Raw genomic sequence first — 56,016 nt, 5'->3', positions numbered from 1 at the left:
TCGCTTCACGGCCGCGCACCCGGAGTTCACGGTCGACGTCATCCGCCTGGAGTGGGACGAGCAGGAGGACGCGATCCGCACGGGGCGTGTCGACGTCGCCTTCGTGCGCCGTCCGATCGACGAGCGGGCGATCCGGCTGACCCCGCTGTACGCCGAGCCTCGGCTCGTGGCGCTACCCGCCGACCATCCGCTCGCTCGATCCGCGACGCTCACGACCGGCGAGCTCGCCGGTGAGCGCTACCTCAAGTACCTGCAGCCGGTCCAGGGCGCCGACGGGCGCACGATGCGTCTACGGGGCGTGGAGGAGAAGCTCGAGTACGTCGCCGCGGGTCACGGGATCATCTTGCTGCCGCGCTCGGTGACCGAGCATTTCCGTCGCCCCGACGTCGTCTACGTGCCGGTCACCGACGCAGAGCCCGACGAGGTGCTGCTCGCTTACGAACGGTCTCGCCGGTCAACGGCGTTATTCGCGTTCGTCGAGGCGGCCCTACTGGCACCCCGCGACGCAGATGATGACCTGCAACAGACGACCTGATCGAGCGATCCGTGACCGACGCTGAGGTGCTCAGCCACCTCCGGTAACGCCGTGAGCTCGTCGCGCTTGTCGATCAAGGCGTCTCGTTCGCAATCGAGAAGCGTGCGTTGCACGGCCAACTCGGCCTGAAAGTCAACGCTCATGCTGCACGAACAGCCTTTGCGCATCGCGTCGGGCTGGTCGTCAGCGAGGGCGTCGGCGGCAGCTGCGATAGGCATGGACAGCTGGCCGTACTCACCGCGCTGGCGCGTCGTGACGCGGGTCCGAGAACAGTGCTCGTGTTCATGCGTGTCTCGGCGCTGGGAGGTGGTGGACAACCGCTGTTTCGACAGCGATCGAAAGTAGCGCTTGTGTGGATAGACGCTATTTTCGACGAGCGTCGAACTAGGGCTGTAACTGACTCCGATCACGTTGCTGACCAGCGGTCTCGATTGACGAGCTCGGGATAACCGACCGAGTCCCCGTCCGTTGGCGGACGTCGTCCTTGACGCTCTCCAGCGTTCTCGTTCGGAGCTTCGATCGCGGAAGTCCGACCCGAGCGGCGGACCGATTCACGGCCTCCAGCACGTCGGGACGATCGCTGACGTAGATCAACCCAGCGAGGGCCCCAGAAGCCAGTGCGTGCTCGTAGCCGCCGAGGATCGCGTCAAGGCGTCGGGGCGCCTTGGCCGACAGCTCCACCTCGACCGCGATGCGAGCGCCACGCAGTTCGATCCCGAGGCCGGGACGATGTCGAGCGCGGCGATCGGCCCACACCACCGGGACCAGCCACGCCTCGCGCGATCGCGCCTCGAGGTCGCTGACCCAAATGCGCTCGCGCACCGTGACGAGCGCGGCGACCCATGAGACGGCTCGCGCGTGCCGAAGCCCGGAGCCGTGCGTGCGGGCGCGGATGGTGCGATGGTCGGCGGCCACCGCCCGCCGGCCCGCGGCGATAATCGACACGACCGAGCCGCCCGGGTCGAAGGTGCGCTCGACCAGGCCAGCCTTCTCGAGCCGCTCGACGTGCGAGTAGCCGGTGCGCCAGCCGACGCCGATCGCACACCACAACGGCTCGATCCCGGCCACCTCCACCCGCGCCAGCCACCGCAACGCCTCCATGCTTCGCGGCCCTGGCCCGCGCGCACGCCCTCGACCACCCCGGACACTCACCGCGCGCCTCCTGCCCACTGGCCGCACGCCTGCTGTCTCCCGCGACTCCCGCCGCTCGTCGGCTTTCGCGCCGATATACGGCCCTCTCCCCTTCTTCTCTCCTGTGGCCGTGCTGCCGTTGCCGTTCTTGTCCCTGCCCTCGCTTCCAGTTCTCTGCTGTTTCCCCCTGTCCCTGCACCACCTCGCCCGTCCGCTGATCCCTCACCACCACCTCTTGGGGGGATTGGATCCGACCCCGCTCGCCACCACCCTCAAATGTCACGTAGGGCGGGCGGGGTCGGATCCAAGCCCCCCACCACCACCGCCCCACACCAGGGATCAGCGGACGGGCGCTACAGAATCCGTTGTGTAGCGAATTGCGTAGCCCCTGATCCGCCCGGAGCGTCGTGAACGTGGTCATAGCTGGAGGTCCTCCTGAAGTCGCCAGCGGCCCTGCGCGAGCTCGTCGCGGTAGCGGGTGACGCGTGCGCCGATCCCGTCGAGCTCCTCGAAGCGATCCGGCTCCATCAGCCGTGGCTGCCGGTCGGCCAGTGCGCGCAGGTGCCCAAGGGCGAGCTCGGCGTTCGGCCAGCTCGCCGGGTTGCCGCCCGCGAGCAGCACGAGGTCGCGCACACGCCGGCGCCGGCGCTCGGCGGTCTCCGCCCGGGCCACCGCCATTCGGAAGGCGATCGACCGCTGCTGCGCCCTTCGCCCGTCGCGGCGCCGTTCCGCGCGGCCGCAGGCTCGGGCGAGCCGAACGGGGTCTCGCTCGCCGGCGACCGCGCGCATGCCCAACGCGAGCCGCTGCAGGTTCGCGACATCACCGGCCAGCCGATCGGCGCGTCCGATCGCGGCCAGCACGCACAACGCTGCCGCTCCGCTGGTCGGCCAGCCAGGTGGCCGGTGTGCCGCGAACGCCTCGTAGAGTCCGACGGCGCGAGCGACGCGTTCGACGGAGACGCGACCGGCGGAGGCGCCGCCCGTGTCGATCGCCCTGGCCAGCCCGTAGCGGTACACCACCCAGGCTTCTCGGAGACGGCCGAGCGGACAGCGCTGACCGGCTGGCCAATGGCGAGCCTCATAGGCTCGTGCCTCGACCTGCGGCGCGAGCAGCGCCGCGCGCTCCGCGGCGGCGCGCCGGAGCGCCGCCAGGCGCTCGGCGAACTCGTTCTCGCGCTCGTGCGCGCCCGTCTCAGCGACAACGGTTTCGACCTCCCAAGCGGCTCGGGCTGCCAACCGAACGGCCGGAACCCCGATCTGCGACGTCTCAGGTCTCCGACAGCGTTTCGCGGAGACCGGCGAGGGCGCCGACGGAGGAGGCGCTCCGAAGGGATGCGTCAGTTCTCTATGAGCTATCGCTGCCTCGACTGCCGCGCGGCGTCGACGCTCGTGTTCCTCGACCCGCCGCGCGACCGCCAGGCGCGCTCGGGTCCGAGCGGCCGGGACGGCGCTGCGGTCACGGATCGCACCGAGCGCCGGCGCGCGTCGCGCCGTTTGCCGCCGAGCTCGTTCGCGTGCTCGCCAGCGGCACGCGCGCCGACGAGCTGCAGCGAGCTCGTGGACGGCCGGCCCGGGTGCCCGCTGCAGGACGATTTGCGTGCGCCACCGGCGGCCACCGTCGTCGCGCTCGGGCTCGTGCACGACCACGCCGGCGGCCTCGAGGTCGTCGAGCCAGCGCTGCACGCTCCGCCGATGCGCACGGACGAAGCGCTCCCGCGCGGCACCGCCTCGCGGGACCGGCCCCCAGCCCATGACCGGCGCGAGCCCGACGACAAGCTGCGCGATCGACGTCGCGTAGCGCGCCGAGCGGCTCGCGTGCCCGAGCCGGAACAGGTAGCGCTTCACGGCGTGAACCCGCGTCTCCAGCCGATCGTCGCCGGGCGTGCTGCAGCCGCGCGCGGCGCGCGCTCGGCTGAGCAGCGCGCACACGATGAGGCGGCCCGGTTCGGGCGGCAGCGGCTCGATCGCCGGCCGGTACCAGCGGCGGCGAGAAGAAGCAGTGTCCAGCGGCACCGCCAGCGCCAGCGGCGCAGGGCAGCACGAAGCAGCTCGCTCGCGAACGGACGCTCGCGGCGCAGCTGGGAGGGTCCCGAATCAGGCCGCACGCGATCCATCCGGCGGACGGGTACGATTCAAGAACAGTTCATATGTGGGCTCCGACGCGAACCGCGTCAGAGCCGGAGTGGCCGGCGACGGCCGCAGAACGAGACCGGGCGGGCACCCGGTCTTTTTCGTTCCTGGGCCGAACGCTCAGGCGGACCGCGACAACGTGAGGAGCACGACCCACGCGATAGGGAGCAGCGTGCTCCCCACTTGCTCCCTACGCACCCGATCGCGCTCGCAAGGAGCGGTTTTCCGCTGCGCGGCCGTTCGGACCCGCGCAAAGAACAACCCGCCGCACAGGCCCCCAATTCGAGGTCCTGCGCGACGGGTTGTACGAGTGGAGACGGCGGGAATTGAACCCGCGTCCGCAGTCGCGCCAAGCCGGCGTCTACGAGCGTATTCGGTGGTCTGGATCTCGCCCCTCGCTTGCTCCACCGACAAAGGTTGAGAGGGGCCAGCCCGATCGGAAGTCCCCTCCGTCGGCTCAGGCAGGCGTCTGGAGGGCGAGCCTACTTATGACTCAGCTGATCCCCGTCGTAGGCTCCGGGAGCTGAGGCTCACCTTCTAGTTTCGGCTAGACGGCGAGAGCGTACTCGTGAGCCTCATCGGCCACGAGAGCGGGATTCTTGTCCGCATTTGTGTTGTACCGGTTTTTTACGGGGCCTCCGGTACCCCGACTCGCAACCGACCCCACGAACCGACCACGTCGAAGCCTGTCGTCCCCTGGTGTCGAGCACGACATTCTAGAGGCTCGGGGCCGGCCAATCCAGTCCGCGCAGCAGTGAGACGGCCGCGGCCAGGTGTTCTCGCGGCGGAACGTCCGGCTGCAGGAGCACGAGCCGGCGTGCGGCGCTCATCGCGCCCATGAACGCGCCCGCCAGCAGCTCGGCGCGCTGGGCGTCGGCACCGCGTCCACGCAGGAAGGTGACGACCGCGGCGTGGTGGTCGGCGACCAGGGCCGCGTCGCGGCGCTGGAGCTCGGGCTCGCGGTCCAGGACACGGAGCATGGTGCCGTCGGAGGTCGGGTCGTCCAGGCGCAGGAGCGCGAGCAGCGCGTCGACCATGGCGTCGAGCGTGGGCGTCGCCGCCGGGGCCTCGTTCAGCAGCTCGGCGAAGCGGCCGACCTGCTCGGCGTGCCGGTGGAAGACGATGTCGTCCTTGCGCGGGAAGTGGCGGAACACCGTCCGGGGCGCGACGCCGGCCGCCTCGGCGATCTGCTCGACCGACGTCTCGGCGTAGCCCTGCTCGACGAACAGCGTCTGCGCGGCGGCGACGATCTCGGCCCGCGCACGGGCGCGGTTGCGGTCACGCAGCGTCGGGCGATCCTCCGGCACACGAGAAGCGTATACGCTGACAGTCACTGCCATTTAGACAGTTGGAGTCAACTCTGTGCGTCTTCTCTTGATCTCAGCGGGCCGCCGGTCGCGCTTCGTCGTCGCGGTGCTGGCCGTGCTGATCGCCGGCGGGCTGTCGTCCCAGGCGGGCAAGCTCGAGGAGGTCCAGAAGAGCGACCTCGCGGAGTTCCTGCCCGGCGACGCCGAGTCGGTGCAGGCGCTGCAGGCGGCGCGCGCCTTCCCGTCCGGCGACGTCAGCCCCGCGGTGGTCGTGATCGCGCGCGAGGGCGGGCTGACCCAGCAGGACAAGGACGCGCTGAACGGCCTGCGCGACCTTGACGGCCTCCCGCTCGCGACGCCGCAGGTCCCCGAGCCCACGTTCACCGACGACGCCGGCCTGCTCGCGATCCCGCTCAAGGGCCAGAACTCCGACCTCGTCGCCGAGGCGGTGGACACGTTGCGCGAGCAGTCCTTCCCGGACGGCCTCGAGCACGCCGTGACCGGCCCGGCGGGCTTCTCGACCGACCTCAAGAACGTCTTCGCCGGCGCGGACACGCGCCTGCTGGCGGTGACCGGCGGGCTCGTCCTACTGCTGCTGATCCTCATCTACCGCTCGCCGGTCTTCTGGCTGGTGCCGTTCTTCACCGTCATCCTCACCGAGGGCGCCACGCGCGGCCTGGCCGCCCTGCTCGGTGAGGCGGGCCTGGTCATCAACGGCCAGAACGCGGGCATCCTGTCCGTGCTCGTGTTCGGCGCGGCGACGGACTACGCGCTGCTGCTGGTCGCCCGCTACCGGGAGGAGCTGACCCGCCACGAGCGCGCGACCGACGCGATGGCCACCGCGCTCAAGGGCGCCGCGCCCGCGATCCTCGCCTCCGGCGCGACGGTCATCGTCGGCCTGTTCACGCTCGTCTTCGCCGCGGTGGACTCGTCCGCATCGATCGGCCCGCTCGGCGCGGCGGGCGTCGCCGTCGCGCTGCTGATGAGCCTCACGCTCCTCCCCGCCACGCTCACGATCGCCGGCCGGCGCGCGTTCTGGCCGTTCATCCCGCGCCACGGCGACGACCTCGACGACGATTACAGGAGCTGGCGCGCCCTCGGCCGGCGCATCGCCGCCCGCCCGCGTCCGCTGTGGGTCGGCAGCATGATCGTCCTGGTCATCCTCGCGCTCGGCCTCACGGGCCTGGACACCTCGCTCACGCAGGAGCAGCAGCTGCGCGGGAACCCGGAAGCGGTTGAAGGCCAGGAGCTCCTGGGCGAGCAGTTCCCGCCTGGCACCTCCGCGCCTGCGACGGTCATCGTGCCGCGCGGCGGCGACGTGGACGCCGTCAAGAACGCGGTCGAGGTCCAGCGCGAGGAGGAGGGCGAACCGGGCACGCAGCTGAGCGTCGTGCTCGCCGACGACCCGTTCTCCGAGGAGGCGGTGCAGTCCATCCCGCGCCTGCGGGACGCCGTCCAGCAGGCCGAGCCACGCGCCCTGGTCGGCGGGCAGACCGCCCAGTCCTACGACCTGCGGCAGGCCGCCGAGCGCGACAACCTCGTGATCCCGCCGCTGACGCTGCTCGTCGTCCTGATCGTCCTGATCGGCCTGCTGCGCGCGCTCGTCGCGCCGGTCCTGCTGCTGCTCGCGACCGCGCTGTCGGCGGCCGCCGCGCTCGGCGCGGGCGTCGTGATCTTCGACGTCATCCTCGGCCTGCCGGCGGTCGACCCCGCGCTTCCGCTGCTCGCGTTCGTGTTCCTGGTCGCGCTCGGGATCGACTACACGATCTTCCTGATGGCGCGCGCCCGCGAGGAGGCGCTCCAGCAGGGCACGCGCCGCGGGGTGATCGCGGCGCTGGCGGTCACCGGCGGCGTCATCACGTCGGCGGGCATCGTGCTCGCGGGCACGTTCAGCGCGCTCGCCGTCCTGCCGCTGGTGGTGCTCACGCAGCTCGGCACCGTGGTCGCGTTCGGCGTCCTGCTCGACACGCTGCTCGTGCGCAGCGTGCTCGTGCCCGCCCTCGTGCACGACCTCGGCGCGAAGGTCTGGTGGCCGTCGAAGCTAGGGTGACGCCATGCGGAGCTTCGATGTCGTGGTGATCGGTGCGGGACCAGCGGGCGAGGTGGCCGCGGGCCGGCTCGCGGAGAAGGGACTGAGCGTCGCGATCGTCGAGGATCGCCTCGTCGGGGGCGAGTGCTCGTACTGGGCGTGCATGCCGTCGAAGGCGCTGCTGCGGCCGTATGAGGCGCTGGCCGAGGTCAAGCGCATCCCGGGCGCGGCGGAGGCCGTAACGGGCGAGCTCGACGCCGCGGCCGTGCTCGCGCGCCGCGACGAGATCATCCACGACCTCGACGACAGCGCGCAGATGCCGTGGCTCGAGGACCGCGGGATCGAGCTCATCCGCGGCCGCGCCGTGATCACCGGCGAGCGGCGCGTGACCGTCGGCGACGAGGAGCTCGAGGCCAAGCGCGCCGTGTTCCTGGCGACGGGCTCGCTCCCGCTGATGCCGCCGATCGAAGGGCTCGACGCCATCGACGGCGCGTGGACCAACCGCGACGCGACGGTCACCAAGACGGTCCCGGAGAGCGTGGTGGTGATGGGCGGCGGCGTCGTCGGCGTGGAGATGTCGCAGGCGTTCCAGACGCTCGGTTCCCAGGTGACGCTGATCGAGGGCGCGCGCCGGCTGCTCCCCAATGAGGAGGAGTTCGCCTGCATCGAGCTCACCGAGGCGCTGAGCAAGCTCGGCGTGAACATCCGCACGGGCCGCAAGGCGACCAAGGTCGAGCAGGCCGAGGACGGGATGGTCACCGTCCATATGGACGACGGCACCACGGCGACGGGCGAGAAGCTGCTCGTCGCGCTCGGCCGCAAGCCGCAGACGGAAGGCGTCGGGCTCGAGCAGCTCGGGCTCGAACCCGGCAAGCCCGTCCACGTGGACGCGCACATGCGCGTGGCCGGCCACGAGTGGCTGTACGCGCTCGGCGACGTCAACGGCCGCGCGCTGTTCACCCACATGGGCAAGTACCAGGCCCGGGTGGCCGCCGACCACGTGCTCGGCCACGATCACGCGCTCTCGCACGGCGCCGACGGCCCGCTGTCCCCGCGCGTCGTCTTCACCGAGCCGCAGGTCGCGGCGGTCGGCCACACGACCGAGACCGCTGAGCAGGCGGGATTGATCGTCGACGTCGTCACGACCTCGACCTCGGGCAACGCCGGCGGCTCGTTCTACGGCCGTGACCAGCCGGGCACGGTGCAGTGGCTGGTGGACCGCGAGCGCAAGATCATCGTCGGCTGCACGATGACCGGCGCGGAGATCGCGGACTTCCTGCACGCGGCGACGATCGCGGTCGTCGGCGAAGTGCCGCTCGCCACGCTGCGTCACGCGATCCCGAGCTTCCCCACCCGCTCCGAGATCTGGCTCAGGCTCGACGCTTAAAGAAGTCGAGACGCGGAGGGAGCCACTTTCGCGTCTCCGACCTCCGCGTCTGAGCCGACCCTACGCCGCCGCGAGCGCGCGATGCAAGCGCGCTCGTGACATTTCGCACGCTCTTTCCGCTGTTTCGATGCGCGTCGAACCTTTGGTACGATCCCCATCGAACCAGCAGAAGGAGTCACCGCATGACCCAGACCGCGCCCACTCCCACCGCAGCACCCACCACCACGTCCAAGCCCCCGTTCCGCAGACTGGTCGTGTTCACCGGCAAGCCCTGACGGTAAGACTCCACCCGTGAGCGCCGGAGCCTTCGTCCGCCAGCAGAGCAAGTTCCGCGACCGCCCTGAGGGTGGACCGGAACGCCACCACCTCTACGTCGCGCTCGCGTGCCCGTGGAGTCAGCGGGCGGCGATCGTTCGGGCGGTCACGGGGTTGGAGATCGGCATCTCGTATGCGCACCCGTTCCGCGACGAGCGCGGCTGGGCGTTTCCCGGCGGCCGCTTCGCGGACGAGATCAACGGCTTCGCTTTCCTGCAACAGGGCTACGACGTCACCGACCCGAGCTTCGAGGGCCGCGTCTCGGTGCCGGTCCTGTGGGACAAGGAGACCGGGCGGATCGTGAACAACGAGTCCGCCGACATCGTCGTGATCTTCGACGAGTGGACGGGCGGCACGCTGTACCCGGCCGACAAGCGCGCCGAGATCGACGAGCTCAACGGCTGGATCTACGAGGAGTTCCAGAACGGCGTGTACCGCGCGGGCTTCTCGCGCTCACAGGAGGCCTACGACGAGGCGTTCCGCGGCGTGTTCTCCGCGCTGGACCGCCTGGAGGCCCTGCTCGCCGACCGCACCTACCTCGCCGGCGACGACATCACGCTCGCCGACTGGCGCCTGCTCCCCACGCTGCTGCGCTTCGACGCCGTCTACCACACGCACTTCCGCTGCAACGGCAAGCGCCTGATCGAATTTCCGAACCTGCTCCGGTACACCCGGGACCTCTACGCGCAGCCGCACGTCGCCGAGACGTTCGCGCTCGACGAGGTCAAGGAGCACTACTACACGACGCACGACGAGCTGAACCCGAAGCGGATCATCCCGCAGGGGCCGCTCGACCTGGGCTTCACCGCCTGAAGCTGCGCTCGATCTCGCGCTTCATCTCGCGCTCCTTGATCGAGTGCCGCTTGTCCTTGGCGTCCTTGCCGCGACCGAGCGCGATCTCGACCTTGGCGTGACGGCCCTTGAAGTAGAGCCGCGTCGGGACCAGCGTGAGGCCCTTCTCCTTGGTCTTGCCGATCAGCTTCTCGATCTCGCGCCGGTGCATGAGCAGCTTGCGCGGGCGCTCGGGCTCGTGGTTCTCGCGCGTGGCCTGCGGATACGGCGCGATATGGACGTTGTGGAGCCAGACCTCGCCGTTGTAGACGGTCGCGTAGCCGTCCTTGATGACCGCCTTCTTGTCGCGCAGCGACTTGACCTCGGTGCCCGTGAGCACGAGGCCGCACTCCCACTTGTCGAGCAGGTTGTACTTGTAGGAAGCCTGGCGGTTGTTGGCGATATCGGCCACACCTCCATTTTGACAGGCAACTACCTCACGTTCAGCACGGCGCGCATGCCCGCCCGCTTGTGCCCTTCGATCGAGCAGTAGAGCTCCCAGCGACCCTTGCTCAGCTTGCCCCGCCACTCGGCGACACCGCCCGGCAGCGTCTCCGGCACCGAGGCGATCTGCGCCCGGACCTTGCCGATCTGACGCAGTTTGAGGTCGTGCGGATCCTCGCCCCGGATCGCGAGCTGGACGATGGCCGCGCCGGGCTTGACGTTCGTGCGCGAGAGCGTGAAGCGGAACTCGGTCGCCTCGACCAGCAGGCGCTGCGGCGCCGCGGCCTGCGCGGGGGCGGCGAGGTACAGCAGCGCGAAGATGAACAGCAAGCGCCTCACTTGAGGATCACCGGCTTCCCGAGGCCGCGCGCGTCGGGCAGGACCGCCGCCGGGTCGACGCCGAACCAGTCGCCGCACAGCGCGCCGTAGAGCCCGCGGAAGTCCGAGGTGGCGCGCAGGTTGCCGCCCGCGTCGAGCTTGTCCACGCCCGGGAACTCGCCGATCATGCGGCCCGCGGCGCGCGTGCCGATGAGGAAGCCGACGCCGGCGGCGCCGTGGTCGGTGCCCGAGCCGTTCTCGGCCGCGCGGCGCCCGAACTCCGACCACACGAGCGTGAGCACCCGGTCGGCGAGCCCGCGCGCCTCGAGGTCGCGCTGGAACGCGAGCAGCGAGTCGAACGTGAGCTGGAGGTTCTTGGGCATCGTCTCCTGCTGGTTGGCGTGCGTGTCCCAGGTGCCGGGCGCACGGACGGAGGCGGCGCGGATCGGGAGGCCGGCGGCGAGCATCGCGGCGAACCCGGCGAGCCGCTTGGGGAAGTTGTCCGCGGTCTGCGGGTAGGCGGCGGCGGGCGCGTACAGCGGCTTGCCGTCGGCGCCCAGCGGCGCGAGCGCGTCGCGCACGGTGCCGGCGAAGGCGGCGGCGCGCGCGGCCTGCGCGATCGCGGGATCGCCGGAGCCCTGCAACGATCGGCCGATCTGCGTGAAGGCGGGCACGGCGAGCTCGTCCGCGGGTCCCCACGCGCCGGGCGCCCAGAAGCCGAACTCCTCCGGCTTGGCGATCGCGGCGACGGGGTTGCGGGCGGTCGCGAGCGCGGGTGCGAGATGGCCGTCGAGCGACACGCCCTGCAGCGGGTTGTCGGGCGCGCCGACGCCGTCGAGCACGCGGCCGAGCCAGCCCGTGCGCAGGTTGGCGTCCAGCGCACCGACCTCCCAGAAGTGGCGCGAGGTGAAGTGCGACTGGTCGGCGCCCGTGTAGCCGACCGCGGGCAGGACGGAGACCTTGCCCTCGGCGTGCAGGTCGGCGAGCGCGTTCACGGACGGATGCCAGCGCAGGCGCGGGTCCTCGGCGAACGGGCGGCCGTCGTTGAGCGCCAGACGCGGGCGCAGCCGGCGGTAGGTCGCGTCCTCGACCGGGGCCAGCACGGAGAGGCTGTCGACGCCGCCGTCCAGGAAGACGTTGAGCAGCACGGTGCCCTGCGGCGCGCCCTGGGCGTGCGCGACGCCGGTCTCGAACGCCGGCAGCTTCGCGAGCTTGCCGGCACCGTAGACGGCCAGGCCGAGGCCGGCGCTGCGCAGCAGGAAGTTCCGGCGCGAGAGGCCCGTGCCCGCGGGCTCGGGCATGCCGGGCTCGATCGCGGGCAGGCCGGCGGACGCGCGGGCGTGTTCGGTGCAGCAAGTGTTCATGCGGTGAGGTAGTCGGGGGAGGTGGCGACGAGCATGCGGAGCGCGTTCAGCGCGAGCACCGGGTAGGTCTTCTGCTTCCAGTCCTTGTCGGCCGTGGCCAGCGTGTCGGCGGCGTAGCGCTCGAGGCCTGCGCGGACGGGGCCGCTGAGCTTGGGCGAGCCGAGGAACGCGGCGGCCTGGTCCACCAGCTGCGCCGGATCGGCGGGCGCGGTCTGCGTGTCCGGGTTCAGGCGGGCGGGCTCGCAGATGTGCTGGGCCATCAGCCAGCGGGCGCGGAACGTGGCCGTGTCCAGCCAGCGCGTGTCGTCCCACCCGGAGACGTTCGGCGGCAGGAACAGGTACTGGCCGGCGGCGTCGCAGATCCACGACCACGCGGGCGTGTCGATGCCGCGGCCGACGGCGCGCAGCATGCCCGCGCACTGGACGACGGGCGGCTTGACCATCCGCTTGCCCGCGTCGTAGAGGTCCGGGTGCGCGAGGATCGCCTCCAGCACGGGCCGCACCTCACGACCGGACTTCAGGTAGAGCTTGGCCAGCTGCTTGCGCGTCGCGGGCGACGGCTTGGTCGGGATGAAGTAGCCCCACAGCTTCGTGACGAAGAAGTCCGGGTGGCGGCGGTGTCGCGTGACGAGGCGGACGCCCTCCTGCCACGTGAACTTGCCCTTCTTGCCGTAGATGCGCTTGGCCCTGTCGTCGTGCAGTTTGCGCTCGTAGCGGAAGCGCGTCGGGCCGGAGTCCGTCCAGTCGTTGGCGAACCCGGTCAGCGCCCGCGCGAGCTGGCGCACGTCGCCCTCGCTGTAGCCGTTGCCCGCGCCGAGGCAGAACAGCTCCTGCAGCTCGCGGGCGTAGTTCTCGTTCGGGTTCCAGACGTTGTTGGCCGTCCCGTTGAGCCACAGCAGCATCGCCGGGTCCTTGGTGATGTCGACCGCGAGCCGCTCGAAGTTGCCGAGCGCGTGCCGGCGCAGCAGCGCGTTCTGGCGCAGCATCAGCTTCTGCGGGACGCCGTCCTTGGAGGTCGCGAACCAGTCGTGCCAGACGAGCGTCATGCGCTCGACGAGCGGCGCCTCCGTCCGCACCATCCGGTCCAGCCACCACAGGTGGTCGTGTCCCCAGGCGTCGCGCGGCGCGAGCGGCGCGCCGTCCACGGCCGGGTTGGGCCCGACGAGCCGCCTGGACTCCGGGCGCGTCAGCGAACGGATCGCGCCGCGCAGGCCGAGCTTGGCCAGCTCCGCCGCCTGCCCCGGCTTGGGACCGAACCCCGCCCGCCACAGCAACCGCGTCGCCTGCTCTTCACCGAATGACCCCTTGTACGCAGGAACCGCCACGACGTAGTGCATCGGACCGCGTCCGCGTGAGCTAAAGCGCCGTGGCCTTCCCGACGGGTACGCGCGCCATATGGCTGACAATCGAGGGGTCGCCTACATGGGCCCCGGGGAGGTCGAGGTGCAGACCATCGACTTCCCGAGCTTCACCGTCCAGGCTGGGCCTGGCGTGCCGGAGGAGAACGTCGGCCGCGAATGCCATCACGGCGTGATCCTCCGGATCGTCTCGACCAACATCTGCGGCTCCGACCAGCACATGGTCCGCGGCCGCACGACCGCACCCGAGGGGTTGATCCTCGGGCACGAGATCACCGGCGAAGTGATCGAGAAGGGGCGCGACGTCGAGTTCCTCGACGAGGGCGACCTGGTGTCCGTGCCGTTCAACATCGCGTGCGGGCGCTGTCGCAACTGCAAGCAGCAGGACACGGGCATCTGCCTCACCGTCAACCCCGAGCGGCCCGGCGCGGCGTACGGCTACGTCGACATGGGCGGCTGGGTCGGCGGGCAGGCCGAGTACGTGATGGTCCCATACGCCGACTTCAACTGCCTGAAGTTCCCGGACAAGGCGCAGGCGATGGAGAAGATCCTCGACCTGACGATGCTGTCGGACATCTTCCCGACCGGCTTCCACGGGTGCGTGACCGCGGGCGTGCGGCCCGGAAGCACCGTGTACGTCGCGGGCGCGGGCCCGGTCGGGCTCGCCGCCGCGCACTCGGCGCAACTGCTCGGCGCGGCGGTCGTGATCGTCGGCGACCTGGTCCAGGCGCGCCTGAAGCAGGCGGCGTCGTTCGGCTGCGAGACGGTCGACGTCTCCAAGGGCGACCCGAAGGACCAGATCGAGCAGATCCTCGGCGTGCCGGAGGTGGACGCCGGCGTCGACGCGGTCGGCTTCGAGGCCCGCGGCCACGGCGCGGACTCGGAGTCCGAGCACCCCGCGACCGTGCTCAACAGCCTAATGGACCTCACCCGCGCGGGCGGTAAGCTCGGCATCCCCGGGCTCTACGTCACGGGCGACCCGGGCGCGTCCGACGAGGCCGCACAGCAGGGCTCGCTGTCGATCCGGATCGGGCTCGGCTGGGCCAAGTCGCACAGCTTCGCGACCGGTCAGTGCCCGGTCATGAAGTACCACCGGGACCTGATGCAGGCGATCCTCAACGGCCGCGCGCAGATCGCCAAGGCCGTCAACGCGCAGGTGATCTCGCTCGACGAGGCCCCGCAGGGCTACAAGGACTTCGACCAGGGCGAGTCCGTGAAGTTCGTCATCAACCCGAACGGGCTCGTCACAGCGTGACCGGCAGGAGGTCGACGCGCCCTCGCGGCGCGTCGATCTTCTCCACCTGCACGGTCACCTCGTCGCCGATGCGGATGCGCTTGCCCGAGCGGGCGACCAGCATCGTCTCCTGCTCGTTCAGGTCCCACCAGTCGTCGCGCAGCGCCCGCACCGGGAGCAGGCCCTCGAAGCCGTCGAAGGCGACGAACGCGCCCGCGCCGATCACGCCCCGCACCTCGCCGGTGAACTCGCGCTGCCAGCTGGTCTGGAAGAGCTCGGACTCGAGCAGGAAGGCGCGGGCGACGTTGTCGGCGGCGCGCTCGATGCTCATCGCGTCGCGTTCGCGCTGCGAGCACCACTCGGCGGCGGGCTCGAGGTCGTGCGGGCGCACCGTCGGCTCGTCGAACCCCAGCGCGTTCAGCAGCGCACGGTGGCAGATGAGGTCCGGGTAGCGGCGGATCGGCGACGTGAAATGGCAGTAGCGCTCCGAGCGCAGGCCGAAGTGGCCGAGGTTGCGGGCGCTGTAGCGCGCCTGCTTGAGCGACCGCAGGATCAGCGACGTGTAGGCCGGGCCGTGGACGCGCCGCGCGGCCTCCTCCACCAGCTCGCCGGCCTGCTTGGCGGTCAGGTGCTCCGGCGCGGGCGGCACCGGCAGATCCAGGGACGTGAGCTGGTCGAGAAGGTGCTCCACGCGCGCCGGGTCGGGCGGCTCGTGCACGCGGAAGACGCCGGCGAGCTTGCGCTTCTCCAGCAGGTCGGCGACGGCCTCGTTGGCGGCGATCATCAGGAACTCGATCAGCTCGTGCGACTCGGTCGCCTCGCTGGACTCGACGCCGCGCACGTGGCCCTCGCGCGAGAAGGCGAACTCCGGCTCGCTGGACTCGACGGTCAGCGCGCCGCGCGCCGCGCGCTTGTCCGCCAGCGCCCGCGCCACCCGGCGCGCCGCCGCCAGCCCCTGCGGCCCCGCCTCCCCCGCGGCGAACAGCTCGTCCACCTCGGGGTACGACAGCCGCGCGTCCGAGCGGATGATCGACCGGTGGAACGCGGTCCGGCGCACCGCGGCGCCGTCGAACTCGAGCTCCACCGTCACCGCCAGCCGGTCCTGGTGCGGCACCAGCGAGCACGCGCCGTTCGAGAGCGCCTCCGGCAGCATCGGCTCCACCAGTCCGGGCACGTACACCGACGTCCCGCGCCGGAAGGCCTCGCGGTCGACCGGCGAGCCCGCCGGCACGAACGCCGCCACGTCCGCGATATGCACCCACACGCGCACGGCGCCGTCGTCGAGCTCCTCGGCGGAGATCGCGTCGTCGAAGTCGCGTGCGGTCGGCGGGTCGATCGTGAACGTCGGCAGCTCGCGCAGATCGCGCCGCCCGGACTCGTCCGGTGCCGCCTCCCGCGCCGCGCGCTCCACGAGCGGATCGAAGCGCCGCCGCAGCCCGCGCTGGAGCATCAGCCCCTCCAGCACGTCGCGCGCCACGTCGGGCCGGCCGAGCCGGCGCACGACCCGGAACCGCCGGCCCTTGGCCGCCCCCACCTCCACCAGGTCGCCGACGCCCTCGCGGCGCGGCTTCTCGACCTCGATCCGCGGCCCGGGCTCGAAGAGCGGCGTGACCGCGTAGTGCTTGCCGTGCTTGGAGAGGACGCCGACCAGCGTCAATCCTTGGTCACCGTCTCCAGTGCCTTGTCGAGCGCCTCGTCGGGCTCGGTCTCGGGATTGTCGGACGCCTGGATGTCCGGGGTTATACCCGCGCCCTTCTGCACCCCACCGCCGCCGAGGTTGCGGCCGGACGGCGTGAAGTACTCGCCGACGGTGATGTCCAGCGCGCCGCCGTTCTCGAGCCGCATGATCTCCTGGAAGACGCCCTTGCCGTACGTGCGCGTGCCGACGACCTTGGCGCGCTTGCGGTCCTGCAGCGCGCCCGTGACGATCTCCGACGCCGACGCCGAGCCCTGGTCGACGAGCACGACCACCGGGACGTCGGACGCGATCGCGCCGCCCGTCGCGTTGTACTTGCGCTCCGGCCGCGAGCGGCCCTTGGTGGACACGACCCGCCCGTCCTTGAGGAACACGGACGCGACCTCCACGGCCTCGTTGAGCAGCCCGCCGCCGTTGTGGCGCAGGTCGAACACGACGCCCTCGGCGCCCCGCTTGAGCTGCTCCTTGACCGCGCGGTCGACGTCGTCGCCCGAGCCCGACGTGAAGCCGGCGAGCGACACGTGCGCGATCTTCTTGCCGTCATGGGTCTCGGTCCGGCTCTGGACGATCGGGATGTCCACCTTGGCACGTTCGAGCTTGAGCTTGCGCCCGTCCTTGAGCCCCAGCGTCACCTCGGTTCCGGCCGGCCCCTTGATCAGCGTCGTGGACTCCTCGGAGGTCTTGCCCTTCAGCGATTTGCCGTTGGCGCTGGTGATGACGTCGCCGGGCTTGAGCCCGCCCTCCTTGGCCGGCGAGCCGTCGTAGACCTCGGCCACGCGCAGGCCCTCGGCCACGGCCGTCACGCTCATCCCGACGCCCTCGAAGGCGCCCTCGGTGTCGAGCTGGAACGCGTGGTATTCGGTCGGCGAGAAGTAGTGCGAGAACTGGTCGTCGAGCGACTCCACGGCCTTCTCGAGCGACGTGTTGAGCAGCTTGCCGCGGTCGACCTCGCGGTAGTAGTCGGCCTCGATCTTGTCCACCGCCTCCTCGTACAGGCGCCCGTCGCTGTCGGCGACGAGCGTGTCACGCGCGAAGCCGGGCAGGAACTCGGGGTGTCCGCCGAGCAGGATGCCGACGATCAACGCGAGCGGGACGAGGAGGATGAGAAGAGCGGTGCGGAGCGTTCGCATGGACGACGCCTCACGTTAGTGCCCGTTTGTCAGATGACGCTAAGCCCGCACTTCGAGCTCGAACCAGACGCAGGTGCGCTCCCCGCGCTCCACCGCCCAGCGGGAGGCGACCGCGTCGGTGAAGTGCAACCCCCACCCGCGCTCGTTGCCCGCGCCGGCGCGCCGGGGCACCCACTCGAACCCGGCGCCATTGTCGTACACCTCGACGCGTAGACGCTCATCCGAGACGTCCATCCGGACCTCGACCGCGCCGTCATCGGGCACGTGCTCGACGGCGTTGGCGACCAGCTCGGAGGTGAGCAGACGGGCGTCGTCGAGCGTCGATTCAGGCAGCGCACCGTCCATCTGCGCCAGCATCTCGCGGGCGTGGGCGGCTGCCGCTCGAGTTTTTGGGAAGCTTTGCGAGTAGACCATGGGCCGGTTGACGGGTACAGCCGTACCCGCAAGGAACGTCGTGCTCTCATTTAAAGTTGAAAGACAGCAGTCCAACGGCAAGCTCCGGATCGTGATCCGGGGTGAGCTGGACATGGAGACGGGGCCTCGCGCGGAGGAGGAGCTCCGCCGCGCCGAGGAGGACAAGCCCCAGGTGCTGGTGCTCGACCTGCGGGAGGTGTCGTTCTTCGACTCCACCGGCCTGCAGCTCGTCCTGGACGCCGACGTCCGTGCCCGCGAGGAGGGCCGGACGTTCATCGTGATCCCGGGTGACGGCGAGCCGCGCCGTGTCCTGGAGCTCGCGGAAGTGACGGACCGGCTCAACCTCGAGGAATAGCCGGTGGCCGGCGATCTGGCCCTCTTCGACGAGGCGCTCGACCAGTCCGGAACCGGGTTCCTGCTCACGGACCCGCACCGGCCGGACCACCCGATCGTCTACGTCAACCAGTCGTTCCTCGACATGACGGGCTACGCCGAGGACGAGGTGCTCGGGCGCAACTGCCGCTTCCTGCAGGGGGCCGACACGGACCCGGAGGCGATCGACGAGCTGCGCCGCGCGATCGCGGAGGAGCGCTCCACCACCGTCCACCTGCGCAACTACCGCAAGGACGGCACCCCGTTCTGGAACGAGGTCCACATCGCGCCGGTGCGCGACGCGGACGGCACGGTCGCGCGCTTCGTCGGCGTGCAGGTCGACGTCACCGCCTACCGGGAGCCGCGCGCGCTGGCCGAGATCGCCGAGCGCCGCTCGAGCTTCCTCGCCAACGCCGGTCCGCTGCTGAACGCGTCGCTGGACCTGGACTCGACGCTCGCCTCGCTGGCGCGCCTGTCCGTGCCGTTCCTGGGCGACGTCTGCCTCGTGGAGGAGATCCGCCACGACGAGGTGCGCCGGCTCTCGTCCGCGGCCGCCGACGCGGAGATGGAGCACATGCTGCGCCGGCGTCCCAACCCGTCCGCGGTGCAGGACAACGAGTCCCTCGTGCGCGCCGTGCAGAGCGGCCGGGCCGAGATCGTCGACACCGACACGCTGCTCGGACGGCCGGCCAAGGCGATGATCGTGCCGCTGAAGGCGCGCGGGACGATCTTCGGCGCCGTCACCTTCGCGGCCTGCCAGCCCGGTCGCCAGTACGGCCAGCAGGATCTCGTGCTGGCCGAGGACCTCGCGCTGCGCGCCGCGCTCGCGATCGACAACGCGCGCCTGTACGAGAACCTCGGCACGGTCGCGCGGTCGCTGCAGCAGGGCCTGCTCCCGGAGCGCCTGCCGACGTTCGACGGCATGGACATTGCCGCGCGCTACCGGCCCGCGGGCGACGGCAGCCTCATCGGCGGCGACTTCTACGACGTCCTGCCCCGCGAGAACGGCATCGATCTGGTGATCGGCGACGTCACCGGCAAGGGCGCGCGCGCCGCCGCGCTCACCGCGCAGGTCCGCCACACGGTGCGCACCGCGGCCCAGTACGAGGAGAGCCCGAGCAGGATCCTCGACGTCATCAACCGCACGCTGCTGTCGGAGCGCGGTGAGGGCGGCGGGCGCTACTGCACGGTTGCGTTCTGCCGGCTCGAGGTCAACGGCCGGAAGCGCGGGGGCTCCGGGGGGGCGGCAGCCCCACCGGTCGATCTCAGAGCGACGATCTGTTGCGCCGGACACCCGATGCCGCTCGTGATGCGGCGCGACGGCGACGTGGAGCCGGTCGGCAAGCCCGGCTCCGTGCTCGGCTGGGTGCCGGACCCGAAGCTCCTCGACGTCACGTTCGAGCTCGGCGAGCAGGAGTCGCTCGTGCTGTTCACCGACGGCGTGACCGAGGCCCGCACGACCGGCGACCAGTACGGGCTCGCGGGGCTCGAGGCGCTGCTGCGCGCGGCCACGCGCGAGGACGCGTCCTCGATCGCCGGGCGGGTGGACCGCGCCGCGGCGCACGCGGGGGCGCGCCGCGACGACGTGGCGGTGCTGGTCGCTAGACGCGTAGGAACTTCCGCAGGCTGAGGCCGGAGCCCAGCGCGGAGACCGACACGGCCGCGACGAGCAGCAGGCCGATCAGCAGCGGGAAGTCGATCGTCTCGGGCGCCGCGATCAGCGCGAAGTCCGCGGCGAGCGGGTCGACCACGGCGATCTTGACCACCGCCAGGAGCAGGATCGCGACCACGCCGCCGAACAGGCCGACGATCACGCCCTCGAGCACGAACGGCCAGCGGATGAACCAGTCCGTCGCGCCCACGAGCTTCATGACCTCGACCTCGCGCCGGCGGGCGTAGAGCGACAGGCGGATCGTGTTCGCGATCAGCAGCATCGACGCGATGCCGAGCAGGCCCGCGAGCAGCGCCATGGTGATCTTCACGACGTTGGTCACCGCGAGGATCTTGTTGGTGTCCTCCTCGCGGTTGCGCACCTCGTCGATCGCGGGATCGACGACCGTGCGGCCGCCGCCGGGAGCCGAGGGCGCGAGCGCGTCGCGGATCTTGCCGATGTCGTCCGGATTGCCCGGCGTGATGCGGAACGTGTCCGGCAGCGGGTTGGAGCCGAGCAGCTCGTAGGCCTTCGGGTTGCGCTCGCGCTCGGCCTTGTAGGCCTGGTCCTTGGAGATGAACTCGACCTTCGAGATCATCGGCTCGGACTTGAGCAGGCGGTCGACACGCTCGATGTCGGCCCGCTTGGCGTCCGTCTTGAGGTAGACGTCGGCGATCACCTTGCCGCGGACCTCGTTGGCCGCGCCGGTCGTGGCCTGCACGACCGGGATGAACACGCCGAGCACGAGCACCGTGACGAGCACGGTGGCCATGGCGGCGAAGCTCGGGATCGCGTTGCGCTTGAGCGCCCGCAGCGCCTCGCGCAGGAAGAAGACGGGCTTCATCCCTGGGCGCTCCGCATCCGGACCGCGAACTCGCGGGTGGACTCGGCGGCCGCGTAGGCAGCGGACTGCTCGTCGCGGATCTTGCGGCCGTCGGCGAGCTCGATCACGCGCCGGCGCATCTTGTCCACCATCGCCACGTCGTGGGTGGCCACCAGCACGGTCGTGCCGGTCTGGTTGATGCGGTAGAGCAGCTGCATGATCCCGATCGACGTCTCGGGATCGAGGTTGCCCGTCGGCTCGTCCGCGATCAGCAGTGGCGGGTGGTTGACGAACGCGCGCGCGATCGCCACGCGCTGCTGCTCGCCGCCCGAGAGCTGGTCGGGATAGTTGTGGAGCTTGGTCGAGAGGCCGGTGAGGCGCAGGATGTCCGGCACCTTGTCGCGGATCTCGCGCCGGCCGCCGCCCGTCACCTGCAGCGCGTACGCGACGTTCTCGTACACGGTCCGGTTCGGGAGCAGCTTGTAGTCCTGGAAGATCACGCCGAGGTTGCGGCGGTAGTACGGCACGCGCGGCCGCGGGATCTTCGCCAGATCGCGGCCGGCCACGCGGATCTCGCCCGCCGTCGGCTCGAGCTCCTTGATCAGCAGCTTCATGGCGGTCGACTTGCCGGAGCCGGAGTGGCCCACGAGGAAGACGAACTCGCCGGGGAAGATGTCGAAGGAGACCCCGTCGAGGGCGGCGTCGGTGGCGCTGTAGCGCTTCTCCACCCCGCTGAAGGAGATCACCGCGCCGGTGGCGGGCGGGTGAGGGGCAGGGCTTCTATGTCCGCCGTCGCGCGTCCGGCGCCGGCGCAGGTGTCGTTCGGTTGCTGCCATGAGGCTCCCGTCGAGGGTACGCGGGGGGATACGCCCGGTACGCAAGGTTCCCTGCAAGGCCGGTTGAGTACGCTGATCCGACCATGGCGCGCATCGAGTCCTCATCCCTGCCGAACGGCCTGCCGCTGCACCGTGTCGAGCTGCCCACGCGGTCGACGACGATCCTCGTCGCCTTTGACGCGGGCGCGCGCACGGAGCGGGCCGAGGAGAACGGGATGGCCCACTTCCTGGAGCATCTGGTCTTCAAGGGCGGGCAGAAGTACGACGACTACCGCAAGGTCAACCAGACCGCGGAGACCATGGGCGCCGTCCTGAACGCGTACACGTCCCACGATCTCGTCGCCTTCCACATCACGTGCCGTGCCGAGGTCGCCGCGGAGGCGATCGACCTGCTGACCGACTTCGTCGGGCGCCCGAAGATCGACGCCGAGGAGCTCGACCGCGAGCGCGGCGTCGTGATCCAGGAGATCGCGCGCGCGCACGACCAGCCGTCGGTGATCGCCGAGCACCTGATCGACAAGGCCGCGTTCGGCGACCACCCGCTCGGCCGCCCCGTCCTCGGCCCGACCGAGCACCTGCGAGACACCTTCACGCGCGACGGCATCCTCGCCTTCCGCCGCCGCCAGTGGGTCGGCTCGCGCGGCGGCGCGTTCCTGGTCGGCAACCTGGACCACCTGCCCGAGAACTCCGAGATGGCCGAGCTGTTCGGCCGCTTCCCGTCGATCTCGGGCAACGGCAAGGCCGAGCCGGCGCCGGCGTTCCAGCCGACGACGCTGGTCGAGGAGCGCGAGTCGGCCCAGTCGCACCTACGGATGTCCTACCGGCCGTCGATCGACCCCCGCGTCGGTTCCGAGCGCGCCGCGCTGGCCGTCTACTCGACCCTGCTGGGCGGCTCGATGGGCTCGCGGCTGTTCGACGAGATCCGCGAGCAGCGCGGCCTCGCCTACAGCGTGTACGCGATCGACCACTCGTTCTCGGACGTGCCGATCCTGCAGCTCTCCGCGGGCCTGGAGTCCGGCAAGTGCGTCGAGGCGTTCACCCGCATGCGCGAGATCGTCGAGGAGCTGCGCACCGAGGGGCCGTCCGAGGAGGAGGTCGAGCGGGCGCGCGCGTACGCGGCCGGCCGGCGCGTCCTCGCGTTCGAGAACACGAACGCCGTCGCCCGCCACGCGGCGCAGCAGACCGTCGTCTTCGGGCAGGACATCGATCCCGACAAGGCGATCGAGGCGCTCGACGCGGTGACCTACGACGACGTCGTGGAAGTGGCGCGCGGCATCTCGGAATCGCTTTCCGTCGCGTGTGTCGGCCCGCATTCACAGGATGAGTTCAACTAGGCCCCGCTGAGCGGGCAGTGCGCTGCCTATGCAGCGCATCGCCGTTCTCCTGGCGCTGACCTCGCCGTCGGCGTCCGTGCGCTACACGTTCAACCGCAACGTCGCGGACTCGATCCTCAACACCGCGTGCGCCTCGGCCGCCAATCCCGTGACCGATCTCACCATCGGCGGTGAGGCGGTCACGCCGAGCGGCAACTACCGCATCACGGTCAGCACTACCTCGCCGACGGCGGCGACAACTTCGCCGTGCTGCCCGCAGGAACCGACCGCGTCGGCGGCGTCGTGGACCTCGACGCGTTCGTCGCGTACATGGGCCGCACAACGGCCGGCGCCCCGCTCGCGCCGCCCGCCCTGGACCGGATAACCGTCCAACCATGAGAAAAGGCTGTGGGGGCGGCTTGCCCCGTCCCCACCCATGGGCCACAATAGGAGCTGGGTGACCGCTTTCGACGAGCTCAATCACCGCGAGCTCGAGCGCTACGTGCGCCGGGTCTCGGACCGGTGGCCGCTTGACCGCGCGCTGCTCGGCGGCGCGCGGGTGGCGGATCTGCGTGGTGCCGGCGCTCAGCGCGAGCGCGGGCCCGAGTACGTGATCGTGCTCGTCTCCGAGCACTTCGACGGCGTGCCGTGGCTCGAGCGCGTGTACGTGACCGGGACGTTGTGGGACGCCTACGAGATGGGCGCACCCGCCGACGTGCACGCGTACACGCCGGTCGAGTTCGAGCGCCGGCGCGAGAACCTGCCGGCCGTGCGCGACGCGGCCGAGTGGGGCCTCGAACTTCTGCCTGAACACGCTTAAGCCGCGCGGCTCCCGGCCGATGTACCGGGCATGCGCAAGCTCGGCTCCGTCGCCCTCGTGGCGCTTCTCACGCTGGTTCCCGTCAGCACCGCGTCCGCGAAGTCGAAGGCCGAAGCCTTCGCCGCCAAGCATCGTCTCAGCGGCTCCTGGAAGGGCAAGGACGTCGACAAGGACGGCCTGAAGAACCTCCAGGAGTTCAAGCTCAAGACGGACCCGCGCAAGGCCGACACCGACAAGGACGCCCTCAAGGACGGCGACGAGGTCGAGTCGGGCAACAACCCGCGCAAGGCCGACACCGACGGCGACGGCACCAAGGACGGCGCCGAGCACGCCGGCGAGGTCACCGCGTTCGACGGCGAGACGATCACGATCCGCGAGTTCGCGACCGGCAAGAAGGTCACGGCCACGCTCGACACCGAGTGCACCCCCGCGCCGGCCGACGACGAGGACGTGGCCGCGGACGACTCCACGTTCGTCGACGTCACCGAGGAGGCCGGCCAGTTCTTCCAGGAGGAGGAGGCCGACGACGACGGCGTCGAGGAAGAGGTCGACGTGGACGCCGAGACCTCCTCCTGCGACGACGACGAGGACCTCGAGAAGGGCGTCGTGCTCCAGAGCGCCGAGCTCGAGGACGGCTTCCTCGTCGCGTACGAGCTCGCCTAGGGGTTGATCGCGACCATCCGCTCGATCGGGATGCGGGCGCGCTCGGCGATCGCCTCCGGCACCTTGACCACGCCGGACAGGTCGCGCAGCGCGTCACGCAGCTTCGGCAGCTCGATCATCTTCATGTAGCGGCACGCGGCCGCCTCGTTGGCCGCGACGAAGTCGATGTCGGGACGCGCCATCTGGAGCGGGTGCAGCATCCCGGTCTCCGTGGCCATGATGGCCGTCGCCCCCGCGGGCGCCTGCGCGGCCCACGTCATCATCCCGCCGGTCGAGAGCATGTGGACGCCGTCGGCGTCCACGTCGCCGGCCGCGACGTACTCCATGACGCTCGTCGAGCACCCGCACTCGGGGTGGATGAGAAAGTCCGCGCCCGGGTGCGCCGCGCGCATGTCCGCGATGTCCGACGGGCGGATGCCGGCGTGCACGTGGCACTCGCCGTCCCACACGTGCATCTTGCGGCCCGTCTGCTTCTCGACGTAGGCGCCGAGGAACATGTCCGGGCCGAACAGGATCTCCGTGTCGGGGCCGTGCTCGCGGTAGATGTGCTCGACGACCTGGACGGCGTTGGAGGACGTCACGCAGTAGTCGGTCTCGGCCTTCACCTCGGCCGTGGTGTTGACGTACATCACCACGATCGCGCCGGGGTGCTTGGCCTTCCACGCGCGCAGCTGCGGCGCCGTGATGGAGTCGGCGAGCGAGCAGCCGGCGTCCAGGTCGGGGATCAGCACGGTCTTCTGGGGCGAGAGCACCGAGGCCGTCTCGGCCATGAAGTGCACGCCGCAGAACGCGATCACCTCCGCGTCGGTCTTCGCCGCCTGCTGGGACAGGCCGAGCGAGTCGCCGACGAAGTCGGCCACGTCCTGGACCTCCGGACGCTGGTAGTTGTGCGCGAGGATCACGGCGCCGCGCTCGGCGGCGAGGGCACGGACCTCCGCCTGCAGGGCGGGCACGGACTCGAGGGTGAGCAGGTTCACTGGACGGTCTCCAAGATCAGCGACAGATCGAGGACCGGCGCGGAATGGGTCAGGGCGCCGATCGACACGTAGTCTACACCAGAAATGGTCGCGTAGACCAAAACTGTCTTTTCGTCTATGCCACCGGACACCTCGAGCTCCGCGCGGCCACCCACCTGGGCGACCGCCGCGCGGACCTCGTCCGGCGTCATGTTGTCGAGCAGCAGCCGCGGCGCGCCGGCCTCCAGCGCCTCCGCGATCTCCGCGGCGTCGCGCACCTCGACCGCCAGCGGCAGGTCGGGCCGCGCCGCGCGGGCGCGCCGCACGGCCGCCCCGACGCCGCCGGCCAGCTCGGAGTGGTTCTCCTTGATGAGGATGAAGTCGAAGAGCCCGATGCGATGGTTGACGCCGCCGCCGTCGGCCACCGCCTGCTTCTCGAGCAGCCGCAGACCGGGCGTGGTCTTGCGCGTGTCCAGGATGCGCGCGGCGTCTTCGGGCAGCGACCGCACCACGCGCGCCGTCGCCGTGGCGACGCCCGACAGCCGGCCGAGGAAGTTCAGCGCGGTCCGTTCGGCCGTGAGCAGCGCCCGCGCGGAGCCCGTCACGCGCAGCACGGGTCCGCCCTCACGCCACTCCCCCACCGGTCCGAGCCGCTCGAGCGCGGCCCCCGGGTCCAGGCGCGCGAACACCGCCTCGGCCACCTCCAGCCCCGAGATCACCCCCGGTGCCTTCTGGGTGATGGTGGCGACGCCCCGCGCGGCGGCGTCGACGGTCGCCAGGGTCGTCACGTCACCGTCGCCGACATCCTCGGCGAGCGCGCGGTCGATCATCTCGTTCACGCCGACCATTATAGTCGACGCGACCAAAATCACGGCACGACGCTCACCTTGTCCTCGGCCATCGTCCCGTCGGCGGCGACCGTGAACGCGTAGGCCTCGTTCTTGGTCTTGACGCCGGTGTCGGTGTACACGAGCAGCCGCTGCCCGTCGGTGCGGCAGCGGACGATCCCGAACGCCGAGCGTTCGAACGCCCAGATCGGCCGGTCCCCGTCGGTGTCGGCCTGGCCGACGGACTTGAAGAACGCGGCCAGCTCGGTGATGAACATCACCGGCTCGGCCAGGCTCGGGCGGGCGTGCCGGCCGAGCGCGGCGAGCAGCGTCGCGCGCGGGTGGATGTGCTCGCGCTCGTCGCCCGAGGACACCACCGAGACACCGGGCGCGACGCGCTCCAGGAACTCCGGCAGGTAGTCGGCCGAGCCGTGGTGCGGGACCTTCAGCACGTCCGCGCGCAGGTCGATCGTGCCCGCTTCGTGGTCGGCGACCAGCGTCTTCTCGGCCGCCGTGTTGAGGTCGCCCGCCAGCAGGAAGCGCACGTTGCCGAAGCGCACCAGCAGCACGACCGAGTGCCCGTTGATGGTCTTGCCCTCGTCCGTGAGCCACGGCAGCCCGGGGCCGCCGTTGGCGTCCATCGTCACCGGGCCCAGCACCTGCACGTCCACGCCGCGCGAGCGCAGGAAGTCGAACTGCGCGTGATCTCCGCGCTGCACGCGGCGCATCTGGAACGTCGGACGGCGCGCCGACCACGCGTTCACGGCGGCCTGCCACTCGGCGAAGCCGTCGCTCAGGTCGGCCGTGGGAAGCGTGCGGACGTCGTCGTGGAGCTCGGTCAGCACCCGCCGGCGCCCGACCTTCACGGTGGCCCCGAGCTTGGGCTCCGCCGCGCGCCGCACGATCCCGTTGTGGAAGATGCGCTCGGGGGCGAGGAACAGCTGCTTGCGGGCCTCGGACTCGGTCCCGAAGATCCGCGTGAGCCCCGCGAAGTGGTCGGCGTCGCCGTGCGAGACCACGATGCAGTCGATCGGTTTGGGCGCCGCGCTCGTCGTCCCCCGGAAGCGGCCGGCGAGGTAGCGCGCGAACAGCAGGTTCTCTCCGCCGTCGACGAGCATCGTGGCGCCGTCCGCGGTCTCGAGCACGGTTGCGTCGCCCTGCTGGACGTCCACGAAGTCGACCTTGAGGACCTGCGGCGACCGGGCGTCAGCCTCCTTGACGAGTGCCGACGCCGGCGGCGCCTTCACCCGCGCCGGCCCGTCGACGTCGACATTCAGGCCGGCGGCGTCGGCGCCGGTCACTTTCAGGCGGTCGCCCCACGACAGCGTCCTGAACACCTTGTCGCTCCGGCTCCTGACGCGCAACAGGTCGGCGGCGATGCGGTACGTCCCGGGCTCGAACATGTGCGGAACCCTTCACTGGTGGACTGGTCGCCGCGATCCTAACCCGGTTCACGCCGTCGATTCCAGCGCCGCGCCCTCCCCGCGCCCGAAGCGTGCCAGCGTCCGGATGACGAACTGCGGGCCGACGACGCGGAACACGTCCTCGAACTCGACCAGCACCGGCGCGAAGGCGAGCAGCCCGGGCAGCTTGCCGTGCTCGCGGTTGAGGGCGTCCAGCTTGGCGAACCAGTCGAGCGTGCGGCCGGCCGGCGTGGTCGTCCAGCGTGCCGTGGCCGGCTCGGTGCCTGCGTTCCAGAGCACGTGCGGCGTCCCGCGCGGGATCTCCAGCACCGCGCCGCGCTCGAGCTCCAGCCGTTCGCCCGGCAGCTTGACGCCGACGATCCCGCCGGTGATCTCGAAGTGCTCGTCCTGCTCGGGATGGAAGTGCGCGGGTGGCTGCTTCCCTCCAGGGACGTAGGTGACGTCGACGACCAGGCGCTCGGGCGCATGCTCGACGACGGTGACGGTCTCGTGCGGTGTGAGGATGAGTTGGTTCATAGCTTGAGTCCAAGTATCTTGAGATCAAGATACTTTGTCAAGAGCTATTCTTGACCGCGTGCCGACCGACCGCCTGGACGACCTGGCCGCGCAGTGGGCGCGCGTCCGCCCCGACCTGCAGGACGTGGAGGCGATGGCCGTGATCGCGCGCCTGCTGCACGTCGGGCGCCGGATCGAGGCGCTGCTGGGCGAGAGCGCCAAGGAGCACGGGCTTCAGGTCGCCGACGGCGACGTGTTGTTCACGCTGCGCCGCGCCGGCCGGCTGTCACCGGGCCAGCTGTCGGAGTCACTGCTCGTCTCCACGGGCACGATGACCGGTCGCCTGGATCGCCTGGAGAAGCGGGGGCTGCTGCGCCGCGTCCCGCACACGACCGACCGGCGTGCGCTGCTGATCGAGCTCACCCACCAGGGGCACGACCTCGTCGACCGCGTGATCGCCGAGCACCTCGCGCGCGAGCACGAGTGGCTGTCCGCGATCAGCGCGGACGAACGCGAGCAGCTCGCGCGCATCACGCGCAAGCTGCTCGCCAAGCTGTCGGCCGGCTAGGCCCGAGACTTCGCGTTGGCTTCGAGCCAGGCGCGCACGAAGCCGTCGAGGTCGCCGTCGAGTACGGCGTTCGCGTTGCCGACCTCGAAGTCGGTCCGGTGGTCCTTGACCATCGTGTACGGGTGCAGCACGTACGAGCGGATCTGCGAGCCGAAGTTCACGTCCTGCGCCTCGCCGCGCTCCTTGGCGATCTCGGCCTGGCGCTCGGCCTCCTGGCGCTCGATCAGCTTCGCGCGGAGCATGTTCATCGCGGTCTGGCGGTTCGCGGACTGCGAGCGCTCGTTCTGGCACTGGACGACGATGCCGGACGGCCGGTGCGTGATGCGCACGGCCGAGTCGGTCTTGTTGACGTGCTGGCCGCCGGCGCCGGACGCGCGGTAGGTGTCGACCTGCAGGTCGTCGTCGTCGATCTCGATGTCGCCCGCCTCTTCGACCACGGGCGCGACCTCGACGCCCGCGAACGACGTCTGGCGCCGGTTGGCCGAGTCGAACGGGGACAGGCGCACGAGCCGGTGCACGCCCTTCTCGGCGCTGTAGAGCCCGTAGGCGTTGTCGCCGCTGACCTGGAAAGTCGCGGACTTGATGCCCGCCTCCTCCCCCGCGCTCGCCTCCAGCAAGTCGACCTTGAAGCCGCGGGACTCGGCCCAGCGCATCTCCATGCGCAGCACCATCTCGGCCCAGTCCTGGGCGTCCGTGCCGCCCGCGCCCGCGTTGACGGTCACGAGCGCGTCGCCCGCGTCGTAGTCGCCGGTGAACAGGCGCTGCTCCTCGGCCTCGCTCAGGCGCGCCTCGACGGACGCGATCGCGCCCTCGAGCTCGGCGGCGATCTCCTCGTCCTCCTCGGCCAGCTCGGCCAGGCCTTCAAGGTCCTCCGCGTCGGCCTGCAGCTTGACGAAGCTCTCCAGCCGGCGCTGCGTACGCGTGTGCTCGGCCCCGACCTTCGCGGCGTAGTCCGGGTTGTCCCAGAAGCCCGCCGACCCCATCTCCTCTTCGAGCGCGCTCAGGCGCTCCTGCATCTGAGCGGGGTCAAAGATAGTCCGAGAGCAGGGACATCTGCTCGCGGACAGTGGCCAGGCGCTGGTTGGTGCTCTGATCGGAGGCCATGGCCGATGAGGCTAGCGGGTACGCGGTCTCGTATGAGGGTTCTCGATCGCTTCGACGCAGCAGTGGGCGGCGGGATCGAGCAGGCGATGATCCACCACCACATGCGCCGGATGCGCCGCCACGGCCAGCTGCGGGCCGTCGCCCCCGCCACCCCCGGGCTGTGGGCACAGACCGGGGCGCCGCCCCGGATGGGCAACTCGATGGAGCTGCTGATCGACGGCGCGAACGCGCTGCCGCGGATGGCGGAGGCGATCCGTGGCGCGCAACGTCACGTCCACGTGTGCTCCTGGCACCTGGAGCCCGACTTCGATCCCGGCCCGCGCAAGTCGACCGGCGTGCGCGAGCTGCTGGGCGAGGTCGCCGAGCGCGTGCCGGTGCGGGTGATCGTGTGGGCGGGCGCGCCCGTGCCCGTCTTCCAGCCCCGCCGGGGCGCGGTGCGGCCCGCGCGCGAGCGGCTGGTGCGGGGCACGAAGATCCAGTGCCAGCTGGACTCGTGCACGCGCCTGATGCACTGCCATCACGAGAAGCTCGTGATCGTCGACGACGAGCTCGCGTTCGTGGGCGGCATCGACCTCACGACGCTCGCGGGCGACCGCTACGACACCAACGCGCACGAGTACAAGGAGGAGATCGGCTGGCACGACGCGACCGCGCTGCTGCGCGGGCCGATCGTGCGCGACGTCGCCGCGCATTTCGCGATGCGCTGGGAGGCGACCGCGAAGGAGGCGATCGAGCTGCCGACCGACGTCCCCGCCGCGGGCGAGACCGAGGTGCAGTTCGTCCGCACGGTCCCCGAGGGCGCGTACCGCGTGCTCCCGCGCGGCGAGTTCTCGGTGCTGGAGACCTACGTGCGGGCGCTGCGCAGCGCGCAGCGGCTGATCTACCTCGAGAACCAGTTCCTGTGGTCGCCGGAGATCGTCCACATCCTGGAGACCAAGCTGCGCAACCCCCCGTCACCCGAGTTCCGGGTCGTGGTCCTGCTCCCGCACCGCGCCAACAACGGGCAGGACGACACGCGCGGGATGCTCGGCCGGCTCGTGGCCGCCGACGACGGGCGCAAGCACTTCCTGGCCGCGACGATCATGTCCCGCTCGGGCGAGAAGTCCGGCCCGCTGTACGTGCACGCCAAGATCGGGATCGTCGACGACGAGTGGCTCGCCGTCGGCTCCGCGAACCTCAACGAGCACTCGCTGTTCAACGACACCGAGGTCGACGTGGTCACGTGCGACCCGGCGCTCGCCCGCGCGACCCGGGAGACGTTGTGGCGCGAGCACCTCGAGCGCGAGGACGCTTCGGGCGACCCCACGACGCTCATCGACGAGGCGTGGCATCCGATCGCGAGCGAGCAGCTCGAGCGACGGCGCGCGGGCGCGGCGATGACGCATCACCTCGTCAAGCTGCCCGGTGTGTCCCGCCGCTCGCGCAGGTTGCTCGGACCCCTCGACGCATTGGTCGTCGACGGCTAGACATACTGAGCGATCTGGGCTTATGCTGATTGCGTGAGGTGGATGGTGCTCACCTTGTTCGCCGTTCTGGTCGTGCCCGGGTCGGCCCAGGCGCGGCTGTCGGTCACCTTCGCCGCCCGCGCGTGCCCGAGCTACGCCGCGATCGCCGCGAACCTCGCGCGCAACGACATCCAGGAGAGCCTGCAGGATCTCGGCCCGAACACGCCGTACCGCTCGGGGCAGCCCATTGATCCGGACGTGGAGGCGAACGCCCAGCCGCAGTGCCGGCCGCTGCCCGACTGGCGCTTCACGCTCGGGACGAACTACCGGTCGCGGGCCATCAGCGGGCCGTGGGGTCGCTGTCGATCGTCACGGGAGCGTTCAGCGACTCGATCGTCACGCGCGAGTCCGTGCCGCTCCTGAACGCGGCGGGCGCGAGCACCGGTCGCACGCTCGCGGCGCGGTCACGCTCTCGCTGTCGGGCGCGGAAGCCGACCTGGCGGCGCGGCGCACGCTGTGGCTGCAGGGCGGCACGCCCGCCGACCCGATCTTGAACGGCCCGTACCCGAGCCAGTACGGCTTCGGTGCGCTGCGCTGCGCGATCGACAACTACAACGGCGACAACGTCGAGTACATCGCGTACCCACTCGGCGCGCGGCACGTGTTCTGTTTCGCCTACTACGTCACGCCGCCGCCGACGAGCGGCACGATCGTCGTCCGCAAACAGCTCGACGCCCCGCCCGACGTCGCCGAGCACCGCTTCCAGTTCGAGGGCAACCTCTCCTTCAACGCCGACGGCCGCTTCGCGCTGACCGCCGCGCCCGGCCGTCCCTCGGCTCAGACGTTCTACCGCGCAGCCGTGTCGGCCGGCGGAACGCCGTGGCGGTTGCACGAGATCGCGGAGCCGGGCTGGGCGCTGATCGACCACAGCTGCGTCTCCCAGACCGGGGCGAGCCGCATCGGGGTGCCGGCCGAGAGCGCGGACGCCGAGATCGCGCTCGCCGCCGGCGACACGGTGACGTGCACGTACCGCAACGGGCTGGAGCCGGCACCGAGCGGCCTCACGGTGGGCAAGGCCACGCGCGGGACGGCTGGGCGCACCGACTTCCTGATCCGCGGCCCCGGTCTGCAGGCCGAGGCGCCGGTGACGACGACAGCCGTCGACGTGCCGGTCTACGAGCGGCTGCCGCCTCTGCCACCGGGCGCTACGAGATCGGCGAGTCGCCCGTGGCCCAGCCGGGTGGGCACTGGGAGCGCCGCGCCGTGCGCTGCAACGGGCGGATCGTGACGCCGTTCACCGATCCGCTGCGGGTCCCGATCGGACCGGGCGCCGGCGCGGTGTGCCTGTTCATCAACGAGTTCGTCGCCGAGGGCTCGATCCGGCTGCGCAAGGTCACGACCGGCGCGACCGGCACGACCGGGTTCGACATCCGCCCGGTCGACCGTGAGCCGCCGGTCGTGCTCCACCAGCAGGCGTCCACGGCGCGCCCGGAGGTGCCCGTAACCGCCGCCGGCGACACGACCGACAGCCTGCCGCTCGGCACCTATGAGATCCAGGAGACCACCCCGACCGGCAGCGAAGACGGCACCTGGCGGCTCGAGGGCGTCGTCTGTAACGGCGTGCCGTTCGGCAGCGCGCAGGGCCGCGTACGCGTGCGCCTGACCGCCGAGACGCCGGACGTGTCGTGCACGTTCACGGACGCCTTCGCGCGCGGCGCGCCGGGGCGGCCCGGCGATGCGCCCGGTGAGGGCGGCGACGGCGACAGCGGCAGGCGCGGCGAGACCTCGCAGGCCAACCCGCGGACCAACCTGCGCATCACCAAGCGCGTCTCTCCGAGCGCGGTCGTGCGCGGCCGGCCGGCGCGCTCCACGGTGGTCGTGACCAACACCGGGACGGTGACCGCGGAGGACGTGGTCGCGGAGGAGCTGCAGCCGCCGACGCACCGCGTGGTCAACGTCGAGGCGCCGCCCGGCGTGCGCTGCCGCGGCACGCGGCCACTGCGCTGCCGGCTCGGGGATCTCGCGCCCGGGCAGCGCGTCACGCTCCACGCGACCTACACGACGCCGCTGCTCGGCCGCGTCGTCAACCGCGTCGCGGTGCACACGTCCACGGCCGAGACGCGCCTGAGCGACAACCGCTCGGCGACGACGCTGCGCGTCTTCTCCAGCCGAGCGCGCGCGTGCGCGGCGACGCGCTGTTAGAAGACCACCGTCCGGTTGCCGTAGATCAGCACGCGGTCGTCGAGGTGCGCCTTGACGGCGCGGGCGAGCACGGTGCGCTCGATGTCGCGGCCGAGGCGGACCATCGTGTCGGCGTGCTCGCGGTGCGTGACGCGCGCGACGTCCTGCTCGATGATCGGGCCCGCGTCAAGCTCCTCGGTGACGTAGTGGGCGGTCGCGCCGATGATCTTCACGCCGCGCTCGTAGGCGCGCTGGTACGGGTTCGCGCCCGCGAAGGCCGGCAGGAAGGAGTGGTGGATGTTGATGATCGGGACGCCGACCTGCTCGAGGAAGTCGGCGCTGAGGATGCGCATGTAGCGGGCGAGCACGACGAGGTCGCAGTTCCCGCGCAGCAGCTCGATCAGCTCGGGCTCGTTCGGGAACGGGAGGTGGTGGTAGGCGATGTTGAACGTGCCCACGTCGTTGGCCCAGTCCGGGTGGTTGGACGCGACGAGCGGGATCGTGGCGTCGAGCTCGCCGCGGCGGTGGCGCCACAGCAGGTCCACGAGGCAGTGGTCCTCCTTGGAGACGAGGACCGCCATCCGCTTCGGGATGGAGCCGTCGGTGAGGCGCCAGCGCATGTCGAAGCGTTCCGCGACCTCCTGCGAGAACGCTCGGCCGAGCGCGTCGAGGTCGCCGTGGGCGAGGTTGAACTCCATGCGCATGAAGAACTCGCCGCCCTCGGGGTCGGTCGAGTGCTGGTCGGAGCTGACGATGTTGGCTCCGGAGGCGGCGAGGAAGCCGGCGACGGCGGCGACGATGCCGTGCCGGTCATGGCAAGTGATCAGGAGGCGTCCGTTCACGACAGCTCGGAGGCTACTTCGCGCAGCGCGCGATAGGCGTCCTCGGCGAGCGGGTGCCGCCCGCCGGGAGGCAGGAGCACGTAGAGGTCGCGCTGCGGCGGGTCGGTGAGCGGGCGCAGCGCGACGCCCGTGAACTCGCGTGCGAGCAGCCGCGGCATGATCGTCACGGCCATGCCCTGCGTGACGAGCGCGCGATTGGCGAGCGGGTCGCGGCTGATCATCACCAGGCGCGGCTCGAAGCCCGCGGCTCGGCAGGCCCGGGCGATCAGATTGTCGCCGCTGGGCGCGACCCACGGCTCGTCGGCGAGCGCGCTGAGCGAGATCTCCTCGCGCGCCGCGAGCGGGTGGTCCGGCGGGAGCGCCGCGACGAACGACTCGCGCACGAGGTCCAGCCGCTCGACGCCGTCGTGCTCGCGCCGCGGTTGCGCCGCGTCCTGGAAGCCGACCGCGAGATGAAGCTCGCCGCGGCGGACGCGCTCCGCGAGCTCGGGCGTCGAGCCCTCCTCCAAGGTGACCTGTCCGATCCGGGTCGCGGCTTGCGGCACCAACGCGGCCAGCGCGCTCGGGAACGCGCCGATCCGCAGCCGGCCCGGCGCCGTGAGCTCCCCCAGCTGGCGCGAGGCGAGCGCGAAGCGTTCCGCGATCGCGTCCGCGTGTGCGAGCAGGACCTCGCCGGCCGCCGTCAGCGCCATCGCGTTCTCGCGATCCAGCAGCCGGGCGCCGACCTCCTTCTCCAGCGCCGCCACCTGCTGCGACACCGCCGGCTGGGTCAGCGACAACGCGCGGGCGGCGGCACTGAACGACCGCTCGTGCGCGACCGCCCGGAACGTCAGCACGCGGCGCGGGTCCATAGAAGCGCAGCTTATCGCGACGTAAGAACGATTATTTGAAGTTATGCTCGCCGGCGCACAGACTGCGTCGCATGTACCCGATCAACGTCCAGGCCCTCATGCGACACACCCTGAACGGCGCGCGCGCGACCGACCCGGTGGTTCAGCCGCGCAAGCGACGCGGCGCTAAGCGCCGTGGCACTTCTTGAACTTCTTGCCCGAGCCGCACCAGCACGGGTCGTTGCGCCCGATCGTCTCGTGCGCGTCGACGCGGCGCTGCGCCACCACGGGCGGCGCCTCCTCGGCGGGCGGCTCGCCCGGCTCGCCGTAGGCGCTCGGCTGGTCGTCCAGCGTGCCACCGGAGTAGGCGAGCGCGCCCATCCCGCTCGTCATCTGCGGCGGCGGGGCGAACTCCGGCTGCGGGGCGGCGGGATCCGGCACCGGTGACCCGTCGCCGTTGGGCCCCTGGACCTCGACCTGGACGTTGTAGATCATCCGCGCGAAGTCGGACCAGATGGAGTTCATCAGGTCCTCGAACAGCGTGAAGGCCTCGTTCTTGTAGGCCACCAGCGGCTCGATCTGCGCGAACCCGCGCAGGTGGATGCCTTCGCGCAGGTAGTCCATGTCGTACAGGTGCTCGCGCCAGCGCTGGTCGATGATCTGCAGCACGAGGTAGCGCTCGAGCGCGCGCATGAGCTCCTCGCCGAGCTCTTCCTCACGCTCGTCGTAGAGCCCCATCGCGTCGTCGACCAGCAGGCGCTTGAGCTGCTCGCGGTCGGTCTGCGAGCGGTCGATCTCCTCCGCGCCGAAGTCGACGTGGTAGATCTGCTCGAGCTGGACCCACAGCTCCTCGAGGTCCCAGTCGTCGACGAAGTCGCCCGGCGTGTACTCGTCCACGAGGCGGCCGATCACGGCCTCGATCTGCTCGCGCGCGACCTCGCTCATGTCGCGGCCCTCGAGGACCTCGTCGCGGTACTTGTAGACGACCTCGCGCTGCTGGTTCATGACGTCGTCGTATTCGAGGACGCGCTTGCGGATGAGGTAGTTCTGCTCCTCGACCTTGCGCTGGGCGCCCTCGATCTGCTTGGTGAGCATCTTCGCCTCGATCGGCTCCTCCTCGCCCGAGTCGTCCTTCGGGCCGAGGCGGTCGAGGATGCGGTAGATGCGGTCGCCCGCGAACAGGCGCACCAGGTCGTCCTCGGCGCTCAGGAAGAAGCGCGACTCGCCCGGGTCGCCCTGGCGGCCGGCGCGGCCGCGCAGCTGGTTGTCGATGCGGCGCGACTCGTGGCGCTCGGTGCCGATGATGTAGAGGCCGCCGGCCTCCTCGACGATCTGGCGATCGGCCTCGACGCGCTCCTCCATCTTCGGGAGGATGTCGGCGAAGCGGTCGTCGTAGTCGGGGTCGCCGGGGCGCAGGCCGAGCTTGTTGAGCTCGATCTGCGTGAGGTGCTCCGGGTTGCCGCCGAGCTTGATGTCCACGCCGCGGCCGGCCATGTTGGTGGCGATCGTGACGGCGCCGGGGCGGCCCGCCTCGGCGATCGTCTCACCCTCGCGCTGGGCGAACTCCGGCTTGGCGTTGAGCACCGTGTGCGGGATGCCGACCTTGCGCAGGCGCGCCGAGAGCAGCTCGGAGACCTCGACGGAGATCGTGCCGACCAGGATGGGCTGCTGCGCGTCGTGGCGGGCCTGGATCTCCCGTACGACCGCGCGCCACTTGCCTTCCTTGGTCTTGTAGATCTGGTCGTTCTGGTCCTTGCGGATCATCGGGCGGTTCGTGGGGATCTCCACGACACCGACCTTGTAGATCTTGTTGAGCTCGGTCGCCTCGGTCAGGGCCGTGCCCGACATGCCCGCGAGCTTGTCGTACATGCGGAAGTAGTTCTGCAGCGTGACCGTCGCGAGCGTCTGGTTCTCCTCGCGGACGTGCACGCCCTCCTTGGCCTCGACGGCCTGGTGCAGACCCTCCGACCAGCGGCGGCCGTCCAGGATCCGGCCCGTGAACTCGTCGATGATCTTGACCTCGCCGTCCACGACGGCGTAATCGACGTCCTTCTTGTAGAGCGACTCGGCCTTCAGGGCCTGGTGCAGGTGGTTGACCAGCGTGCCGTTCTCGGCGCGGTACATGTTGTCGATGCCGAGGAACTTCTCGGCCTTCGCCACGCCGCGCTCGGTGACCGAGATCGTCTTGTGCTTCTCGTCGAACTCGTAGTCGTAGTCCGCCGTGAACTCCTTCTTGGCGCGCGGGTCCATGCCGTCCGGCTTCTTGCCGGGCTCCATCATCGGGGCGAGCTTGGCGAAGCGCTCGTAGAGGTCCGCGGCCTGCTCGGGCGCGCCGGAGATGATCAGCGGCGTACGGGCCTCGTCGATGAGGATGTTGTCGACCTCGTCCACGATCGCGAAGTTGTGCATCGCGACGGGCTTGCCGTCCTCGCCGATGCGGCCGCCGTGCTGGACCTTCTCCTCCAGCGTCGTGGCCATGTTGTCGCGCAGATAGTCGAAGCCGAACTCGGAGTTCGTGCCGTACGTGATGTCGGCGGCGTAGGCCGCGCGCTTCTCCTCGTAGGGCTGGTTGTTCTGGAGGATGCCGACGGTCAGGCCCAGGCCTTCGTAGATCGGCCGCATCCAGTTCGCGTCACGGCTCGCCAGATAGTCGTTGACCGTGACGACGTGCACGCCCTTGCCCGCGAGCGCGTTGAGCGTGACCGCGAGCGTGCCGGTGAGGGTCTTGCCCTCGCCGGTGCGCATCTCGGCGATCGACCCGCCGTGCAGCACCATGCCGCCGATCAGCTGCACGTCGAAGTGACGCATGTTCATCTTGCGCCGGCCGACCTCGCGCGTGAGCGCGAACGCCTCGGGCAGGACCTCGTCGAGGCTCTCCCCTTCCTCCTGGACGCGTTCCCGCAGCTCGGCGAAGCGCTCCTTGATCTCGTCGTCCTCGAGCTGCTCGATCTCGGCCTCCCACGCGTTGATGCGCTCAACGCGCTTCTCGTAGGCCTTGAACTGCTTCGCTTCGCCCAGCCGGAGGGCGCGCTCGAGGATGGACATAGCTCCCTAGCCTAGCGGTCGGGCGCCCTCCGACTATGAAGCGGTTACGCGCTTTTAGGACGCCTCTTCGAGGGCCGTGTCAGCGGTGCGCATGGAGTCCACGGCGGCCCTCGACTCGCGCCGGCCGCGGCGTTTGTCACGGTGGCGCTTGACCTGGCGCTCCAAGTTGTCCGCGACGAGGTTCACGGCGTGCTTGGGGTCTTTGGAGACCTCCTTGGCGCGCAACTCCGTGCCCTTGAGCCGGAGTACGACCTCCGCCGCTATCGGGTCGCCCGGGACGTTCTCGTCGGCCACCTCGAGATCGAGCTCGGCCAGGTCGGACACCTGCTTGGCGATCTTCGCGAATCGCTTCTCGGCGTACTCCCTGAGCTCGTCCGTGACCTGAAGGTTGCGTCCCTTAACCTCGATTTGCATGGGACTCCTCTGTCGGGGTCAACTTCTTGTGAACCATACCCCCTCAAGCCCGAGGCGCATGCGGCCGACCATGTAGCTTGTGGCCATCTCCGTGCCAGCCGACGCCTCCGGACGGGCCGGCCGCCAAGAAGTAGCCGTCGTCCGCCATCCCATCGCCGATGCACGCAACGTCGTCGTGGGCTATGAGCTGCGTTTCGGCGGTTCGATCGACCTCGGCGACCCGTCGATGGACGCGAAGGCCACGTCCGCCCTGCTCGTCGAGGCCTTCGGCGACATCGGCCTGGAGACGCTCGCCGGCCGCCACCCCGCGTGGGTCACGATCGCCCGTAACTTCCTGGTCGAGATCGGCCCGCCGCCGGTGCGCCCCGACCGTGCGGTGCTGCAGGTCAAGGCGTATCACGCGCGCGACGACCTGTTGCAGATCCTGCAGCGCCTGTCCCGCCAGGGCTACACGATCGCCCTGGACGAGTGGGAGGGCGACATGACGACCAACGTCGAGGAGCTCATGTCGCTGTGCTCGATCGTGCGCGTCGACGTGTCGCGGCTGTCGGTCGACGAGCTGCCGCGCGTGCTGCGCATCCCCAGGATGCAGGGCGCGCTGCTGGTCGCGACCGAAGTCGGCGACTACGCCGCCTTCGAGCGCTGTAAGGCGCTCGGCTTCACCTACTTCCAGGGCGAGTACTTCGCCCAGCCGCGCACCTTCAAGCACCGCGGCGTGGCCACCGCGGGGTTGGGCGCGCTGCGCCGGCTCGCCGAGCTGTCCACGGGCGACGTGTCGTTCGAGGACCTCGAGCGGATCATCTCGTCCGATGTCGGACTGTCACTGAAGTTGCTGCGCTACGTCAACAGCGCGTTCTTCTCCTTGCCGCGCAACGTGTCGTCCGTGCACGAGGCGCTGTCGCTGCTCGGCGTGCGCACGGTCTCCCGGTGGGCGACCGTGATGGTCCTCGCCTCGATCCCGGACACGCCGGACGAGCTGATCGCCCTGGGTCTGCGCCGCGCGCACATGTGCGAGATCCTCGCCGGCCAGTCCAGCAACGAGGAGCGCGAGATGCTCTTCACGATCGGCCTGTTCTCGGTCGCCGACGCGCTGCTGGACATGCCGATGGCGGACGTGCTGGAGTCGCTCCCGTTCACCGAGGAGATCCAGGCCGCCCTGCTGCGCCACGAAGGCCCGAAGGGCGAGCTGCTGGCCGCGGTCGCCTCCTACGAGCGCGGCGAGTTCCCGACGCTGCCCTCGACCGACTCCCGCCCCACGATGGCCGGCGCCTACCGCGCCGCGCTCGAGTGGGCCGACGAGACCGGCCGCGCGATCGCGTAGGCCCCGCGCGCCTCACAGCGTGCGCGCGTAGCTGAGCGCGGCCACCACCAGCACGCCGTCGGCCACGAGCGCGCGGGCGCACGCGTCCAGCGTCGCGCCGGTCGTGTGGACGTCGTCGACGAGCACGACGCGCGGTGGCGGCGAGGCGCGCACGCGCACGAGGATGCGGTTCTCGGCCCGGCGCGTGCGGACGCTCGCGCCGACCTGGCGCTCCGCGCGGTCCTCGCGCACCAGGCACGGCGCGACCGGCAGCGTCAGCCGGCGTGCGAGCGCGGCCGTCAGGACGCCCGCTGGATCGAAGCCGCGTGAGCGGCGCCGCGCGGGCTGGGGCGGCACGGGCACGAGCGCCACGTCCAGGCCGCGCAGGGCCGCGGGGAGGTTCGCGGCCATCTGCGCCGCCATCAGGTCCGCGACCGGCAGGGCCGCGCGGAACTTCAACGCCGCGACGAGCCGGCGCGCCACGCCCTGGTAGGCGAGCGGCGCCCAGGCGCGCGAGAAGGACGCCGCCGCGGCCGGGCAGTCCGTGCCGCGATGGCGCGGGAGCGCGCAGCGCGGGCAACCGGGCGCGAGCCAGGGCAGCGCGCGGGTGCACGTCGCGCACAGGCGCTCCTCGGCGCGGGCCAGCGCGCGCCGGCACGCAGGGCAGCCCGGCGGCGCGACCAGAGCGACCATTTCCGCGAGCCACGACATCGTCGGGTCATGTTCGTGGCAACCGTGTCACGGGTCAGCACGGGCTTCGTCACAATTTTGCGCGGTGTTCGTGCCAACTCTGTTCGGGCAGGCCGAGCCGGTCGATGCCGGCTGGAACTTCGCGCCGATCATCCTCATCGCGCTCGCGGCGTACGTGTACGTGTATGTCGCGCGGTGGCGGACGTCGCGCCGGGAGGGCGGGCCGCGCGCGGCGGGCTACGGGCGCTTGGCGCTGTGGCTGCTCGGCATCGCGCTGCTGTTCGTCGCGCTGATCTCGCCGATCGACCGGCTCGGCGAGCAGTTCGCAACGTTCCACATGGTCCAGCACCTGATCCTCGCCGACCTGGTGCCGATCTGCCTCACGGTCGCGCTCACGAAGCACATCCTGCGCCCGGTCACGCGCCGCATCCACACGCTCGAGCGCAAGGCGGGCCCGTTCGGGCACCCGTGGTTCGGCGTGATCGCCTACGCGGGCGCGATGTGGATCTGGCACATCCCGTTCATGTACGAGGCCGCGCTCTCCAACAGCTTCATCCACACGCTCGAGCACCTCACGTTCGCCGCCGCGGGTGCGCTGTACTGGTGGCACCTGCTGTCGCCGATCCGCTCGCGGCTGCGCCTGGGCGGGATCGGCCCGGTGCTGTACATGGCGATCACGAAGATCGCGGTCGGCTTCCTCGGCATCCTGCTGGGCTTCGCGCCGAGCCTGCTCTACGACATCTACGGGTTCGAAGGCACCCGCTGGGGCCTGACCGCGCTCGAGGACCAGCAGGTGGCCGGCGTGCTGATGGCCCTCGAGCAGTCGCTGGTGATGGGGGTCGCGCTCGCGTACCTGTTCATCCGCATGCTGTCGGAGGCGGACGAGGCCGACGAGCGCGACGAGCGCTACGGCACCGTGTAGGGCTCGCGCGCGGCGAGCGCCTTCAGGTTCGAGCACGCGCGCGCGAGCAGCGCGAGGCCCATGACGGCCGCGCCGCCGAGCGCGACCAGGTCGAGCAGCGTCAGCCCGAGCCACGAGACCTCAGCGCCCAGCGCGACGGCGCTCAGGAGCGCGATCAATGCGATCCGCGCCTCGGTCGGCCCGAGCCGCCCATAGCCGAGCGAGAAGCGCCCGAACGCGTGCGTCTCCAGGTACGAGTTGATCGACAGCGCCAGGTAGACGATCACGAGCACCAGGCCGGCCCACAGATGCATCGACGTCGACAGCCCGAGGCCGAGGCCGACCGCGACCGTCGCGAACGCGTCCGCGAGGTGGTCGACGTAGTAGCCGTAGCGCGGTCGCTCGGCGCGGCGCACGCGCGCGAGCGTCCCGTCCAGCGAGTCGCCGAACCAGTGCACGACCAGCAGCGCCGCGGCCGTCCAGAAGTGGCCGGTGGCCGCAGCGACGGCGAAGGCGACCGCCGCCGCCAGCGCCAGCACGGTGAGATGGTCCGGCCGCACGAAGCCGGGCAGCCGCCGAGCGATCGCCCGCAGCAGCCACCGCTCGGGCCGGGCCAAGAGGAATGTCGTCTCGCGGTCCTGCATCGAATCTCTCCTTGTTGACCGTCGTTCAACAAGACATAACCGAACGTTGGCCGGCGGTTACAGATTCGTGATGACGAGCCAGCCGTACCGAACGGCGATCACCGCGCTGCCACGATCGACCGCATGACCGCGATCCTGAGCTATGCCGCCTTCACCGACACCCCGGAGGGCGGAAACCCCGCCGGCGTCGTGCTCGACGCGCGCGGGCTCGACGAGACCCAGATGCTCAAGATCGCGGCCGATCTGGGCTACAGCGAGACCGCCTTCGTGGTTGCACGCGACACCCCCAATGAGTACGACGTGCGCTACTTCGCCCCCGAGGCCGAGGTCCCGTTCTGCGGGCACGCGACGATCGCGACCGGCGTCGCGCTCGCCGACCGCGACGGCACGGGCACGCTCGTCTTCCACACCCAGGCGGGCACCATCCCCGTGCACACCGAAGGCACCGACGGCGCCATCACCGCCACGCTGACGAGCGTGAAGCCCCACACCGAAGACGTCCCCGAGGACGTGCTGGGCACCGCGCTCGACGCCCTCGGCTGGGACAAGCGCGAGCTCGACCCGGCGCTGCCGCCGAAGATCGCCTACGCCGGCGCCCGCCACCTCGTCCTGGCGGCCAAGACCCGCGAGCGCCTCGCCGACCTCGACTACGACTTCGAGGCCCTCAAGCAGCTGATGCTCGACCTCGACCTGATCACGGTCGACCTCGTCCACCGCGAGGACGCGACCACCTTCCACGCGCGCAACCCGTTCCCGATCGGCGGGGTCGTCGAGGACCCGGCGACCGGCGCGGCGGCGGCCGCGTTCGGCAACTACCTGCGCGAGACGGGCAACATCGAAGCGCCCGCGACGGTGACCGTCCACCAGGGCGTCGACATGGGCCGCCCGAGCCTGCTGACGATCACCATCGGCACCGAGCCGGAGATCCGCGTCAGCGGCCGAGCGGTGGCGATGTGAGCGACCGGTAGGCGGCCTGCTCGGGCGTCAGCTCGTCGATCTCGACGCCCAGCGCCGCCAGCTTCAACGCGGCGACCTCGCGCTCGATGGCGTCCGGGACCTGATGCACGCCCGGTTCGAACGAGCCGCGCGCCAGCGCCTCGGCGGCCAGCGCCTGCAGCGCGAAGGAGACGTCCATGACTGCCGCCGGGTGCCCCTCGGCGGCGGCGAGGTTCACGACCCGGCCGCCGGCCAGCAGGTTCAGCCGCCGCCCGCCGAGGTCGTACTGCTGCACCAGCGGCAGCACGTCCCGCACCGACACCGCCGCTTCGCGCAGATCGGGCAGCGAGATCTCGACGTCGAAGTGCCCCGCGTTGGCGAGCACGGCGCCGTCCTTCATCACCGCGAAGTGCTCGCCGCGCAGGACGTCCTGGCCGCCCGTCACGGTGATGAAGACGTCCCCGCGCGCAGCGGCGTCCAGCGCGGGCATGACGGCGAAGCCCTCCATGCGCGCCTCCAGGGCGCGCAGCGGGTCGACCTCGCACACGATCACGGTCGCGCCCAGGCCGTGCGCGGCCAAGGCCACACCCCGCCCCGTCCAGCCGTAGCCCAGCACGACGACGGTCTGCCCGGCCAGCAGGATGTTCGTCGTGCGCAGGATGCCGTCCATCACGGACTGGCCCGTGCCGAAGCGATCGTTGAGCGCCTTCTCGGCGCGCGCCTCGTTGACCGCGAAGACCGGGACGGTGAGGTTCATCGCGCGCAGCCGCGCGAGACCGGTGGTGGTCTCTTCGGTCCCGCCCAGCATCCCCTCGAGCAGCTGGGGGACGGCGTGCAGCGCCGACAGCAGGTCCGCGCCGTCGTCGAGGACGATCCGCGGGGCCCGCGCGGCCACGGACGCCACGTCCTCGGCCCAGGCCTCCGGCGGCCCGGCGTGAACGTCGGCGGAGTCGCGCAGGGCGGCGGCGACGTCGTGCTGCGTCGCATAGGGGTTCGACGCGGCCAGCACCACGTCCGCCCCGCCCGCCTTCAGTGCCCGCACCAGCACGCCCGTCTCGGACGTGATGTGCAGGCACAGACCCACGGTCAGCCCGTCCAGGGGCTTCTCGCGGGCGAACCGCTCACGGATCGACCGGAGGACGGGCATCTGCCCGTCCGCCCAGTCGATACGCAATAGCCCTGAAGGCCTAGTAGCGATAGTGATCCGGCTTGTACGGGCCCTCGACCGGCACGCCGATGTAGGCGGCCTGCTCGGGCGACAGCTCCGTCAGACGCACGCCGAGCGCGTCGAGGTGCAGGCGCGCGACCTTCTCGTCGAGGTGCTTCGGGAGCACGTAGACCGACTTCTCGTACTCCTCGGTCTTCGTGAACAGCTCGATCTGGGCGATCGTCTGGTTCGTGAAGGAGTTCGACATCACGAACGACGGGTGGCCGGTCGCGTTGCCGAGGTTGAGGAGGCGGCCCTCGGACAGGACGATGATCGTCGAGCCGTCCTGGAAGCGCCACTCGTGGACCTGCGGCTTGATCTCGATCCGCTCGATGCCCGGGATCTTGGCCAGGCCGGCCATGTCGATCTCGTTGTCGAAGTGGCCGATGTTGCCGACGATCGCCTGGTGCTTCATCCGCTGCATCTGCGCGGCGGAGATGACGTCCTTGTTACCGGTCGTCGTGATGAAGATGTCGCCGTACTCGACGACGTCCTCGAGCGTGGCGACCTGGTAGCCCTCCATCGCGGCCTGCAGCGCGCAGATCGGGTCGATCTCGGTGACGATGACGCGGCCGCCCTGGCCCCGCAGCGCCTCCGCGCAGCCCTTGCCGACGTCGCCGTAGCCGAGCACGACGCAGACCTTGCCGGCGATCATGACGTCGGTCGCGCGGTTGAGGCCGTCGACCAGCGAGTGGCGGCAGCCGTAGAGGTTGTCGAACTTGGACTTGGTGACCGAGTCGTTGACGTTGATCGCCGGGAAGAGCAGCTTGCCCTGCTTGGCGAACTCGTACAGGCGGTGCACGCCCGTCGTGGTCTCCTCGGTCACGCCCTTGATCGTGGCCGCGGCGCGCGTCCACTTCTGGTTGTCCTCGGCCAGGTTGCGCGTGAGCGTCTCGAGGATGATGCGGTGCTCGTCGTTGTCGGCGGTCGACGGGTCCGGCACGGCGCCGGCGGCCTCGTACTCGACGCCCAGGTGGACGAGCAGCGTCGCGTCGCCACCGTCGTCGAGGATCATGTTCGGGCCCTCGCCGTCAGGCCACGTCAGCGCCTGCTCGGTGCACCACCAGTACTCCTCGAGCGTCTCGCCCTTCCAGGCGAAGACCGGGATGCCGGCCTCGGCGATGGCCGCCGCGGCGTGATCCTGCGTCGAGAAGATGTTGCACGAGGCCCAGCGGACCTCAGCACCAAGAGCGACGAGCGTCTCGATCAGGACGGCCGTCTGGATCGTCATGTGGAGCGAGCCGGTGATGCGCGCGCCCTTGAGCGGCTGCGCGTCGGCGAACTCCGCGCGCGTCTGCATCAGGCCGGGCATCTCATGCTCGGCGAGCTGGATCTCCTTGCGGCCGAAAGCGGCAAGGCCGATGTCGGCGACCTTGTAGTCGGTCGTCTCGATGGCGGTCATACGGTCTCCGGGGTGGGGGTTTCGATGCGGCGCGCCAGCGCGGCGAGCAGCTTCTCGTGCTTCTCCTGCTCGAAGCGCAGCCAGTCGGACGACGCGACGTCGTCCGGGCGCTGGGCCTCGCTCTCCAGCCAGGCGTCCGTGGCCTGGCGGAGCTCGTCGTCGCGGCGCAGCCGCAAGGCGAACGCCAGATCGGAGAGCCCGATGGCGTGTTCGTCCAGCAGCTCGCGCAGCGTGCGCAGACGCTGCAGCTCGGCCGGGCCGTACAGCCGGTAGCCCGCGGCCGAGCGGGTGGGCTCCAGGAGCCCGACGCGCTCGACGTAGCGAAGCATCCGCGGGCTCCAGCCCGTGGTCTCAGCCGCTTCGTTGATCGTGAGCGCGTCCACTGCGGGCCAGTGTAGCGAGACCTTGACAGAGTTGTGTCAAGGTTTGCCGCAGGGCCCCTGGGCGATTCGGCTTTGGCTGGCCTTCATGCGATTTGGGCAGCCTGGAGACATGCCGTTGCTGAACACCCTGATGAAGTTCGCCCGCACGCCTCAGGGGCGCCGGGCCATGAACCGCGCCATGTCCTACGCCCGCAGCCCGCAGGGCCGCAAGCAGATCGCCCAGGTGCAGCGCCAGCTCAGCGCGCGCCGGAAGCCGCGCTGAGCGAGCGGCGCCCGAACTCGCCCGCGAGCTGCGCAGCGCGTTCGGCGTCCATGCCGTGCTCGGCCAGCATCCGCATGAGCGCGTCGGCCTGCCCGGCGCGCCGGCGGCGCTTGCGCGCGTACATGCGCTCGTCGGCGAGCCGGAGCGCGTCGGCGGCGGTGTCGGCCTCGCCCGGGATGGCCACGACGCCGTGTGACGCCGTGATGTCGCCCTCGGTCAGCGCCGTGACGGCGCGGGCCGTCGCAGGCGCCTCGTCGGTCAGCAGGCAGAACTCGTCGCCGCCGAGCCGGTAGGCGCGACCGACGCCGGCGAGCTTGGGCGCGAGCCGCTGCAGCAGCGCGTCACCGGCCGCGTGGCCGAAGGCGTCGTTGTACTCCTTGAACCCGTCGAGGTCGAAGAACGCGAGCGTGTGCGGCGTGCGCGCGGCGATGGCGGCGTCCAGGTCATCGGTCAGCGCGCGCCGGTTCGGCAGCCCGGTGAGCTTGTCGGTGACGGCCTCCTCGCGCGCGCTGCGCACGAGCCGCTGGTTCTCGCGCAGCAGGAACCCGGTGCGGAGGAGACCGACGAACAGCGCCGCGCCCGCCAGCCACACCGTGACCGGGCTCCCGCCGGTGAGCGCGGCGTGCATGAGCAGCGCGACGCAGACCGCGCCGCCCGTGACGGGCACGGCCGCGGCGACCACGCCACCGACGCGCTGGCCGCGCGGGGCTGACGGAAAGAAGACGGCGTAGGACGTGAGCACCAGCGCCGCGGCCCACAGCAGCAGCGTGGTCCGCGCCGGCGCGAGCGGGTTCGTGAGCGTGAGGTCGTTGACCACCAGGAACGTCTCGCCGACGGCGATGATCCACCAGGCGCGCGCGGGCCGCCAGCCGTTGACGGCGAACGCGAGCAGGATCGTCGTGACGATCATGGCGTCGCCGGCGAGCGCGGTGGCCGGCACGCGCAGCCCGAGCCCGACGAGTGAGTCGCTGACGTAGGCGGTCAGGATCGCGGCGGCCGTGAGGCCGGCGATGACGCCGTCCAGCGCGAGCCAGCGGCTGCGGATCTGGGTCGCGGCGAGCGTCACCAGGCCCGCCTGCGCGAAGCCGAAGGACACGAGGAAGCACGCGTTCAGGCGCTCGGGATCGAGGTCGCCGATCGCCCAGCTGGTGTTCGCGACCGTCAGCAACAGCCACGCGACCCGCGCGTCCGGGCGGCGCACGGCCTGCACCGCCATCAGCGCGATCGCGACCAGCTGGACGGCGTCGCGGACGACCAGGTCGCCGGTGAGGGCGAAGACCGCGAGCCCCGCGAACAGGCAGGCGAAGATCGCGTGAGGAAGACGGGTCACAGCATTCGCCATCGGCCGCCGCACCCGCGACTTGAGCGGTACGGTCCGCAGCATGTCCACGGGTGCGCAGGTGATCGTCGAGGAGCTCGAGCGGGCGGGGGTCGACGTCTGCTTCGGGTTACCGGGAGTCCACAACCTGGCGCTCTGGGCGGCGCTGCGCGAGTCCTCGATCCGGCTCGTCGGGGTCCGCCACGAGCAGGCCGCCGCGTACGCCGCCGACGGCTACGCGCGGGCGACCGGCAGGCTGGGCGTGGCGATCACGACCACCGGGCCAGGCGCGGCGAACACGCTCGGCGCGGTCGGGGAGGCGTGGGCGAGCCGCTCGCCGATCCTCGTGATCGCGACCGACATCCCGAGCGGCCTGCGCCGCCCCGGCGAGTACCGCGGCGTCCTGCACGAGACCGACGGACAGGCCGCGATGTTCGCGCCCGTCGTGAAGTCCGTGCACCTCGGGTGCAGCGCGGGCGAGGTCGCGAACGCCACCGCGGCCGCAGTGCGCAGCGCGACGAGCGCGCCGACCCGGCCCGCGTACCTGGAGATCGCCACGGATCTGCTGGCCGCCGAGGTGCCCGAGGGGGACCCACTCGCGGTGGCCCTGGCCGAGGACGCGTACGACCTCTCCAGCGTGGTCGCGGCCCTCGACGGCGCGCGGCGTCCACTGATCTGGGCCGGCGGCGGCGCCCGCGACGCGGCCGGGGCGGTCCGCGCGCTGGCCGAGAAGCTCGCAGCGCCCGTGCTCACCACCTACGGCGCGGCCGGCGTCCTGCCGCCCGGGCACCCGAACCTCGTCGGGCTCCCGCCGCACGTCGAGGCCGCGGGCCGGCTATGGGACGAGGCGGACGTGATCGTCGCGATCGGCTCGGACCTCGACGGCGTCCAGACGCAGAACTTCGCGCAGCCGCAGCCCGAGACGCTGATCGCGATCTCCCTCGAGGAGCCGACGAACTACCGCGCGGACGTGTTCGTCCCCGGCGACGCCGCGGTCGCCGCCCAACTGGCCGAGCAGGTCAAGCCGCGCGAGGGCGCGCTCGAGCTCGCCGCCGCCCGCGCGCAGGCCTGCACGGGCCTCGACGCGGCCGCGCTGCGCTTTCTGGACGCCATGCGCTTCGCCGTTCCCGCCGAGGCCAACATCGTCGTCGACATGTGCATCCCCGGCTACTGGATGGCCGGGTTCTTCACGCCCGCCGCGCCCCGCCGGCTCCAGGTTCCGCTCGGCTGGGGCACGCTCGGCTACGCGTTCCCGGCAGGGCTCGGCGCGGCGCTCGCCGGCACGGGCCCGACGGTGTCGCTGTCGGGCGACGGCGGTTTCCTGTTCGCCGCGGGCGAGCTCGCCACGATGGCGCAGGAGCAGATCCCGCTGACGGCCGTGATCGTGGACGACGGCGGCTACGGGATGCTGCGCTACGACCAGGTTCGCGCGGGCACCGAGACGTTCGGCGTCGACCTGCACACGCCGGATTTCGAGGCCATGGCGGCGTCGTTCGGTGTGTGGGCGGAAACCGTGTTCGGGCTCGAGGACGACTTCGGCGAGGCGCTCGCCCGGCACGTCGACACCGGCCAGCCTTCCGTGCTGGTGGCCAAGACGCCGACGCCGCTCGTGCCGCCGCCCAACACATCGCCGAACTGGTACCGCAAGCGCTGAAGGACATTGCGTGAGCCTGTCCCGGGGTAGCCCCGGCCGCAATGAAGTTGGTGCGGGATGCGGCTGTCGTCCTCGCCGCGCTCGCGCTGTGCCCCCTCGTGGCCCTGCTCGCGCCGGACGAGGCACCCCTGGGCAGGACGCGTGCGCTCGCGGACGTCGAGCGCTCGCTCGGGCTGCTGTTCGAGCCCGGCTGGCACGCGTGGCTGGCCGACCGGCCGGCGCTGATGACGGCCGCGGGCCTGTTCTACGTGTGGGTGCACGTGCCGGCGACGATCGGCGCGCTCGTGTGGGCGCGGCTCGAGCGCCCGCACGCGTTCGGTTTGGCGCGCGACACGTTCGTCGCGACCCAGTTGCTCACCGTCGTCGGCTACCTGGCGTGGCCGGTCGCGCCGCCCCGGATGGCGCCGGAGCTCGGCTTCTCCGACACGCTCGCCACCGTCTACGGGACCAGCGCCGACTCCCTCGCGCACTCCGTGCAGAGCCCGTACGCGGCGATGCCGAGCGGGCACGTCGCGTTCGCCTGCGTGGCGGCGGGTGTCGTGTTCGCACTGGTCCGCTCGCGCACGCTGCGGGTGGGCGCGGTGCTGTACGTGGCGCTGGTCGTCGTCGTGATCATCGCCACCGCGAACCACTTCTGGCTGGACGCGATGGGAGGCGCCGCGGCGGCGGTCGCCGGATTGTTCACCGCCCGATGCATCCGTCTGCGGCTCGGGCACCGTAGAAAGGTCGATGACGGTGACTTCGCTCTCGCGGGGAACGCGCGCGGTGGTGATCGGGGCGGGCCTGGGTGGCCTGGCCGTGGCGCTGAGGCTCCAGGGCCAGGGTTTCGACGTAACGGTGCTGGAGCAGGGCTCCGCACCGGGCGGCCGGGCCGCGCGTCTGCGCGCTGACGGCTTCACGTGGGACACCGGGCCGTCATTGATCACGATGCCGTGGGTGCTCGAGGAGGCGTTCGCGGCGGGCGGGCTCGACCTGTGGTCCGAGGTGAGGATGCGGCGGCTGGACCCGCTCTACCGCATCCGCTGGGCGGGCGAGGAGCGCCACCTGGACTTCTTTTCGGACGTGGACGCGCTGCGCGCGGAGATCGCGCGCTTCGACGAGCGGGACGCGAAGGCGCTGGACGGCTTCCTGGCCGCGCTGAAGCCGATCTACGAGGAAGGGCTGCTGGCCGCGGGGCAGAAGGCGTTCCCGTCGCCGCTGTCGTTCGCCGCGCTCGTGCCGGCGATGGTGCGGCTGCGCGCCGTGCTGCCGCTGCACGCGTTCGTCTCCCGCCACTTCCGCAATCCACGCGTGCGTGAGGCGTTCTCCTTCCACTCGCTGTTCATCGGCGGCGACCCGTACCGCGTGCCCGCGATCTACGGCGCGCTCGTGTACCTGCAGTTGCTGGACGGCGGCTGGTACACGGACGGCGGCGTGTACTCGCTCGTGGAGGCGATGGCGCGGCCGCTGGACGTGCGCTGCGGTGCTCGTGTGGAGCGGATCGAGACCGGCGCCGGCGGCGTGCGCGCGGTGTGGCGGGGGGCGGGCGAACGGGTCCGGCCCGGCGTGGCCGTGACCAACGCCGACGTGCTGCGCCCCCACGAGCTCCTCGGGCGGCGCTCGCCGCGGCGGCGGCTGACGCCGACGATGTCCGCCTTCCTGCTCTACCTCGGGTGCGACCGGCAGTTCGACGCGCTGCTGCACCACACGCTGCTCGTGGGGCACGAATACCGGGAATTCATCCGGGACGTCACGCGCGGGCGCGGGCTCCCGTCCACCTACTCGACCTACGTGCACGCCCCGGCCCGGACCGAGCCGGCGATGGCGGCGCCCGGCGGCGACTCGCTGGCGGTGCTGCTGCCGGTCCCGAACCTGCGGGCGGGCGTGGACTGGGCCAGCGCTGCGGACCGGTTGCGGGACGGGCTCGTGCGGGACATGGAGACGACGTTCGGGCTTTCCGGGCTGGACGCTTCGGTGCGGGTGGAGCACCGGATGACGCCGCTGGACTTCGCGTCGCGCTTCGGCGCCGTGGACGGCAACGCGTTCGCGGTCGAGCCGACGCTGCACCAGTCCGCCTACTTCCGCGCGCCGAACCGCGTGCCGGGCGTGCGCGGGCTCTACCACGTCGGAGGGGGAACGCACCCGGGGGCGGGGATCCCCGGCGTGCTGATGGGAGCGGCCGTCACCGGCGAGCTGGTCGCGGCGGACGCGGGGGTCCGGGCTTGAGCGCCGTGCTCGACGAGGCCCGGGCGACCACCAAGCAGGTCGCGCGCACGTTCGCGCTGGCGTGCCGGCTGCTGCCGCGCGACGTGCGCGACGACGTCTACCTGCTGTACCTGGTGTTCCGCACGCTGGACGACCTCGTCGACGACGGCCGCCCCGAGGCCGCCGACCGCGTGAGCGCGGTGGAGCTGTGGGCCGCCGGCGAGCCCGTGGTCACGCCGGAGACGACGATCCTCACGGACCTCGAGCGCCGGCACGCGTTGCCGCGCGACGCGCTGGCCGACTTCTGCGCCGGGATGCGCGAGGACCTGACCGGCGCCGTCTACGAGACCGAGGAGGACGTGGACCGCTACTGCTACCGCGTCGCCGGTACCGTCGGGGTCGTGATGGCCGCCGTGTTGGGCACAGACGACTTCGAGCGAGCCCGCCCGGCCGCGGCCGCCCTCGGCATGGCGATGCAGCGCACGAACATCCTGCGCGACATCGACGAGGACGTCGCCAACGGCCGCATCTACTTCGCCCGCTCGACGCTGGACCGCTTCGGCTCGCTCGAGCCGGGTCGCCGCGAGGCGCTGCTGCGCGACCAGATCCCGCGCGCCGACGCGCTGTACGACCGCGGGATCGCGGGGATCGGCGAGCTCCGGCGCGGGCGCCGCGCGATCCTCGCCGCCGCCAACATGTACCGCGAGCTGCTGCGCCAGCTGGAGGTCGAGGGCTACGGGGTCCGCCCGGGTCGCGCGATCGTGCCGCGGTCGCGCAAGTTGAAGATCGCCGCGCGCGCGGCGTGGCGCGCGTGAAGGCGCTCGCCACGGCGCGCGACAGGCTGGCACGGCCGCGGCTCTTCCCAGCGCTGTTCGGCTCGCTCGCGGCCGCCCAGATCGCGTACGGGCGCTCCCGCCGTACGCCGGCGGCGACGCGGGGAATCGTGGGGCTGATGCTCGCGACGTCGCTCGCCGAGGCGCGCCGGCCGGGGCCCGTGCTGGCCGCGGGCGCGATCGGCTTCGGCGCCGAGCTCGTGGGGGTCGCGACGGGCAAGCCGTTCGGGCACTACTCGTACTCGGAGCAGCTCGGGCCGCGCGTGCGCGGGGTGCCCGTGCTGGCCGCCGCGGCGTGGGCGATGATGGCGCGGCCGGCGTGGGCCGTCGCGGGGCGCTTTTCCCGGCATCCGGCCGCGCGGGTGCCGCTCGCCGCCGGTGCGCTGACGGCGTGGGACGTCTACCTGGACCCGCGCATGGTCCGCGAGGGCTACTGGTCCTGGCCCGGCGGCGGCCGCTACGAGGGCGTACCGGCGTCGAACTTCGCGGGCTGGTTCGTGACCGGCCTCGGCGTGTTCGCGGCCTTCGCGGCGCTCGAACGCGAGGGCGGCTCGTCCGGCGACGACGCGGGCGCCGTGGCCCTGTACGCGTGGACCTGGGCGGGCGAGGCGATCGCCAACGCGTTCATCTGGCGCCGGCCGGTGGTCGCACTCGCCGGCGGGCTCGCGATGGGCGCGTTCGCGGCGCCGGCGCTGCGCCGATGAAGGTCGCGGTCGTGGGAGCAGGCGTCGGCGGGCTCGCCGCCGCGATCGAGCTCGCGGGTGCGGGGCACGCGGTGACCGTGTTCGAGCGCGCGGACGCGCCGGGCGGCAAGTGCGGGCGGGTCGAGCGGGACGGCTTCGTGTGGGACGCCGGACCTTCGCTGCTGACGATGCCGTGGGTGTTCGAGGACCTCGGGCTCGAGCTCGAGCGGGTCGAGCCGGTCACGCGGTACGAGTTCGCGGACGGGTCGGTGCTCGAGCTGTCGGCCGACCTGCCGCGCGCGCTCGCGGCGCTGGAGGCGTGGTCGCCGGGCGCGGGCGCGGACTGGATGCGCTTCCTCAGCGTGTGCGCGTCCATGTGGCGGGCGTCGGAGCGCTTCCTGACCGGGCCGCCGCCGTTCCCGCCGCGCCGGCCCGCGCCGGGCGAGCCGCCGCCCGACCCACGCGACGCGCTGCGCGTGAAGCCGTGGTGGACGCTGCGCGACCTCGCCCGCGCCACCGCGCGCGACCCGCGGCTGCGGATGGTGATCGAGCGCTTCGCGACCTACGCGGGCGCCGATCCGCGGCGCGCGCCCGCGGCGCTCGCGACGGCCGGGTACGTCGAGCACGCCTTCGGCGCCTGGCACCCGCGCGGCGGGATGTACGCGATCCCGTTGGCGATGACGCGGCGGTTGGAGGCGCTGGGCGGCGAGCTGCGCCTGAACACACCCGTCGAGCGGATCACCGTCGCGAACGGCCGTGTGCGCGGCGTGGAGACCGGCGACGGCGCGTTCGCCGCGGACGCGGTCGTCACGGACGTCGACGAGCGCGTCGTGCGCACGCGCCTGCTCGGCCGGCCCGCGCGGCGGCGCACGCCGTCGCTGTCGGGGCTCGCGCTGCTGCTCGGCGTGTGCGATCCGGCGCCCGCGCACCACCGCATCCTGTTCCCGCGCGACTACGACGCCGAGTTCGACGACATCTTCACGCACCGCCGCATGCCGCAGGACCCGACCCTGTACGTGTGCGCGCCGCCCGAGCAGGGCTGGTTCGTGCTCGTCAACGCGCCCGCCTCCCCCGCCGACTGGGACGCCACCCAGGCCGCCGCGGTCGAGCGGCTGGGCGTGCAGCCGAGCGTCGTCGAGCGCGTGACGCCGCAGGACCTCGGCGGCCCGATCTACGGCGCCGCCCCGCACGGCCGGCTCGGCGCGATGTTGCGGCCGGGCAACCGCATCCGCGGCATCGACGGCCTGTGGCTCACCGGCGGCACCGTGCACCCGGGCGGCGGCCTGCCGCTCGTCACGCTCGGCGGGCGCAGCGTCGCCCGTCAGCTCAGCGGGTCACGCCCGTCCCACGTACCCTCCGCGCCATAGGGCACGAAACGCGCGAACAGCTCCTCCGAGTACCAGCCCTCCGCGCGGGTCCGCTTGACCACCGCCGCGTGGGCCGCGTTGCGGTACGCGTACCCCTTCGCCGCATCGAGATCGCGCCAGAGCGAGAACGTCGCCTGGCGCAGCACGGGCAGCTCGCCGATCGCGACCGAAGCGAGCAGGCCGGGCGCGTCGTGCAGCGTGCGTGCAGGGCCGGGCACGGCACGATGAAAGGCGACGAGCCGCCGCGGCCGGATCGCAGCGCGCGTGAGGATCGCGACAGGTTGGGCCGCGCCGTCGCCGCTCGTCGCCCCCAGCCCGCCGTCGCTCGCCCCGCCCGCCAGCGGGTTCTCTCCGCTCCACGCGCCGTGCGCGCGGACCGGGGCGAGCCGCACCGTGTAGTGCTCCGCCGCGCGCCAGCGGGCGGCGATCTCCGACCCGGCGAGGAAGGCGTCGAGCGCGGCGTCGTCGTCCCACACCGCGAACAGCGCCCAGCGGCGGAAGTCCGCCGACAGCGTCATCGTGCTGCCGCGGCCGGTGCCGAGCAGGCGGAAGAAGCGCAAGCCTTCGACACGGCCCAGCACGGGCCGGTCCCAGGCCATGTAGGGGAGACCGTCGCGGATTCCGGGGTAGCGAACGAGGTGGAACGAGGCGACGGGCACGGATGGAATACGGACTAGCAGCCCTGGTGGGCTATTTGTGCGGCGCGATCCCGGTCGCGTTGCTGGTCGCGCGCCGGCACGGGGTCGACCTGCTCACGGTGGGCGACCGCAACCCGGGCGCCTGGAACGCCCTCGACCACCTGGGCGCCCGCCGCGCCTGGCCCGCGTTCGTGGGCGACGGCGCGAAGGCGTTGGTGCCCGCCGCGGCGGCGCACCTCGCGTTCGGCTACTGGCCCGCGTTCGCCGCGGTCGCCGGCGCCATGGTGGGTCACGCGTTCCCGGTCCCCCACCCGAGCCGCGGGGGCAAGTCGATCATGTGCTTCGTCGGCGGCGCCTTCGCGCTCTCGCCGCTCGCCGCCGGGATCTGCGGCGCGCTGGCGATCGTCATCACGCTCGCGGCGGCGTTCAAGTACGCCGCGCGCGCCGCCGTGGGCGCTTTCCCGTTCGTGCTGTACGTGACCGACCCGATCGAGCACGTCGCCGCGATCGGCGCGCTGATGACGTTCATCGGCGTGCTGTTCGTCACCCGTAGGCGCGTCCCCGCCAGCGCCGCGCCGGGCGCACCACCGACCACGTGAGCCGGACTGCGGCGGCGAGGTCGGCCAGCGGCGACAGCCAGTACGGCGCGCCTCGCTTCGCGTAGGCGGGAGCGAACGCGCCCGCCATCGCCAGCCGCAGCGCCAGCAACGCGAGATCGAGCCGCGTCGCCCGCCGCGCCGCGAGCCGCACCCACGGCAGCCCGAGCGTCAGCCACACCACGGCGAGATCCGCCGCCCGCCACGCCGGCGAGGTGACGTCCGGCAGCGCGATCGAGCGCCCCCACTCCCGCCAGGTCTCGGCCGCGCCGTCGTACATGTCGACGTCGATCAGCCCGCCGCCGTCGTGGAACGCGACCCGCCACCCGCGCCGCGCGAGGCCGCGCGCGAACGCCGCGTCGTCGGTCATGTGCCCGGCCGCTTCGCGGTACCCGCCGGCCTCGAGCAGCGCCTGCCGCCGCACCGCCGTGCACTGCCCGTTGATCATCAGCCGCGCGACCGGCACGTCCGCGTCGGCGTCCGGCGGCCCGTACCGGTAGACGAGCGTCGCGAGCAGCGCGGGATGGAGAAAGCGCTCGCCCGGCCCCGAGCACACGAACCGGCAGCCGACGCTGACGAGGGCCGGCGCGACGGGGGCGGCCGACGACGACCCTACGGGGGCCGCCGGCGAGCCCATGGCGCGGGCGGCCGGCGAGCCCGCGGCGGGTGCGGGTGGCGAATCCGCGGCGACGCGCTCGGCGGCGTCGAGGGCGGCCGCCGCGGCGCGGGCCAGGCCTGGACGGGGGCGCGTGGCGGCGGCCGCCGGGACCCCGGTCCCGCCCCGCG

56 protein-coding genes and 1 other RNA gene (1 of these 57 only partly in view) are annotated in these 56,016 nt (G+C 71.7%); 27 read left to right on the top strand and 30 right to left on the bottom strand.

Features of this window, described 5'->3' with window-relative positions:
- Positions 1-535, top strand: the 3' portion of a protein-coding gene (locus OJ962_RS26995) for a LysR family transcriptional regulator (protein ID WP_202956921.1). 326 nt of this gene lie to the left of the window's left edge; only the last 535 of its 861 coding nucleotides appear in the window; the start codon falls outside the window, past its left edge; it ends in the stop codon at positions 533-535.
- Positions 536-919: 384 nt separating this feature from the next.
- Here OJ962_RS26995 and OJ962_RS26990 read toward each other — a convergent pair whose 3' ends face one another.
- The 4 genes from OJ962_RS26990 to OJ962_RS26975 all read right to left on the bottom strand — a co-directional run bounded on the left by OJ962_RS26990 (position 920) and on the right by OJ962_RS26975 (position 5,103).
- A complete protein-coding gene (locus OJ962_RS26990) occupies positions 920-1,636 on the bottom strand; it encodes a hypothetical protein (RefSeq protein ID WP_270006732.1) in 717 nt (238 codons plus the stop codon).
- Positions 1,637-2,083: 447 nt separating this feature from the next.
- Complete coding sequence (locus OJ962_RS26985) at positions 2,084-3,349, bottom strand: hypothetical protein (RefSeq protein WP_270006731.1); 1,266 nt, start codon at positions 3,347-3,349, stop codon at positions 2,084-2,086.
- A 755-nt stretch (positions 3,350-4,104) separates the two neighbouring features.
- Positions 4,105-4,493: a transfer-messenger RNA gene (gene ssrA, locus OJ962_RS26980) on the bottom strand.
- Between the two features lie 19 nt (positions 4,494-4,512).
- Positions 4,513-5,103, bottom strand: a complete 591-nt coding sequence (locus tag OJ962_RS26975; protein ID WP_202956918.1) for a TetR/AcrR family transcriptional regulator — start codon at positions 5,101-5,103, stop codon at positions 4,513-4,515.
- 55 nt (positions 5,104-5,158) lie between these two features.
- On the opposite strand from OJ962_RS26975, the gene OJ962_RS26970 reads away from it, so the two are divergent.
- From OJ962_RS26970 to OJ962_RS26960, 3 genes are all read left to right on the top strand, one after another.
- Positions 5,159-7,153 (top strand): MMPL family transporter, encoded by a 1,995-nt coding sequence (locus OJ962_RS26970; protein ID WP_270006730.1) that lies wholly within the window; start codon positions 5,159-5,161, stop codon positions 7,151-7,153.
- Positions 7,154-7,157: 4 nt separating this feature from the next.
- On the top strand, positions 7,158-8,519 hold the full coding sequence (locus OJ962_RS26965; protein ID WP_202956916.1) for a dihydrolipoyl dehydrogenase family protein: 1,362 nt from the start codon (positions 7,158-7,160) through the stop codon (positions 8,517-8,519).
- 291 nt (positions 8,520-8,810) lie between these two features.
- Entirely contained in the window at positions 8,811-9,647 is an 837-nt protein-coding gene (locus OJ962_RS26960) for a glutathione S-transferase family protein (RefSeq protein ID WP_202956915.1), read from the top strand.
- Here OJ962_RS26960 and smpB read toward each other — a convergent pair.
- From smpB to OJ962_RS26940, 4 genes are read right to left on the bottom strand one after another with little or no spacing between them, the layout of a single operon-like run.
- Complete coding sequence (gene smpB / locus OJ962_RS26955; protein ID WP_202956914.1) at positions 9,637-10,077, bottom strand: SsrA-binding protein SmpB; 441 nt, start codon at positions 10,075-10,077, stop codon at positions 9,637-9,639. The genes OJ962_RS26960 and smpB overlap by 11 nt on opposite strands.
- 20 nt (positions 10,078-10,097) lie before the next feature.
- Positions 10,098-10,448, bottom strand: coding sequence for a hypothetical protein (locus tag OJ962_RS26950; RefSeq protein ID WP_202956913.1), 351 nt, complete (start codon positions 10,446-10,448; stop codon positions 10,098-10,100).
- Positions 10,445-11,791 (bottom strand): DUF1501 domain-containing protein, encoded by a 1,347-nt coding sequence (locus OJ962_RS26945; protein WP_202956912.1) that lies wholly within the window; start codon positions 11,789-11,791, stop codon positions 10,445-10,447. The genes OJ962_RS26950 and OJ962_RS26945 overlap by 4 nt, the downstream gene beginning before the upstream one ends.
- Entirely contained in the window at positions 11,788-13,116 is a 1,329-nt protein-coding gene (locus OJ962_RS26940) for a DUF1800 domain-containing protein (RefSeq protein WP_270006729.1), read from the bottom strand. The genes OJ962_RS26945 and OJ962_RS26940 overlap by 4 nt, the downstream gene beginning before the upstream one ends.
- Positions 13,117-13,186: 70 nt before the next feature.
- Here OJ962_RS26940 and fdhA point away from each other — a divergent pair, with 70 nt between their 5' ends.
- Positions 13,187-14,404 (top strand): formaldehyde dehydrogenase, glutathione-independent, encoded by a 1,218-nt coding sequence (fdhA, locus tag OJ962_RS26935; RefSeq protein WP_202956910.1) that lies wholly within the window; start codon positions 13,187-13,189, stop codon positions 14,402-14,404.
- On the opposite strand, the gene OJ962_RS26930 is transcribed toward fdhA, so the two are convergent.
- From OJ962_RS26930 to OJ962_RS26920, 3 genes are read right to left on the bottom strand one after another with little or no spacing between them, the layout of a single operon-like run.
- Entirely contained in the window at positions 14,394-16,040 is a 1,647-nt protein-coding gene (locus tag OJ962_RS26930) for a ribonuclease R family protein (RefSeq protein ID WP_202956909.1), read from the bottom strand. The two genes, fdhA and OJ962_RS26930, sit on opposite strands and share 11 nt — an antisense overlap.
- A complete protein-coding gene (locus OJ962_RS26925; RefSeq protein ID WP_202956908.1) occupies positions 16,037-17,209 on the bottom strand; it encodes a S41 family peptidase in 1,173 nt (390 codons plus the stop codon). The genes OJ962_RS26930 and OJ962_RS26925 overlap by 4 nt, the downstream gene beginning before the upstream one ends.
- Before the next feature lie 39 nt (positions 17,210-17,248).
- Entirely contained in the window at positions 17,249-17,623 is a 375-nt protein-coding gene (locus tag OJ962_RS26920; protein WP_255526116.1) for an ATP-binding protein, read from the bottom strand.
- 7 nt (positions 17,624-17,630) lie between these two features.
- Between OJ962_RS26920 and OJ962_RS26915 the strand changes: the two genes are divergently transcribed.
- Positions 17,631-17,978, top strand: a complete 348-nt coding sequence (locus OJ962_RS26915) for an STAS domain-containing protein (protein WP_270006728.1) — start codon at positions 17,631-17,633, stop codon at positions 17,976-17,978.
- Positions 17,979-17,981: 3 nt separating this feature from the next.
- Complete coding sequence (locus OJ962_RS26910) at positions 17,982-19,625, top strand: SpoIIE family protein phosphatase (RefSeq protein WP_202956905.1); 1,644 nt, start codon at positions 17,982-17,984, stop codon at positions 19,623-19,625.
- Here OJ962_RS26910 and OJ962_RS26905 read toward each other — a convergent pair.
- On the bottom strand, positions 19,597-20,490 hold the full coding sequence (locus OJ962_RS26905; protein WP_202956904.1) for a cell division protein FtsX: 894 nt from the start codon (positions 20,488-20,490) through the stop codon (positions 19,597-19,599). The genes OJ962_RS26910 and OJ962_RS26905 overlap by 29 nt on opposite strands.
- Positions 20,487-21,305 carry a cell division ATP-binding protein FtsE gene (gene ftsE / locus OJ962_RS26900; RefSeq protein ID WP_202956903.1) on the bottom strand — a complete coding sequence of 273 codons (819 nt, stop codon included), beginning with the start codon at positions 21,303-21,305 and terminating at the stop codon, positions 20,487-20,489. Before ftsE ends, OJ962_RS26905 begins: the two co-directional genes overlap by 4 nt.
- An 83-nt stretch (positions 21,306-21,388) precedes the next feature.
- Between ftsE and OJ962_RS26895 the strand changes: the two genes are divergently transcribed.
- The 4 genes from OJ962_RS26895 to OJ962_RS26880 all read left to right on the top strand — a co-directional run bounded on the left by OJ962_RS26895 (position 21,389) and on the right by OJ962_RS26880 (position 24,101).
- A complete protein-coding gene (locus OJ962_RS26895; protein WP_202956902.1) occupies positions 21,389-22,639 on the top strand; it encodes a M16 family metallopeptidase in 1,251 nt (416 codons plus the stop codon).
- A 28-nt stretch (positions 22,640-22,667) separates the two neighbouring features.
- Positions 22,668-23,003 carry a hypothetical protein gene (locus OJ962_RS26890; protein ID WP_202956901.1) on the top strand — a complete coding sequence of 112 codons (336 nt, stop codon included), beginning with the start codon at positions 22,668-22,670 and terminating at the stop codon, positions 23,001-23,003.
- 72 nt (positions 23,004-23,075) lie between these two features.
- Positions 23,076-23,438 carry a hypothetical protein gene (locus tag OJ962_RS26885; protein WP_270006727.1) on the top strand — a complete coding sequence of 121 codons (363 nt, stop codon included), beginning with the start codon at positions 23,076-23,078 and terminating at the stop codon, positions 23,436-23,438.
- Positions 23,439-23,468: 30 nt separating this feature from the next.
- A complete protein-coding gene (locus tag OJ962_RS26880; RefSeq protein WP_202956899.1) occupies positions 23,469-24,101 on the top strand; it encodes a hypothetical protein in 633 nt (210 codons plus the stop codon).
- Here the strand turns inward: OJ962_RS26880 and nadA are convergent.
- Genes nadA through OJ962_RS26860 form a run of 4 tightly spaced genes read right to left on the bottom strand, consistent with a single transcriptional unit; the run spans position 24,098 to position 27,824 of the window.
- The gene (nadA, locus tag OJ962_RS26875; RefSeq protein WP_202956898.1) at positions 24,098-25,078 is read right to left on the bottom strand and encodes a quinolinate synthase NadA; all 981 of its coding nucleotides are present in this window, start codon (positions 25,076-25,078) and stop codon (positions 24,098-24,100) included. The two genes, OJ962_RS26880 and nadA, sit on opposite strands and share 4 nt — an antisense overlap.
- Complete coding sequence (nadC, locus tag OJ962_RS26870) at positions 25,075-25,929, bottom strand: carboxylating nicotinate-nucleotide diphosphorylase (protein ID WP_270006726.1); 855 nt, start codon at positions 25,927-25,929, stop codon at positions 25,075-25,077. The genes nadA and nadC overlap by 4 nt, the downstream gene beginning before the upstream one ends.
- On the bottom strand, positions 25,926-27,287 hold the full coding sequence (locus OJ962_RS26865) for a ComEC/Rec2 family competence protein (RefSeq protein ID WP_202956896.1): 1,362 nt from the start codon (positions 27,285-27,287) through the stop codon (positions 25,926-25,928). Before OJ962_RS26865 ends, nadC begins: the two co-directional genes overlap by 4 nt.
- 48 nt (positions 27,288-27,335) lie before the next feature.
- Positions 27,336-27,824, bottom strand: a complete 489-nt coding sequence (locus tag OJ962_RS26860; RefSeq protein ID WP_202956895.1) for a cupin domain-containing protein — start codon at positions 27,822-27,824, stop codon at positions 27,336-27,338.
- Between the two features lie 58 nt (positions 27,825-27,882).
- On the opposite strand from OJ962_RS26860, the gene OJ962_RS26855 reads away from it, so the two are divergent.
- Positions 27,883-28,371: a MarR family winged helix-turn-helix transcriptional regulator gene (locus OJ962_RS26855; RefSeq protein ID WP_202956894.1), complete on the top strand. Its 489-nt coding sequence runs from the start codon at positions 27,883-27,885 to the stop codon at positions 28,369-28,371.
- Here OJ962_RS26855 and prfB read toward each other — a convergent pair.
- Positions 28,368-29,475, bottom strand: a protein-coding gene (prfB, locus tag OJ962_RS26850; RefSeq protein ID WP_202956893.1) for a peptide chain release factor 2 whose coding sequence is annotated in 2 segments (ribosomal slippage) — positions 28,368-29,399 and positions 29,401-29,475 — 1,107 coding nt in all. Because the reading frame shifts where the segments join, the coding sequence is not laid out codon by codon here. The genes OJ962_RS26855 and prfB overlap by 4 nt on opposite strands.
- Before the next feature lie 32 nt (positions 29,476-29,507).
- On the opposite strand from prfB, the gene OJ962_RS26845 reads away from it, so the two are divergent.
- The 4 genes from OJ962_RS26845 to OJ962_RS26830 all read left to right on the top strand — a co-directional run bounded on the left by OJ962_RS26845 (position 29,508) and on the right by OJ962_RS26830 (position 33,122).
- Positions 29,508-30,941, top strand: a complete 1,434-nt coding sequence (locus OJ962_RS26845; RefSeq protein WP_202956892.1) for a phospholipase D-like domain-containing protein — start codon at positions 29,508-29,510, stop codon at positions 30,939-30,941.
- Between the two features lie 33 nt (positions 30,942-30,974).
- A complete protein-coding gene (locus OJ962_RS26840) occupies positions 30,975-31,343 on the top strand; it encodes a hypothetical protein (protein ID WP_202956891.1) in 369 nt (122 codons plus the stop codon).
- A gap of 127 nt (positions 31,344-31,470) precedes the next feature.
- A complete protein-coding gene (locus OJ962_RS26835) occupies positions 31,471-32,208 on the top strand; it encodes a prealbumin-like fold domain-containing protein (RefSeq protein WP_202956890.1) in 738 nt (245 codons plus the stop codon).
- Positions 32,148-33,122 carry a DUF11 domain-containing protein gene (locus OJ962_RS26830; RefSeq protein ID WP_202956889.1) on the top strand — a complete coding sequence of 325 codons (975 nt, stop codon included), beginning with the start codon at positions 32,148-32,150 and terminating at the stop codon, positions 33,120-33,122. The genes OJ962_RS26835 and OJ962_RS26830 overlap by 61 nt, the downstream gene beginning before the upstream one ends.
- Here OJ962_RS26830 and purU read toward each other — a convergent pair.
- The 4 genes from purU to hpf form a co-directional block, all read right to left on the bottom strand.
- Complete coding sequence (purU, locus tag OJ962_RS26825) at positions 33,119-33,943, bottom strand: formyltetrahydrofolate deformylase (protein ID WP_202956888.1); 825 nt, start codon at positions 33,941-33,943, stop codon at positions 33,119-33,121. The two genes, OJ962_RS26830 and purU, sit on opposite strands and share 4 nt — an antisense overlap.
- Positions 33,940-34,794: a LysR family transcriptional regulator gene (locus tag OJ962_RS26820; RefSeq protein ID WP_202956887.1), complete on the bottom strand. Its 855-nt coding sequence runs from the start codon at positions 34,792-34,794 to the stop codon at positions 33,940-33,942. The genes purU and OJ962_RS26820 overlap by 4 nt, the downstream gene beginning before the upstream one ends.
- A gap of 165 nt (positions 34,795-34,959) precedes the next feature.
- Complete coding sequence (gene secA, locus OJ962_RS26815) at positions 34,960-37,818, bottom strand: preprotein translocase subunit SecA (RefSeq protein WP_202956886.1); 2,859 nt, start codon at positions 37,816-37,818, stop codon at positions 34,960-34,962.
- A gap of 54 nt (positions 37,819-37,872) precedes the next feature.
- Positions 37,873-38,232 carry a ribosome hibernation-promoting factor, HPF/YfiA family gene (gene hpf, locus OJ962_RS26810; protein WP_202956885.1) on the bottom strand — a complete coding sequence of 120 codons (360 nt, stop codon included), beginning with the start codon at positions 38,230-38,232 and terminating at the stop codon, positions 37,873-37,875.
- A 79-nt stretch (positions 38,233-38,311) separates the two neighbouring features.
- Between hpf and OJ962_RS26805 the strand changes: the two genes are divergently transcribed.
- Complete coding sequence (locus OJ962_RS26805) at positions 38,312-39,553, top strand: EAL and HDOD domain-containing protein (RefSeq protein ID WP_202956884.1); 1,242 nt, start codon at positions 38,312-38,314, stop codon at positions 39,551-39,553.
- A 12-nt stretch (positions 39,554-39,565) separates the two neighbouring features.
- Here the strand turns inward: OJ962_RS26805 and OJ962_RS26800 are convergent, their stop codons facing one another.
- Entirely contained in the window at positions 39,566-40,243 is a 678-nt protein-coding gene (locus tag OJ962_RS26800) for a ComF family protein (protein ID WP_202956883.1), read from the bottom strand.
- A gap of 64 nt (positions 40,244-40,307) precedes the next feature.
- On the opposite strand from OJ962_RS26800, the gene OJ962_RS26795 reads away from it, so the two are divergent.
- On the top strand, positions 40,308-41,144 hold the full coding sequence (locus OJ962_RS26795; protein ID WP_202956882.1) for a cytochrome c oxidase assembly protein: 837 nt from the start codon (positions 40,308-40,310) through the stop codon (positions 41,142-41,144).
- On the opposite strand, the gene OJ962_RS26790 is transcribed toward OJ962_RS26795, so the two are convergent.
- Positions 41,129-41,767, bottom strand: a complete 639-nt coding sequence (locus OJ962_RS26790) for a CDP-alcohol phosphatidyltransferase family protein (protein WP_202956881.1) — start codon at positions 41,765-41,767, stop codon at positions 41,129-41,131. The two genes, OJ962_RS26795 and OJ962_RS26790, sit on opposite strands and share 16 nt — an antisense overlap.
- A 123-nt stretch (positions 41,768-41,890) precedes the next feature.
- Between OJ962_RS26790 and OJ962_RS26785 the strand changes: the two genes are divergently transcribed.
- Positions 41,891-42,724 carry a PhzF family phenazine biosynthesis protein gene (locus tag OJ962_RS26785; protein ID WP_202956880.1) on the top strand — a complete coding sequence of 278 codons (834 nt, stop codon included), beginning with the start codon at positions 41,891-41,893 and terminating at the stop codon, positions 42,722-42,724.
- On the opposite strand, the gene OJ962_RS26780 is transcribed toward OJ962_RS26785, so the two are convergent.
- Genes OJ962_RS26780 through OJ962_RS26770 form a run of 3 tightly spaced genes read right to left on the bottom strand, consistent with a single transcriptional unit; the run spans position 42,699 to position 45,695 of the window.
- Positions 42,699-43,907: an adenosylhomocysteinase gene (locus tag OJ962_RS26780; protein ID WP_202956948.1), complete on the bottom strand. Its 1,209-nt coding sequence runs from the start codon at positions 43,905-43,907 to the stop codon at positions 42,699-42,701. The two genes, OJ962_RS26785 and OJ962_RS26780, sit on opposite strands and share 26 nt — an antisense overlap.
- The gene (ahcY, locus tag OJ962_RS26775) at positions 43,891-45,312 is read right to left on the bottom strand and encodes an adenosylhomocysteinase (RefSeq protein WP_202956879.1); all 1,422 of its coding nucleotides are present in this window, start codon (positions 45,310-45,312) and stop codon (positions 43,891-43,893) included. The genes OJ962_RS26780 and ahcY overlap by 17 nt, the downstream gene beginning before the upstream one ends.
- Complete coding sequence (locus tag OJ962_RS26770) at positions 45,309-45,695, bottom strand: MerR family transcriptional regulator (protein ID WP_202956878.1); 387 nt, start codon at positions 45,693-45,695, stop codon at positions 45,309-45,311. The genes ahcY and OJ962_RS26770 overlap by 4 nt, the downstream gene beginning before the upstream one ends.
- Before the next feature lie 109 nt (positions 45,696-45,804).
- On the opposite strand from OJ962_RS26770, the gene OJ962_RS26765 reads away from it, so the two are divergent.
- Entirely contained in the window at positions 45,805-45,957 is a 153-nt protein-coding gene (locus tag OJ962_RS26765; protein WP_202956877.1) for a hypothetical protein, read from the top strand.
- On the opposite strand, the gene OJ962_RS26760 is transcribed toward OJ962_RS26765, so the two are convergent.
- The gene (locus OJ962_RS26760) at positions 45,932-47,287 is read right to left on the bottom strand and encodes a GGDEF domain-containing protein (protein ID WP_202956876.1); all 1,356 of its coding nucleotides are present in this window, start codon (positions 47,285-47,287) and stop codon (positions 45,932-45,934) included. The genes OJ962_RS26765 and OJ962_RS26760 overlap by 26 nt on opposite strands.
- A gap of 52 nt (positions 47,288-47,339) precedes the next feature.
- Here OJ962_RS26760 and OJ962_RS26755 point away from each other — a divergent pair, with 52 nt between their 5' ends.
- Genes OJ962_RS26755 through OJ962_RS26730 form a run of 6 tightly spaced genes read left to right on the top strand, consistent with a single transcriptional unit; the run spans position 47,340 to position 53,996 of the window.
- Positions 47,340-48,929 carry a thiamine pyrophosphate-binding protein gene (locus OJ962_RS26755; RefSeq protein ID WP_202956875.1) on the top strand — a complete coding sequence of 530 codons (1,590 nt, stop codon included), beginning with the start codon at positions 47,340-47,342 and terminating at the stop codon, positions 48,927-48,929.
- 41 nt (positions 48,930-48,970) lie between these two features.
- Complete coding sequence (locus OJ962_RS26750) at positions 48,971-49,819, top strand: phosphatase PAP2 family protein (protein WP_238932065.1); 849 nt, start codon at positions 48,971-48,973, stop codon at positions 49,817-49,819.
- Positions 49,728-51,134: a phytoene desaturase family protein gene (gene crtI / locus OJ962_RS26745; RefSeq protein WP_270006725.1), complete on the top strand. Its 1,407-nt coding sequence runs from the start codon at positions 49,728-49,730 to the stop codon at positions 51,132-51,134. The genes OJ962_RS26750 and crtI overlap by 92 nt, the downstream gene beginning before the upstream one ends.
- A gap of 5 nt (positions 51,135-51,139) precedes the next feature.
- Entirely contained in the window at positions 51,140-51,928 is a 789-nt protein-coding gene (locus OJ962_RS26740; protein WP_270006733.1) for a phytoene/squalene synthase family protein, read from the top strand.
- Positions 51,925-52,650, top strand: coding sequence for a carotenoid biosynthesis protein (locus tag OJ962_RS26735; RefSeq protein ID WP_270006724.1), 726 nt, complete (start codon positions 51,925-51,927; stop codon positions 52,648-52,650). The genes OJ962_RS26740 and OJ962_RS26735 overlap by 4 nt, the downstream gene beginning before the upstream one ends.
- Entirely contained in the window at positions 52,647-53,996 is a 1,350-nt protein-coding gene (locus tag OJ962_RS26730; protein ID WP_202956871.1) for a phytoene desaturase family protein, read from the top strand. The genes OJ962_RS26735 and OJ962_RS26730 overlap by 4 nt, the downstream gene beginning before the upstream one ends.
- Here OJ962_RS26730 and OJ962_RS26725 read toward each other — a convergent pair.
- The gene (locus OJ962_RS26725; protein WP_270006723.1) at positions 53,951-54,595 is read right to left on the bottom strand and encodes a hypothetical protein; all 645 of its coding nucleotides are present in this window, start codon (positions 54,593-54,595) and stop codon (positions 53,951-53,953) included. The two genes, OJ962_RS26730 and OJ962_RS26725, sit on opposite strands and share 46 nt — an antisense overlap.
- A gap of 86 nt (positions 54,596-54,681) precedes the next feature.
- Between OJ962_RS26725 and OJ962_RS26720 the strand changes: the two genes are divergently transcribed.
- The gene (locus OJ962_RS26720) at positions 54,682-55,233 is read left to right on the top strand and encodes a glycerol-3-phosphate acyltransferase (protein ID WP_202956869.1); all 552 of its coding nucleotides are present in this window, start codon (positions 54,682-54,684) and stop codon (positions 55,231-55,233) included.
- On the opposite strand, the gene OJ962_RS26715 is transcribed toward OJ962_RS26720, so the two are convergent.
- Positions 55,178-56,016: glycosyltransferase (locus OJ962_RS26715; protein ID WP_270006722.1), on the bottom strand; the 839-nt coding region annotated here is incomplete at its 5' end. The genes OJ962_RS26720 and OJ962_RS26715 overlap by 56 nt on opposite strands.

Source organism: Solirubrobacter deserti (genome assembly GCF_027587175.1).
Lineage (GTDB): Bacteria > Actinomycetota > Thermoleophilia > Solirubrobacterales > Solirubrobacteraceae > Solirubrobacter > Solirubrobacter deserti.
The sequence above is the reverse complement of the archived record's forward strand: the minus strand, read 5'-3'. Positions and strand labels throughout refer to the sequence as shown.

Excerpts from the sequence above, each read along its gene's own strand:
- OJ962_RS26785 (WP_202956880.1), top strand. The coding sequence starts at position 41,891 with ATGACCGCGATCCTGAGCTATGCCGCCTTCACCGACACCCCGGAGGGC.
- hpf (WP_202956885.1), bottom strand. The coding sequence starts at position 38,232 with ATGCAAATCGAGGTTAAGGGACGCAACCTTCAGGTCACGGACGAGCTC.
- OJ962_RS26765 (WP_202956877.1), top strand. The coding sequence starts at position 45,805 with ATGCCGTTGCTGAACACCCTGATGAAGTTCGCCCGCACGCCTCAGGGG.
- OJ962_RS26890 (WP_202956901.1), top strand. The coding sequence starts at position 22,668 with ATGCAGCGCATCGCCGTTCTCCTGGCGCTGACCTCGCCGTCGGCGTCC.
- OJ962_RS26750 (WP_238932065.1), top strand. The coding sequence starts at position 48,971 with ATGAAGTTGGTGCGGGATGCGGCTGTCGTCCTCGCCGCGCTCGCGCTG.
- OJ962_RS26925 (WP_202956908.1), bottom strand. The coding sequence starts at position 17,209 with ATGCGAACGCTCCGCACCGCTCTTCTCATCCTCCTCGTCCCGCTCGCG.
- OJ962_RS26800 (WP_202956883.1), bottom strand. The coding sequence starts at position 40,243 with ATGTCGTGGCTCGCGGAAATGGTCGCTCTGGTCGCGCCGCCGGGCTGC.
- OJ962_RS26895 (WP_202956902.1), top strand. The coding sequence starts at position 21,389 with ATGGCGCGCATCGAGTCCTCATCCCTGCCGAACGGCCTGCCGCTGCAC.
- OJ962_RS26860 (WP_202956895.1), bottom strand. The coding sequence starts at position 27,824 with ATGAACCAACTCATCCTCACACCGCACGAGACCGTCACCGTCGTCGAG.
- OJ962_RS26920 (WP_255526116.1), bottom strand. The coding sequence starts at position 17,623 with ATGGTCTACTCGCAAAGCTTCCCAAAAACTCGAGCGGCAGCCGCCCAC.
- OJ962_RS26905 (WP_202956904.1), bottom strand. The coding sequence starts at position 20,490 with ATGAAGCCCGTCTTCTTCCTGCGCGAGGCGCTGCGGGCGCTCAAGCGC.
- OJ962_RS26945 (WP_202956912.1), bottom strand. The coding sequence starts at position 11,791 with ATGAACACTTGCTGCACCGAACACGCCCGCGCGTCCGCCGGCCTGCCC.
- OJ962_RS26845 (WP_202956892.1), top strand. The coding sequence starts at position 29,508 with ATGAGGGTTCTCGATCGCTTCGACGCAGCAGTGGGCGGCGGGATCGAG.
- ftsE (WP_202956903.1), bottom strand. The coding sequence starts at position 21,305 with ATGGCAGCAACCGAACGACACCTGCGCCGGCGCCGGACGCGCGACGGC.
- OJ962_RS26990 (WP_270006732.1), bottom strand. The coding sequence starts at position 1,636 with ATGGAGGCGTTGCGGTGGCTGGCGCGGGTGGAGGTGGCCGGGATCGAG.
- OJ962_RS26880 (WP_202956899.1), top strand. The coding sequence starts at position 23,469 with ATGCGCAAGCTCGGCTCCGTCGCCCTCGTGGCGCTTCTCACGCTGGTT.
- OJ962_RS26730 (WP_202956871.1), top strand. The coding sequence starts at position 52,647 with ATGAAGGTCGCGGTCGTGGGAGCAGGCGTCGGCGGGCTCGCCGCCGCG.
- secA (WP_202956886.1), bottom strand. The coding sequence starts at position 37,818 with ATGTCCATCCTCGAGCGCGCCCTCCGGCTGGGCGAAGCGAAGCAGTTC.
- ahcY (WP_202956879.1), bottom strand. The coding sequence starts at position 45,312 with ATGACCGCCATCGAGACGACCGACTACAAGGTCGCCGACATCGGCCTT.
- OJ962_RS26790 (WP_202956881.1), bottom strand. The coding sequence starts at position 41,767 with ATGCAGGACCGCGAGACGACATTCCTCTTGGCCCGGCCCGAGCGGTGG.
- OJ962_RS26755 (WP_202956875.1), top strand. The coding sequence starts at position 47,340 with ATGTCCACGGGTGCGCAGGTGATCGTCGAGGAGCTCGAGCGGGCGGGG.
- fdhA (WP_202956910.1), top strand. The coding sequence starts at position 13,187 with ATGGCTGACAATCGAGGGGTCGCCTACATGGGCCCCGGGGAGGTCGAG.
- OJ962_RS26725 (WP_270006723.1), bottom strand. The coding sequence starts at position 54,595 with ATGGCCTGGGACCGGCCCGTGCTGGGCCGTGTCGAAGGCTTGCGCTTC.
- OJ962_RS26965 (WP_202956916.1), top strand. The coding sequence starts at position 7,158 with ATGCGGAGCTTCGATGTCGTGGTGATCGGTGCGGGACCAGCGGGCGAG.
- OJ962_RS26820 (WP_202956887.1), bottom strand. The coding sequence starts at position 34,794 with ATGGACCCGCGCCGCGTGCTGACGTTCCGGGCGGTCGCGCACGAGCGG.
- OJ962_RS26865 (WP_202956896.1), bottom strand. The coding sequence starts at position 27,287 with ATGTTCGAGCCCGGGACGTACCGCATCGCCGCCGACCTGTTGCGCGTC.